Genomic DNA, 55,084 nt, shown 5'->3' with positions numbered 1-55,084 from the left:
CTCATATCAGGAACTTGTTCGCACCTTCCCTATAAAAATGGACTGAAAGGCTTATTTTTTCGGATAATCGACGAAGAATGCTCCGAGAGTATGGCAGAAACTGCGGTAATGAACGGTGTTGCCAGGTTTCCTCTCCGGCGGAAGAGAAACTCCCGGTCCTGGGACCGGGAGTGTGCCATCAGGCGTGGGGTTTTTGCGGATTCTCATCCTGATCGACGGCAAAGCAGGCTACCAGCTGGCCGCCGTAATCCTTAAGCTGCGGCTGAAGCTGGGTGCAGGGACCAAAGCGTCGACGGCAGCGCGCGTTAAAGGCGCAGCCCGGCGGTGGGTTCAGCGGGCTCGGCAGTTCGCCGGTCAGCTTGATCCGCTCGCGCCGATCGTCCGGATTCAGACGCGGCGTCGCCGACAACAGCGCCTGGGTGTACGGATGACGCGGATTGTTGAAGATCTGGTCCTTGGTGCCCTTCTCCACGCAGCGGCCGAGATACATCACCATCACTTCATCAGCGATGTGCTCGACGACCGACAGGTCGTGGGAGATAAACACGTAGGACAGCCCTAAATCCTGCTGCAGATCCATCATCAGGTTCAGCACCTGGGCACGTACCGAAACGTCCAGCGCGGAAACCGGCTCATCGGCAATCACCACGTCCGGATCCAGCATCAGCCCGCGGGCAATAGCGATACGCTGGCGCTGACCGCCGGAAAACATATGCGGGTAGCGATCGTAATGCTCGGTTTTCAGGCCGACCTTCGCCATCATCGCCAGCGCTTTTTCACGGCGCTGCTCTTTACTCAGGCTGCTGTTAATCAACAGCGGCTCTTCCAGAATCTGCCCCACTTTTTTTCGCGGGTTCAGCGAACCATACGGGTTCTGGAACACAATCTGGATTTTCTGCCGCCGGAGCTTCTGCGCCTGCGGGTCATGCTTAAGCAGATCCTGCCCCTGATAATACAGCTCACCGCCAGTGGGGATTTCAATCATTGTCAGCAGACGACCGAGGGTCGATTTGCCGCAGCCCGACTCTCCCACCACCGCCAGCGTTTTACCACGCTCAAGGGTAAAGGAGACGCCGTCCAGCGCTTTCACCAGTCGTTCCGGGGCGAATATTCCCTTCTTCACCGGGTAGTGTTTTTTCAGATCAATGGCCTGCAACAGCGGTTGTTGCGTGGCGGCCTTTTGCGTACTCATAATCCAGGCCTCCCGGCATCATCGAGTGGGTAGTGACATTTAGACTGACGGCCGCCGGTAAGATCCGCGAGCGCGGGCTCTTCGCTCCGGCATTTATCCGTGGCATAGGGGCAGCGCGGGTTCAGCAGACAGCCGACAGGACGGTCATATTTCCCCGGCACCACGCCCGGCAGCGACGCCAGACGCGCCTTATCCTGGGCGAACTCCGGCAGCGCGCGCAGCAGCGCCTGGGTGTACGGATGACGCGGCGCGCGGAAGATATCCTTCGCATCACCGGTCTCCACCACCTGACCCGCATACATGACGATAATTTTATGCGCCGCCTCGGCCACCAGCGCCAGGTCGTGGGTGATCAGCACCAGCGCCATATTCTCTTGCTGCTGCAACTCCAGCAGCAGCTCGATGATCTGCGCCTGAATAGTCACGTCCAGTGCGGTGGTCGGTTCATCGGCAATCAGCAGTTTTGGCCGACAGGCAATCGCCATCGCGATCATCACGCGCTGACTCATCCCGCCGGAAAGCTGGTGCGGGTAAACGTCGAGCCGCGACGCCGGATCGGGAATGCCCACCAGGTTCAGCAGGTCGATGGCCCGCTGACGGCGAGTTTGCTTATTGCCGCCCTGATGAACTTTGATCGCTTCCATAATCTGGTAGCCGACGGTATAGCACGGATTGAGGCTGGTCATCGGATCCTGGAAGATCATCGCCACTTCCGCCCCCACCAGCTGACGCCGCTCTTTTTCAGAGATGCGCTGCAGGTCGCGGCCATTGAACTCCAGTTTGTCCGCCATCACCCGGCCGGGATAGTCAATCAGGCCCATAATCGCCAGCGAACTGACGGATTTACCGGAACCGGACTCCCCCACAATACCGACCACTTCACCCTGCTTCACGCTATAGCTGATGCGGTCTACGGCGCGGAACGGCGCGTTCTCATCGCCGAAATGCACCGATAATTTATCTACATTTAATAACGCCATCTCGAACCTCTTACTGCTTCAGTTTGGGATCGAGCGCGTCACGCAGACCGTCACCCATCAGGTTAAATGCCAGCACCGTCAGCAGGATCGCCACGCCCGGGAAGGTCACCACCCACCAGGCGCTTTGCGCGAACTGCAATACGTCGGAGAGCATGGTGCCCCACTCAGGCGTCGGCGGCTGCGCGCCCATGCCGAGGAACCCCAGCGCTGCCATATCGAGAATGGCGTTAGAAAAGCCCAGCGACGCCTGAACGATCAGCGGCGCGAGACAGTTGGGAAGAATATTGACGAACATCTGGCGCATCGCGCCGGCGCCCGCTACGCGGGAAGCGGTCACGTAGTCGCGGTTGACCTCCACCAGCACCGCGGCGCGCGTCAGACGCACATAGTGCGGGAGCGCCACGAAGGTTAGCGCCAGCGACGCGTTGACGATAGATGGCCCGAAGATAGCCACCAGCACCAGCGCCAGCAGCAGGCTCGGCAGCGCCAGCATAATATCGACGACGCGCATAATGATGGAATCCACCACCCCGCCGAAATAGCCCGCCACCAGGCCGAGCACCACGCCAAGGATCAGCGACAGGACCACCACCAGGCAGCCCACCAGCAGCGACAGGCGGGCGCCGTACATCAGACGCGACAGAATATCGCGGCCCACGTCGTCGGTACCAAGCAGATGCGCCAGGCTGCCGCCATCCTGCCAGAACGGCGGCGCCAGCAGCGAATCACGGAACTGATCCGCCGGGTTATACGGGGCGAGGAAGTTGGCGAACACCGCGATGATAATCATCACCGCCACGTACACCAGACCGACGACCGCGCCTTTGTTGCGTTTGAAATAGTGCCAGAACTCCTGCAGCGGGGTCATTGGCACCGGTGCAGCAATAGCTTTATTCTCAGAAACTTGTGACATGATGGCCCCTTACTTCTTATGCCGGATACGCGGGTTCACCACGCCATACAGCAGGTCGACCAGCAGGTTGACGAGGATAATCATCGTCGCCACCAGCAGCACCCCGCCCTGCACCACCGGATAATCGCGACGCTGCAGCGCGTCGATCAGCCAGCGGCCTAAACCAGGCCATGAGAAAATGGTTTCCGTCAGGATGGCGCCCGCCAGCAGCGTGCCCACCTGCAGGCCAATGACCGTGACCACCGGCAGCATCGCGTTGCGCAGCGCGTGGACCACAATCACTCGCATCCGGGTCAGCCCTTTGGCGCGCGCGGTACGAATATAGTCTTCGCCGAGCACTTCCAGCATCGACGAACGGGTCATACGCACAATCACCGCCAGCGGGATGGTGCCCAGCACGATAGCCGGCAGGATCATATGCATTAAGGCGTCAATAAAGTCGCCCTGCTCGCCCCAGATGGCGGTGTCGATCAGCATGAAGCCGGTCAGCGGCAGAGTATCGTCAAGGAACACCGTATCGCTGATACGCCCGGAGACCGGCGTCAGGTTCAACTGCACCGAAACCAGCATAATCAGCATCATGCCCCACCAGAAGATAGGCATGGAGTAGCCGGTCAGCGCCAGACCCACGGCGGTGTGGTCAAAGATGGATCCGCGTTTTACCGCAGCCAGCACGCCCACCGGAATACCGACGGCGACAGCGAAAATCATCGCGCAAACGCCCAGCTCAAGGGTGGCTTTAAAGCGCGGGACAAACTCTTGCCACACGGGAATGCGGCTTTTCAGCGAGATGCCTAAATCACCGTGCAGTACGCCCCAAATGTAATGGGCATATTGCTGCCACAGCGGCTTATCAAGGCCCATTTCGGCCAGCAGCTGCGCGTGACGCTCGGGGGAAATACCACGTTCACCCGCCATAATCATCACCGGATCGCCGGGGATCATATGGACGAAGGCAAAGGTGAGAAGGGTGATACCGATAAATGTCGGGATGACGAGTCCCAGACGTCGGAGAATAAACTGCAACATAACCCGGATTCTCTCTAGTGACGCCCCGCCTGGCGACAGGGCGTCTGTATTGCTCACAAAAGCATTCCCCGGAATAGCGGGAATACGCCCCCTACCTCTCCCGCGCGGGGAGAGGGGGTCAGGCATCGTGCTTATTATTCGACGGAGACGTTATCGAAGTGGTGTTTGCCCAGCGGATCCACCACATAGCCTTTGACTTCTTTACGCACCGGCTCATAGACGGTGGAGTGGGCGATGATCAGCGCCGGAGCCTGGTCATGCATCACTACCTGAGCCTGTTTGTACAGTTCAATACGCTTGTTGTGGTCGTCGGTAGCGCGGGCCGGCTGAATCAGATCTTCAAACGGCTTATAGCACCAGCGCGAGTAGTTGGAGCCGTCTTTCGCTGCGGCGCAGCTGAACAGGGTCGCGAAGAAGTTATCCGGATCCCCGTTGTCACCGGTCCAGCCCATCATTACGGTCTGGTGCTCGCCCGCTTTCGCCCGCTTCAGATATTCACCCCACTCATAGGTAACAATCTTGGCCTGGACCCCGACTTTCGCCCAGTCAGCCTGGATCATTTCAGCCATACGGCGAGCATTCGGGTTGTACGGACGCTGTACTGGCATTGCCCACAGGTCGATGGTGAAGCCTTTTTCCAGGCCCGCTTCTTTCAGCAGCTGTTTCGCCTTCTCCGGATCGTAGGTGTAGTCCTTAACGTCGTCGTTATAGCCCCACATGGTCGGCGGGATCAGGTTCTTCGCCGCCTGGCCTGCGCCCTGGTAAACGGCTTTGATGATCGCTTCTTTGTTCACCGCGTAGGTCAGCGCCTGACGAACTTTGACGTCGTCCAGCGGTTTCTTCTCAGTGTTGAAGGAGAGATAACCGACGTTCAGGCCCGGCTGTTCCAGCAGGGTAATGTTCTTATCTTCCTTCATGCGCGCGATATCCGCCGGGTTCGGGTACGGCATCACCTGGCACTCATTTTTCTGCAGCTTGGCATAGCGCACGGAAGCGTCCGGGGTGATGGAGAAGACCAGACGATCGATCTTCGGCTTGGTACCCCAGTAGCCCGGGAAGGCTTTATACAGAATGCGGGAATCTTTCTGGTACTGCAGCAGCTGGAATGGGCCGGTACCGATTGGATTGAGGTCCACTTTTTCCGGCGTGCCAGCTTTCAACATGTTATCGGCATACTCTTTCGACAGGATGGAGGCGAAGTCCATGGCCAGGTCAGCGAGGAACGGCGCTTCCGGGCGAGTCAGGACGAACTGGACGGTTTTATCGTCCACTTTCTTCACTTCGCTAATCAGGTCCGGTAACCCCATCCCTTCAAAGTATTCATAGCTGCCGCCAGAAACTTTATGGTACGGGTTATTGGTATTCTTCTGGCGATCGAAGGAGAACACGATGTCATCGGCGTTCAGGTCACGGGTGGGTTTGAAGTCTTTATTATCTTGCCACTTCACGCCCTGGCGCAGATGGAAAGTATAGGTTTTGCCATCAGGACTGACTTCCCATTTCTCAGCAAGCCCTGGAATAACTTCCGTGGTACCGGTTTTAAATTCGACCAGGCGGTTATAGATCGGTACGGAACTGGCGTCATAGGTGGTGCCAGAGGTGAAGAGCTGTGGGTTAAAGCCTTCCGGCGAGCCTTCAGAACAATAAACCAGGGTTTTCGCTTGCACGCTGGCGGCGACGGTCATGGCGACCAGGCTCAGACCAAGCTTCAGCATCCCTGATTTCTTCAAGGAAATACTCATTATTCTGCTCCAAAACTGTGATGTTGTTTGCATATATCCGCCGGACCTTTATTTATTTTTATTCGTCCTATTTCAAACAACGGATGCGTTGGCTGCGCTCGATCATCCCAGTCACATCGTTATCTATGCTCAGGGGAGCTCGTACACTTGCCGCCTTTCCGCAGCTCGAACTATTTAGAATATACCCGGTCCAGTCGGTGGTGCCCGAAGGCGTAGAGAGAGATGGGGATTCCTTTCGCAAAAACGACTGAGTTGCAGTACGGATTCTCCATGAAATGCCCCTCATGCCCTACAATCTGTCAACAGAATGGGGAAACGTCAATACAGCCAGCCGGGTTTTACATCCAGCGTGAGAAACGGCAGGCAAAGATTAAAAAAACTTCAAGGCGCTATTTTCAGCAGAGAAATTTATGCTACGGGTCAATAAGCAGAATAATGACCTTAATAATTTGCAACACGCAGAGGGAAACAATTCCAACAAATGAGAAAAATTTCTTGCCGTGTGACCAATATGTGAGCGATTAATAGCGCGAACGTTAAAGCGCACAGCGGAAAATGCTACATTTAGCCATAAGCTTCGCGAAAAAAGATCTGTTCATCGATAAAAAAATGCAATGGAAGATGTCACAAAATAGCGAATAGCTGGCTGGAAACGTGGGTAAAGTCGTTTATTGTGATTTTGGTGGAATTTTTGGCCGGTCCCTACTTACGGAACCAGACGGCACGGCATGTATATCGTCCTGACAAATGGCAAGAGGGGTATTGCGCGAATCATAAAAACGAAGGGCGGCATTGCGTCGGAAGCTCACGAACAAAAGGCTAGACCACCGTATACCCTTGTCGAGGTGAGTTAGGCTTGTTGGGAAACGCCAGTTTGAGTTGCCTCGCATCCACCATGGGCTTTAAGTAATTCTGGCGAATACTCTGCGCCTTACGTCCCAATAATTTCTCCATAACTGCGACGGATAAGTAATGACCAGCGCACAACTGGACAAGCAACGCCTTCATCACCTCGGTTTCCAGTCGTCGTTGCGCCCGGGATGGCGCGGTTAACACTTCAAGCTCATGCCGGAATCCATCACTTAATGCGTCAAGATCATCAATGAACGGCTTATCTAAAAAGTGGCTGATGAACCGACCATATTCATCCCTTCCCTGAGGGTTACCGACTAAATCAGGAACGCTATGCGTTAAGCTGTTGCCACTATGCGTTAAGCCCTGAGCGTTATGCGTTAAGCTCGATGTAGAACTTAACGCATTTGCAAATATGTCTTCCGGCGATGGCAGTGCCATTCCAGGTAAACTATATGATTTATCTCGCTTTTCACCGCTGGCAACCAGAAATCCCCTATCGACTAATTTGGGAAATGCCAGGGTGACATCACGCGAATGTCTGCTCGTTAGCTGACAGGCTCGCTCATGGTTTACCCATCCCTCTGTCGCCGCGGTGATAACGATCATCCTTTCAAGATCATCAAGCAGAGAAAAACGGTGGCCAAACAAACCATTGAGCCGCTCAGTCACTACCTGTGATACAAGGCTTACTGTGGACAGTTCAAGCAACGTTTGTTCAGAGGGTTCCGTTTTTTCATATAACTTTGGTGTGCGCCAGTTTGCCCATTTCCAGCCGCTTATAATTTTCGGAACCCCGGACCCCGCTCGCTCCCCCGCCCCAATCATTAAAAACATCTGATGCATACGGCGGTTACGACAGTCGCTTTCTCCACCTTTCACTGCGATTTCCGGCGGTATTCGCATCAGCCCTGGATTACGGAAGCCAAAAAGATCCGGCCGTCTGACCACTAAGATTGAGCTTCGACCCGTATAATCAGCATGCACCAGGGTATTAACAAGCGCCTCTCGGATAGCTTCATGAACTTTGGTTTCATCCAGCCGAATACCGTCCTGCAATTCAAAAGGTACCTTAAGATCAGTGATCAGTTTTCGATAAGTCCGGCGGTAAAAATCAAAAACATTGCCTGACCATGAGCCATCCGGATAGATACGGTCGATCCAGCGGGAATCAGGTTGTGCATCGTCCCGTTCACGATAATCAACAAAATAGTTAGGGACCGCGTCCTGAATGGCATTCCAGGTGCCAAACATCAGGATACCAGCAAGAGTTATGCCCTCCTCCCCGCTCTGACGATTTTGACGCCAGCCGCCGATATTCTTAAATAAATCAACGAGATTTAGTTCCTGCCATGGATGCTGAGGTTTCGCCACCGCAAAGAGATTACGGTAGGCGCGCAAACTGTCCTGATCGATATCACTGAAATCAAACCCGGTCAGGATCCGGTCATCACAGCTATCCTCGACCTGCTCTGCAAGCATTCTTTTGATTTGCTCTGCAGAGCAGTGGCAGTCCGCTTCATGACGGCGGAGATAGGTTTCCGTCATCGGCTGATTATTGAGATAGACGGGTTTTTGTTCTCGTCTTGCTATGGGAATCTCAATGACAATGACTTCTTTATTATCAAGTTTGATGACTTGTAGCGACTCTTCGGTCAGTAAATTGACATTGACTTTCTTCTTATTGTTAGCAATATCAAAAAGTTGCTTCGTAACGGTAGCCATATCGCTAATCCCTTCAACGATAAAGTTTCCTTTCTTTTCCCTGACACCTAACACGACATAGCCACCGCGGGTGTTCGCCATCGCACTGTACGTCCGCCAGAAATCCTCTGGCAGTTTACCTTTACCCTCCGCTCCCTGCGCCAGCTTAAACTCCAGTTCAACTGATTCAGAAAGCGTTTGTAAGTCCAGCAAATCACTGACAGGAAACATAATCGAATTGGCACCTGTTTAATTTTTCAATCAAGGGATGAAAAGGACAACCTGAGCGCTCAGTTAATCTCATTACCAATACATTTGCCTGCTGTGCCTGCAAAAACTTCGGCTTAATACGCAAAAAAACCCTGCTCATTGAGCAGGCTTTCAGATTGCGGTTAAACGCATGCCCGGCGGCGCAGCGCTTGCGCGGGCCTACGGAACACAAGTCGAACTCTGCCCCCGGAGGTTCTCATCCTCACAGGCCTCAGATGCAAAAAAGCCTGCTCGTTGAGCAGGCTTTTCGAATTTGGTCGGTGATAGAGGATTCGAACCTCCGACCCCTTCGTCCCGAACGAAGTGCGCTACCAGGCTGCGCCAATCACCGAATGCGGGGCGCATCTTACTGCTGGGATGCCTACCCGTCAATGCCTTATTTTCAAAAAATCGCTCAACCGGCGAGAAACTCAGCAGCCTGAGCAGCGAATCGCCGGTTGGTCATCGTTTTCAGCGGCAGGTCACCTCAAACGCTTTGCGATACTCGGATACCTTACAGGTCACCGGCTCACCGAGATAGGTCGAGCCCGCCGGGTTGAATTTAAATTCCCCCAGCAGCATCGTCAGTTCCCCCAGCTCCGGGCAGGATTGCTGATGACGCATAATATCGGGGCGGGTATCGTTATTCACCGCGCGGGCGATGTCGCTGTATGCCAGCTTATCGGCAAAGGCATTAGCACAAAACTGCAGTTCGCTTTGCGCCATATGCGCGGCCTGCCCCTTCAGCTCGGCATGCTGCGCCAGCAGCAGCTGGCGAACCTCGCCGGCCCGGCTGTAACCGATCGCCGTATAGCCGGCCTTATTGCTGAGGTTGACGCTGGCGCCAGCCTCAAGCAGCGCCTCAACATTGGCTTTATTATTCATTTTGACCGCCAGCATCAGCGGGCTGAGGTCGTTGGCGGAGAGCTGGTCCACCTTTGCGCCGCGCTGCACCAGCGCCGCGATCACCGCAGGCGACCCCTGACCCGCCGCCACCTGCAGCGCCGTGAGTCCTTCACGGTTCGGCTTATCCACCTCCACACCGGAGGCCGACAGCGCCAGCACCAGATTGGGATCATCCCCCGCCGCCGCCAGCATCAGCGGGGTGGTGCCGGATTTATCCGCCAGGCTGGTGTCCGCCCCGGCGTTGGCCAGCGTCGTGATGGTTTCCGTCGAACGCGCGTGATCGACCGCGAGGAAAAAGGCCGATTCCCCTGACGCATTGACGGCCTTCACGTCCGCCCCATGCCTGATCAGCAGCGCCACGATCTCGTCGACGTTCTTCTTAAACGCGCCGGGCGCCAGTTGTAACGCCATGTCTTCGGTCATCAGCGCGCGGTTACCCGTCGCCAGCGATTTCGCCGCCGTTGCGCCGACAATTTTATCCAGCGCGCTCTCCTTCTCGACAGGCGCATCGGGCTTTTTCATCGCCAGAATATGCTGATAGTCGTTTCTGACGTCCCCGCCGTCGGCAATGGCGGACATCAATGCCGTACTCTTCTCGACGCTGGTCTGATTTACCGACGCGCCGGCCTGGAGAAGATCGCCGATAATCGCGGCATCGCTGCCGCGCGCCGCCGCCAGCATCAGCGCCGTGACGCCCTGGCGCGTCTGGAGATTCGGCTTCGCCTGACGCTTAAGCAGTAACGCTACCACATCACGACGATTTTCCGCGGCAGCGACCATCAGGCCACTTAAGCCGGTTTTATCCTGACCATCCACATCAATGCCGTTATTCAGCATGGCTTCGATCGTCGCTGGCGCATCGTATTTACAGGCCAGCAGGAACTGGCTGGTCTCTTCCTCAGACTGGCAGCCCGCGAGCATCAACAGGCACAGTAAGGCCAACCCCTTTATCACCTTCATCCTTTCTCTCCATGAAAAGTTCGTGCACAGGGGGAGCGAGAAAACTGGAGGGTAATCAAAGAAGAAGAGGCAACCTGCCAGACACATCCACTGTGCGAAAAAAATCCCTCGCGCGGCGTCTGCCGGCGAGGGATTAGCTTATCCTGGGCTCAGGAAGGGAGAACAGACCCGAGAATCTGAAAATAAACCCCGAGCCTTACTTTTTCCACCGGCACCAGTTGTTATTCTCATTGATCCCGCCATCCGGCGAGGTATAGCCGAGACAGCCCATAATGGTGTCATACAGCTCGACGTGACGGCGCGGCACCTTCATCGCAGCCTGCTGCTGCAGATGGGCAAACGCGGCGGCATGATCGGGGTTCTCCAGGTATTTATCCGACATCCACACCATCATCGGCACGCGGAACTGCTCCGGCGGCGCCATCTTACGCGGCGTTCCGTGCAGGTGTTCGCGTTCATTAATCGACTCCCCATGATCGGCGGCATAGAACACAATCGCTTTCTTATCCCGCAGCTGGTCGAGGACGCTGACGATAAAGTGATCGACGTAGGTCACGCTGTTATCGTAGGAGTTAATCAGCTCCGCTTTCGAGCACTTGTTGTCGACGCCGACGCACTCCGGCTTCCACTGGGCGAAGCTGCGCGGGTAGCGTTGGGTGTAGTTAAAGTGAGACCCTTTGGTGTGGAGAATGATCAGGTGCTTACCGGAGGCGTTGCCCTGCGCCATACCGCGTTCCATCTCATCCACCAGCAGCATATCGTCAACGCTCTTACCACGGTTGCGCGGCTCGGCGCCAATCTGCTCGCGGTAGGCGATATTGTTGGCCATCGTGTTGCTGTAAAACCACATCTCGCTCTGCATGGCATAGAGATTGCCGTTGAAGCCCAACTGATGAAGCACGGCAAAGACATTCTGCTCTTTGAGCGTTCGCTGCGGGTTATCCTCCGCCCCGCCCTGACGCACAAACATACAGCGTAACGACAGCTTGGTGGCGGTATCGCAGGAGTAGCCGCGGAAAGCGACAAGATTCTTCTCTTTCTCCAGCTCTGGCGTGGTATTGCGGCTATAGCCAAGGATACCCATATGGTCCCAGCGGGTCGTTTCGCCAATGATAAACACCACGTAGGTGTCATCCAGGCCTTCCGGCGCGACGTAGGTAAACTTCTTCGCCGGGTTAATCAGCGATTTATTATCCGAGGATTCATCCACCTGCGCCCAGGCGTACAGCCCCAGCGCCGACAGCCAGTTAGATGGCAGATAGGAGTTGGCGATCACCCCGCCATAGCTCGGCATATCCACTTCCGAATGGCGCTCCACATCATGCTGACGCAGCTCAAGCAGGCGGATGGGACCCCAGACAATGAGCCCGGCCAGCACGACGATCAATACGTTTTTAACCCGCTGCCCCGGAGTGCGCAGTTGGCGCAGCAGCGTATGGCGGCAGCGGTTGCTCCAGATGAACAGCAGCGGCGGCGCGCTCACCACCACCAGCCAGAGGATCAGGTGCCAGCCAATGACCTCTTTCGACAGGTCGATATCGGTGGTCATCACCGAAGCGATAATTCCGTAGCCAATCACCACATTGAGGAACGTCATGTAGTAACTGGCGGCGGCGGAAAACAGGACAATCAGCGTCGCCAGAATGCGCCAGATGCGGCGACCAAACAGTGACAGCAGACGTAACAGGAAGAAGGTGACAAAGACCGTGGCGACCAGTTCAACGACACCGGAAAGCCCTTTCCAGAAAGTGAACTCTTGAGCATAACCATCGAAACGCCGGAAAAAAACGGCGATGTTCATAAACCAGCCGATGTACAGCGCCAGCCAAAAACTAAGCTTCTGCTGCGTCATCGTTCTAATATATTTCATGCAAGCAAACCTGGAAAAAGAAGAATAAAACACCGCCTGACGCTGTGGCACGAGTCAGTAGGCTAATAGGGTGCGTTAGGGTTGGTTATCAGAAACCTCTACAAAGCGCGATAAGTAGACCACAGGGAACGGGAAAAGTATCAGGAGGGAATGTGATCCAGCCAAACATTTACAAAACATTTGGCTGGATTGGCACTATTTGCTTAGGGGATTAACCAGGGGCACGTTTCGCGCTGCAGGTTTCAGGCGTGCGCCTCGCTATAAACACTGCCTTTCGGCTGACGGATGGTGGTGGACAGCGCCAGCGACAGTATCAGCAGGGCGAAGATCACGCAGAAGGTCACGTAGAAGCCGCCGAACAGCGAAGCGATGAGAGAGCCGCAGATGCTGCCGATACCAAAGCCCAGATAAATCACGCCGTAGTTTTTCGCCAGATTGTTCAGGCCAAAGAACTCACTCACCAGCGACGGGAAGACGGTGATGGTGCCGCCGAAGTTAAAGGCGACGCAGGCGATGGCGGCGAAGAAAGTCATGGCATTCAGCGGGGCGAACAGCAGCGCGGCCATCCCTACCAGCGACACGATCTGACCGAGGGTAATCACACGAATGCGGGAGATCTTGTCGGACAGGATGCCTAACACCAGGCGGCCGCTGAGGTTAGCAATCGAGATAACGGTTACCGCGTTTGCCGCCGTGGCGACATCCAGGTGGACCATCCCCTGGGCAATATCTTTCGCCACGCCAATCACGTACAGTCCGCTCATGCAGGCCGTCAGGAACATCACCGCCAGCATCCAGTACTGCGGTTTGCGCATCGATTCGGCGAGAGTAAAGTCATTTTCCACAACGCCGTTGGCCGCGGTGGTCGCCGTATGATTCGGCGCATCTTTCATCAGGGTCGCGCCAAAGACGATCATCACCAGCACGATAGCGCCCCAGATGACGAAGGTTTTTTCCAGGCCGACGGTGGCCAGCAGATGGGAATCAATGAATTTGAACCCCAGGCTGCCGAGCCCATAGGAACCAATGGAGAAAGCAGAGATCAGCCCTTTACGCTCCGGGAACCACTTCACGCAGTTCGACAGGGTCAGCAGATAGCCGGCGCCGTCCGCCAGCCCCACCAGCACGCCCGCGCTCAGCCACAGCATCATCAGACTGTTGGAGTGCGCGGTCAGGAAGAAGCCCAAACCGAGCAGTATCCCGGAGGCCATGGTCACACGCTTAACGCCAAAGCGTTCCTGCAACTTCCCGGCGACCGACGAGGAGAGCGCCAGCCCGAGGCTCAGCAGGCCAAAGGAGAAAGCCACCTGGCTGACCGGCTCGCCCAGTTTGTCAGACAGCGAACTATTAAACAGGCTCCAGGTATAGACCGAACCGAGAGCAAATTGGGTGATGATGGTGCCGATTAGCGTAAGCCAGCGGGTCGATTGACGGTTTGCAGCGTTCATAGCAGTTGTCCTGATAAATTAACTGCCGCCACAATAGCGAAGGCCCCTCATCCTGTGGGGAAAAAGGCATGAACTGCCACCAGCAGGGAATGAAATGCATTAATGGCGGAACGAATGACATTGCAAAACATTCATTCCGCGAATTTCAGGAAAAAAGTTAGTGTGCGCTATCTCACAGAAATGCGCCATTACAGAGATTTAACAATAACCGCGTCGTTTCAAACGCGTAACAATATCGGTCAAAAGTTGGCGCTGACGCCCATCAAATAGAGCGTATTTTCCCCGGATGGGACATTGTCCGCCTGCGACAGCGTCGCCCATGCCGCAACATGGGATCCCAACCGCATATCGGCGCCCAGGGTGACATCACTCCAGCCGCCCTCTCTGGCGCGGGTCGTCGGCGACCAGGCATCGCTGGTAAGCGACTGGTTATAGCTCACCTGAGCCCAGGGATGCACGCCCCACAGCGACTGATAATCCATGCGCCAGCCGAGCGTGTTGACATACCCCGTCTCGCCAGCGCTTCTCGTCACTGGCGCGGTGACGTCACTGCGCAGGCTGGCCACCGGCCCGGAGGTCATGCCATTTGCCAGCAGATAATTCCAGCCAACGCTCTGACCACGGCTGCTGTCCGGTGGCGCCAGCGCCTGGTTTAATGCCAGCCCGCCAGGCGTCTCTGAGGACTTCATCCGCTCAGCGAGAATATCTTCGTAACGTGGTTGGTGATCGCTATCCCATGTATAGCGTTCCGGCGTATTACTTTTTGTATCGATAGCGATATATTCCTGTTGCCAGGCATTCGCTCCAGAGACACACGTCATCCAGACGGATACGCTCGCCGGGAACAAGAAGCCCCGGAGGCCATTGCATTTCTTTATTATCATTAATGCGACTCCAGAAAAGAGCCGAATCGGCAATATTGCTGTGTTTTTTTTGGGGATACGATTTCCCTGTATTAACTATTATCTTTATCTTTCAGCCGTCAAGCCGGGGCGTCCACTTTTTTAGCGCAGAGGGAGAAATAGCTATGCAACGTTGCGGATGGGTGAGTCAGGATCCGTTATATATCGAATATCACGATACCGAATGGGGTGTGGCGCAAAAAGAGGGCCGCCAGCTGTTTGAAATGATCTGCCTGGAGGGCCAGCAGGCCGGTTTGTCATGGATCACGGTGTTAAAAAAACGGCAGAACTACCGTCAGGCTTTTCACCATTTCGACCCGGTGCGCGTGGCAGCGATGGGGGAAGACGATGTCGAGCAGTTGCTGCAGAATGCCGGCATCATTCGCCATCGGGGAAAAATCCAGGCCATTATCGGCAACGCCCGCGCCTATCTGGCGATGGAAGAAAATGGCGAGTCGTTCACTGATTTTGTCTGGTCCTTCGTCAACAATGAGCCGCAGGTGACCTGCGCCGCGACGCTGGCGGAGATCCCCACCACGACGCCGGCCTCCGATGCGCTGTCGAAGGCATTGAAAAAACGCGGCTTTAAATTTGTCGGCTCGACAATCTGTTATTCCTTTATGCAGGCCTGTGGACTGGTCAACGACCATATCACCGGCTGCTTCTGTCACCCTGGAGGTCAGGATGATCCGCAAGTGGGACACTAAAGATACCGCGCCGCTGCTGGCCCTGTGGCTGGACAGCACGATTCATGCCCATCCTTTTATCAGCGAAAGTTACTGGCGCGACAGCGTCGCGGTGGTACGGGATGTCTATCTTCCCGCCGCCAGCACCTGGGTCTGGGAACGCGATGGGGAATTAAAAGGCTTTGTTAGCGTGCTGGACTCCCGCTTCGTCGGCGCGCTGTTTGTCGCGCCGGACGCCATCCGCCAGGGCATTGGCCGGGCGCTGCTGGATGAAGTCAAACAGCACTACGCCTGGCTGAGTCTCGAGGTTTACCAGAAGAACGAATCGGCGGTCAGTTTCTACCATGCGCAGGGCTTCCGGATTGAAGACTGCGCATGGCAGGACGACACTCAGCACCCGACGTGGATTATGCGTTGGCCGGCGGATCAAATGCTGTAAGCGGCAGCGTCGGGCCGGTATATTTCTCCAGCCACGCCAGGGCGGTGTTCCCGGCACAGCCGTTGCCCAGCCGGGATGTCGGGATATCTTTGGTTAAGACATTCACCGCCCCGTTTTTGCAGATGCCCACCCGCGGATCCAGGTCGGGCCATGCCCCTTCATGCAGGCAAATCACCCCCGGGCGGATCCCCTCCGTCACCACCGCGCCGGCCAGCACCTGACCGCGGGCGTTCCACACCCGCACCAGATCGCCATCGGCAATCCCCCGAGCCCGGGCATCCTGCGGATGAATAGTCACCGGTTCGCGTCCGGCGACAGCATAGCGTTCGCGCAGCGTGGTGTGGTTCAGTTGACTGTGCAGACGGTGGGCCGGATGGGCCGACAGCAGCTGCAGCTGCCCCGCCTCAGCGTTGCCATGCCACTCGTCGGGCTCCAGCCACATCGGGTGCGGCGGGCAATCGGCGTAGCCAAAGGCGGCGATGGTCGGCGAGTGGATCTCAATTTTACCGCTCGCCGTTTTCAGCGGATTAGCCTGCGGATCGGCGCGGAAGGCGGCGAAGCGCGCAAAACGGGCATTCTCCGGCTCCTCTGGCATCTCAATCAGCTGGTTAGCCTGCCAGAATTCGGCAAACGGCGGCAGCGTCACCTGCTGGTGAGCCCCGCGCTGGGCGGCGATCTGATAGAAGGTCTCCAGCCACTGCAAATCACTCTTCCCTTCGGTGAAGCGCTCGCGGCCGCCCACCTCCCAGCGTTCGCTGAGGTCGGCAAAGACCGCGAAATCGTCGCGCGCTTCATCTCGCGGGGCGACCACCTGCTTCATCGGCACCAGATGCTGATTGCTGTAATCTCCAGTCATGGTCAGATCGTTGCGCTCAAACGAGGTGGTCGCCGGCAGGACGATATCGGCATGGCGCGCGGCGGCGGTCCAGAAGCATTCGGAGATGACGATCAGCTCCGGCTTCTGCCAGGCCTGAATCAGGCGGTTGGTGTCCTGATGATGAGTAAAGTTGGCCCCGCCGGCCCACCAGATAAAGCGAATATTGGGGAAGCGACGCGCCATGCCGTTGTGCTGATACTCTGCCCCCGGATTCTCCAGCGCCTCGACGATCCGCGCGACCGGGATCTTCTCCACCGCGTCCACGCCCCCGGCGACGCTTCCCTGCATCGAGCCCAGTACCGCCGCGCGGCGCGTCGGGTTGCCGCCGTTGGCGAAATGATAGGAAAGACCAAACCCGCCTCCCGGGGTGCCAATCTGCCCCAGCATGGCGGCCAGGGTGACCAGCATCCAGTGCTTCTGCTCGCCATACTGCTGGCGCTGCATGCCCCAGCCAGACATCAGCATGGTGGTATTTTCATGGAAAATTTTCGCCAGTTCACGGATCTTATCCGCTTTCACGCCGCAGATCGCCGCCGCCCAGTCAGCGGTTTTCGCTACGCCGTCGCTTTCGCCGGTCAGATAGCGGGCAAAAATATCGTAGCCGCTGGTGCAGCGGGTAAGAAACGCATCATCCTGCCAGCTATTCTCCACCAGCGTATGGGCGATCCCCAGCATCAGCGCGACATCGGTGCCCATATGCGGCGCGATCCATTCCATCGAATCGCCAAAGAAATCGACGGTTTCCGATCGCATCGGATCGATGCAGATCAGGCGCTTACCGCTCTGGCGCAGCCGGTCGAACCACGGGATCCCCTGCTCGTCGGAGGCGTTCCAGGCAATTTTCAGGGTGTTCAGCGGGTTGGCGCTCCACAGCACCACCACTTCGCTGTGCTCGAGCACCAGCGGCCAGCTGGTCTGCTGCTGATACACCTCATTCCCGCCCACGACGTAAGGCATGATCGCCTGCGCCGCGCCAGTGGAGTAATCGCCAAGATGGCCGGTATAGCCGCCCGCCAGGCTCATGTAGCGCTGCAGCAGGGTGGCCGCCTTATGCAGGACGCCGTTAGAGCGCCAGCCGTAGGAGCCGGCGAAAATCGACTGCGGACCGTAGCTTTCGCGGATCCGCCGATGCTGGGCGTCAATTAAATCCAGCGCCTGATCCCAGCTCACCCGCACGAATTCATCCTGACCGCGGACCCCCTGGGGCTTGTCCGGTGAAGCAAGGAAGCCTTTGCGCACCATCGGATAGCGCACGCGGGTTTTGCTGTGGACCTGATCGCGCACCGCCGTTTGCAGCGAGTTGGCAAACGGTGTCGCCAGCGCGCCGCGGGAAGAGAGGACGTTTTCACCGTCCGTTTCCACCAGCATCGGTCCCCAGTGGGCGGCGGTTAAGATGGTTTTGGTTGCAGATGAGGTTGGCAAGGGCGGCTCCTGGTCAGCGAATGCAGGTGTCATGACGGCGTGATGGGCAACCGTTCAATGTTATTTACAAAATGAGATGGTATCCGGGGAATTTTCTACGTAATCACGCGTCATAATCAACCGTCACGTTCGCTGTGACAAAGAATAAAAAGGATTAAGGACATTAAATGAAAAAACGCGTACTTATGATTGCGGCGCTGGTCAGCGGCACTCTGGCCATTTCTGGCTGCACCACCAACCCCTATACCGGTGAACGTGAAGCAGGTAAATCCGGTATTGGCGCAGGTATTGGCTCCTTAGTGGGCGCTGGCGTCGGCGCGCTCTCCTCTTCCAAACATGACCGCGGCAAAGGCGCGCTGATTGGCGCAGCGGCCGGCGCGGCGCTCGGCGGCGGCATTGGTTACTACATGGACGTGCAGGAAGCGAAGCTGCGCGACAAAATGCAGGGAACCGGGGTCAGCGTGACGCGAAATGGCGACAATATCGTGCTGAACATGCCGAATAACGTCACCTTCGACAGCAATAGCGCCAACCTGAAGCCGGCCGGCGCCAACACCCTGACCGGCGTGGCCATGGTGCTGAAAGAGTACGAGAAAACCGCTGTTAACGTCGTCGGCTACACCGACAGCACCGGCAGCAAGGATCTGAATATGCGTCTGTCGCAACAGCGTGCAGACAGCGTCGCCAGCGCGCTGATCACTCAGGGCGTGGCGGCCAATCGCATTCGCACCACCGGCATGGGGCCGGCGAATCCTATCGCCAGCAACAGCACGGCGGAAGGCAAAGCGCAGAACCGTCGCGTGGAAATTACCCTCAGCCCGCTGCAATAAGCGCATCCTCATGTCGCCCGGCAGCCGCTCTGCCGGGCAAAATGCTTGATATCGCTATTTTTCGCGCTAAGGTGTTGGCAGATTTTCAGCAAAGGAAGCCACCATGGCGAAAGCGGCGCGTGCAACTATCAGCGATGTGGCGAAAGCCGCAAAGACCGGCAAAACCAGCATTTCACGTTATCTTAACGGCGAGAAGCATCTGCTTTCCGACGATCTGTTATCACGTATTGAAAAAGCCATTGCCGAACTCGACTACCGCCCCAGCCTGATGGCCCGCGGCCTCAAGCACGGCCGAACCCGCCTTATTGGCCTGATCATCGCCGATATCACCAACCCCTACTCGGTCAATGTCATGAGCGGCATTGAAGCGGCCTGCCGGGAAAAAGGCTTCACCCTGCTGGTGTGTAATACCAATAACGAGCTGGATCAGGAACTGCACTACCTGGACCTGCTGCGCAGCTACCAGGTGGAAGGCATCGTGGTCAACGCAGTCGGTATGCGGGAGGATGGCCTGAACCGCCTGCAGCAGTCGGCCCTGCCGATGGTGCTGATTGACCGTAAAATCCCCGACTTCGCCTGCGATGTGGTCGGGCTTGATAACGCCCAGGCCGCCACCACCGCCACCGAACACCTGGTGGAGAAAGGGTTTGAGGCCATCCTGTTTCTCAGCGAACCGCTGGGCTCGGTGAATACCCGCCGCGAGCGTCTGAGCGCTTTTCGCGCTACCCTCACTCGTCACCACGGCGTGGTGGCTGAAAACGCCGAAGTGCAGCTCAACGACGGCGCGATGATGGACAACGTCCTGCGCCAGTTCCACGCCCGTCACCGCGGGATGCGCAAAGCGGTCATCTCCGCCAACGGCGCCCTGACGCTGCAGGTGGCCCGCGCTCTGAAGCGCGTCGGCCTGATCTGGGGGAGCGATATCGGCCTGCTGGGCTTCGACGAACTGGAGTGGGCGGAGCTGGCTGGCGTCGGTATTACCACCCTCAAACAGCCGACGTGGCAGATCGGCTACGCCGCGGTCGAACAGGTGATTCGGCGCATTGCCGGCACTAACGACCCCATCCGCGAGCGGGTCTTCTCCGGCGAGCTTATCGTCCGCGGATCAACCTCTCGTTAACGATCCTTCGTGATGCCGATCATAAATTAAACATCTCGCCCTTTCTTATGGAACCGATACCATCTAGCGTATTAAGGAGATTAAGCAACAAACGCCGGGAGTAAGAGCGCGATGGCCAGAAAAATTATTGTCGTTACCGCTGCGTATGGTAATGACCATGTTAAATCCTTAGGCGGCCAGGCCGCTGTCCTGCCGTTCATCGCCGACGCCGGTGCGGACGGTGTCGAAATCCGCCGCGAGCTGTGCAGCGCGGAAGAGCTCAACGCTCTGCCGTCGCTGGCGGCCACCATTGAGCGCCACGGCCTGCTGGCCTGCTACTCCGCGCCGCAGGCGCTGTTCGCCGATAACGGCGAGCTCAACCCGGAACTCCCGGCGCTGCTCGCGGAAGCGCAAACCCTTAACGCCCTGTGGCTAAAGCTCTCCCTTGGCCATTTCCTTCACAATCAGCAGTTGGATGAGCTGCGCGAGATCCTCCGCGACAGCGGCATGGCGTTGGTGGTAGAGAATGACCAGACCGACTGCGGCCAGCTGGCGCCGATGCAGCGCTTCAAAGCCGCCTGCAGGGTCCATCAGTTGCCGGTCACCTTAACGTTTGATATGGGCAACTGGCTGTGGGTCGGCGACTCGCCGGAAGAGGCGGCACGCCACCTTGCGCCGGCGGTCAGCTATATTCATGTGAAAGCGGCGGAGCCTCATCATGAGAAATTCCGCGCGGTACCGCCGGATCAGGCCGCCGATCGCTGGCTGGCCCTGCTCGATAATCTTCCTGCCGACGCGCCGCGTGGAATCGAGTTCCCGCTGACTGGCCATGACCTGACGGCCGTGACCCGCCGCTACGTCAACCTGTTACGCGAGGATTAAGCCGTGGAAAATTTAGATGTCATCACCATCGGCGAAGCCATGGCCATGTTTGTCGCCACCGAAACCGGCGATCTGGCCGAGGTGGAGCATTTCATGAAGCGTGTCGCCGGCGCCGAACTGAACGTCGCCACCGGCCTGGCGCGCCTGGGTCTGAAGGTCGGCTGGGTCAGCCGCGTCGGCAACGACAGCTTTGGCCGCTTCGTACTGCAATCGCTGGCGAAAGAGGGGATCGATAGCCACGCTGTCGCCATCGACAACCGCTTCGCTACCGGTTTCCAGATGAAATCGAAAGTCGAAAATGGAACCGATCCCATTGTGGAGTATTTCCGCAAAGGCTCTGCCGCCAGCCATCTGTCGCCGGACGATTTTCGCGCCGACTACTTCACCAGCGCCCGCCATCTGCACCTGAGCGGCGTGGCCGCCGCGCTCTCTGAAAGCTCATATGCGCTGCTGGAGCATGCGGCGAAGGTGATGAAAGCCGAGGGAAAAACCCTCTCTTTCGACCCTAATCTGCGCCCGGTGCTGTGGAAAAGCGAAGCCGAGATGGTGGAGAAACTCAACCGTCTCGCCTTCCAGGCTGACTGGGTTTTGCCAGGCTTAAAAGAGGGCGTGATTCTCACCGGCCAGCAGACCCCGGAAGGGATCGCCGATTTTTATCTCTCCCGCGGCGTCAAGGCGGTAGTCATTAAAACCGGCTGCGACGGCGCCTGGTTCAAGAGCGCCAGCGGCGAACAGGGAACGGTTGATGCCATTAAAGTCGAAAACGTCGTCGATACCGTCGGCGCCGGCGACGGCTTTGCCGTCGGGGTGATTAGCGCCCTGCTGGAAGGCAAAACCCTGCTTCAGGCGGTGAACCGTGGCAATAAAATCGGTTCGCTGGCGATTCAGGTCCAGGGCGACAGCGAGGGGCTCCCCACCCGCGATGCGCTGGGCGAATAACATTTATACGCAACAATAACAGCCGTCCTGTACCCTACCTGCAGCGCGGCACAGCAGCGTCCGTTTCGACGGACGGATGTCACCTCATTGACAGAGGCAAGCCTATGAATAGCTCAACAAATGCAACGAAACGCTGGTGGTACATCATGCCTATCGTGTTTATCACGTATAGCCTGGCGTACCTCGACCGTGCCAACTTCAGCTTCGCCTCCGCGGCAGGCATTACCGAAGACCTGGGCATCACCAAGGGGATCTCCTCCCTGCTGGGGGCCCTGTTCTTCCTCGGCTACTTCTTCTTCCAGATCCCCGGCGCTATCTATGCGGAGCGCCGCAGCGTTCGCAAACTGATCTTTATCTGCCTGATCCTCTGGGGCGGCTGCGCCTCGCTGACCGGTGTTGTGCATAATATCCCGGCGCTGGCGGCCATTCGCTTTATCCTCGGCGTCGTCGAAGCGGCGGTGATGCCGGCGATGCTGATCTATATCAGCAACTGGTTCACCAAATCAGAGCGCTCTCGCGCCAACACCTTCCTGATCCTCGGTAACCCGGTGACGGTCCTGTGGATGTCGGTGGTCTCCGGCTACCTGATTCAGGCCTTCGGCTGGCGGGAAATGTTCATCATCGAAGGGGTGCCGGCAGTGATCTGGGCCTTCTGCTGGTGGGTGCTAGTAAAAGACAAACCGTCGCAGGTTAACTGGCTGGCGGAGAGTGAAAAAGCCGCGCTGCAGGAACAACTGGATCGTGAACAGCAGGGCATCAAAGCGGTGCGTAACTATGGCGAAGCCTTCCGCTCCCGCAACGTGATCCTGCTCTGCGCGCAGTACTTTGCCTGGAGTATCGGCGTGTACGGTTTTGTACTGTGGCTGCCGTCGATTATCCGCAGCGGCGGTGAAAATATGGGGATGGTGGAAGTGGGCTGGCTCTCTTCTGTTCCCTATCTGGCGGCGACTATCGCCATGATCGTGGTCTCCTGGGCGTCCGATAAAATGCAGAACCGTAAGCTGTTCGTCTGGCCGCTGCTGCTGATTGGCGGACTGGCCTTCATCGGCTCCTGGGCGGTCGGCGCCAACCACTTCTGGGTGTCTTATACCCTGCTGGTGGTGGCCGGTGCGGCAATGTATGCGCCTTACGGCCCCTTCTTCGCCATTATTCCGGAAATGCTGCCGCGCAATGTCGCCGGGGGCGCCATGGCGCTGATCAACAGTATGGGCGCCCTGGGCTCCTTCTGCGGCTCGTGGTTTGTCGGCTACCTGAACGGTGCCACCGGCAGCCCCGCAGCCTCCTATATTTTTATGGGGGTGGCGCTTTTCGCCTCAGTATTGCTGACTTTGATTGTTAAGCCTGCTAATAATCAAAACATTCCGCTTGGCGCTCACCACGCCTGAACTATTTCTACTACGGAGATTCGCATGAAGCCGTCTGTCATTCTCTATAAAACGCTTCCCGACGACCTGCTACAGCGCCTGGAGGAGCACTTTTCCGTCACTCAGGTAAAAAACCTGCGGCCGGAGACCGTTTCGCAGCATGCAGAGGCCTTCGCCCAGGCTGAAGGCCTCCTGGGCTCCAGCGAAAAGGTTGACGCCGCGCTGCTGGAGAAGATGCCGAAACTGCGTGCGACCTCTACCGTTTCCGTTGGCTATGACAACTTTGACGTCGAGGCGCTGAACGCTCGCCGGGTGCTGCTGATGCATACCCCGACCGTACTGACCGAGACCGTCGCCGATACGGTCATGGCGCTGGTGCTGAGCACCGCGCGCCGGGTAGTGGAAGTGGCGGAGCGCGTCAAAGCGGGCGAGTGGACGAAGAGCATTGGCCCGGACTGGTTCGGCAGCGACGTGCACCATAAAACCTTAGGTATCGTCGGCATGGGCCGCATCGGTATGGCGCTGGCGCAGCGCGCCCACTTCGGGTTCGGCATGCCGATCCTGTATAACGCGCGCCGCCAGCATCCGCAGGCGGAAGAGCGCTTCAACGCCCGCTATTGCGATCTCGATACCCTGCTGCAGGAAGCCGATTTCGTCTGCTTGATCCTGCCCCTGAGCGAAGAGACCCATCATCTGTTCGGTCAGGCGCAGTTTGCCAAAATGAAATCTTCCGCCATCTTCATTAACGCCGGACGTGGCCCGGTGGTGGACGAGCAGGCGCTGATCGCTGCTCTGCAGGCGGGTGAAATTCATGCTGCCGGCCTTGATGTCTTCGAACACGAACCGCTGGCAAAAGACTCGCCGCTGTTAACCCTACCAAACGTTGTCGCGCTGCCGCATATCGGCTCTGCCACCCATGAGACGCGCTACAACATGGCGGCCTGCGCGGTGGACAACCTGATCGATGCCCTGAACGGTAATGTAGAGAAAAACTGCGTTAACCCGCAGGTCAAATAAGCCATAAAAAAACCCGGGTAGCGGCGGCAATCGCCCTCCCCGGGTTCTTTTTGCATCTTATCCATCATCCTGCTCGTTCGCCGCAGCCAACGTCAGCCAGATGAGACATTAACGGGTGGCGTTCACCGCTGCCGTCCATGCCTGATTAAACGCCTGATGCTGCGCCGCCAGCGGCCCAATCAGCGCATTGTACTGGCTGGCCTGCTGCGAGGTGGGGAACTGAATGCCGTTGGCCACAAAGCTCACCTGGGTCCCCTGCTGAGCGACAAAATCCCCCACCTGAACCAGCTGCTGGGTAAAGATTTGCGCGGCCGGGATCAGCGGCTGCAGCGCGTCAGCTGGCGCGGTCACCACCTTGGCGTAAACCTGATCGAAGACCGGCTTAAGATCGTCAGCCTGCTTCAGAGCGCTATGCGCGGCATCGGCCTGCATTTTCGCATTCTGCAGCTGCTGGCTGAGCACGCCCAGCGCGCCGTTCGCCTGACGCAGCGGCTCACGCTGGGTCATATAGTCCTGCGGGACGCGGATAGCATTGACGCTGTCCACCACCGGGCGCAGACCAGCGTCCATCGCCTGGCTCACCTGCTGCGAGTAACCGTAGATCACCGCGTAGTCAGAGACAAAAGGCCCAAACTGTTTTTTCTGATCGGCGGTCAGCGTCGGCAGACGTTCACCGCTACGCATCGCCGTATTCTGCAGGAAGTCGATAAACGCTTTGCGCTGATCGCCTTCTTTATCAAAACACCCACTCAGGCTAACCACCATCAATAAGGCCGCCATAGCCGCAAACCAGCGAGAGCAGGACTTTCCTGTCGCCATTTTTTTACTCCTTTCAGCCAAAAAAAGCGCACAACGACACACACGTGCCAGACGCTGACAAGGATAGTCCAGCTCGGCCTCGCAGGATACCCTTTACTGCTAATCTTACGCAGGAAAAACGCCATTTCGCACGCCATCGTCGCGGTGTAGAACGTCTGTTATGCACATCACAAATATAGTCATCACATTCTGCGAGCGAAGTTTATATAACCATCTGATTTTTATGGCACTAAAAAAGTTTCCGTACGACGTGGCGTCCTAAAACGGACGATAATCGCACGCTTTGGCGCGCGCCTGCATTGCCTGCCCCCCACTTCAATGATTTGATGAATGAGCGATTAACGGCGATACGTTCGATTATCGCACAAATCAAACTCAATGACGCGAGGACGACGATAAAAACAGACCTCTGTCCCTCGCTCAGTCTGCCAGGAAAGCCGTATGACTAAGACAACCATCGACATTCAGGCCTTTATCAACGAGCACCCCTTCACCCGCTACCAGTGGATGATCCTTGCGCTCTGCTTTATCACCGTCGCGATGGACGGATTCGACACCGCGATCATCGGATTTATCGCCTCCGACCTGGTACAGGAATGGGGCGTGGAAAAATCGGCGCTCGGCCCGGTGATGAGCGCCGCGCTGGTGGGCCTGGCGGTCGGCGCCTTAACCGCGGGGCCGCTGGCTGACCGCATCGGCCGCAAAAAAGTGCTGATTATGTCGATCGTGGTGTTCGGCGGATTCAGCCTGCTTACCGCCTTCGCCACCAGCCTTAATCAGCTGACGCTGCTGCGTTTCCTGACCGGTCTCGGGCTCGGCGCGGCGATGCCGAATGCGGCCACCCTGATGAGCGAATATGCGCCGGAGCGCCGTCGGGCGCTGCTGGTGAACCTGATGTTCGTCGGCTTTCCGATGGGATCATCGCTGGGTGGCTTTTTATCCGCCTGGATGATCCCGCACTATGGCTGGCAGAGTGTGCTGGTGCTGGGCGGCGTGATGCCCCTCCTGCTGGCCGTAGCGTTAATTTTTCTGCTGCCGGAGTCTGCCCGCTATCTGGTGGTGAAGCAGCAGCCGGCGCAGCGCATTGCCGCCATCCTGAAACGCATCGCGCCGCTGCCGGAGGCGGTGGAATTTGAGCTGCGCGAAGCAGGCCAGGTGAAAGAGAAATCGGCCATCGGCGTCATTTTCTCCCCACGCTACGCGGTGGGTACCGTGATGTTGTGCCTGACCTACTTTATGGGCCTGCTGATTTTCTACCTCCTGACCAGCTGGCTGCCGCTGCTGATCCGCGAAACCGGCGCCTCGATGAGTCAGGCCTCCATCATCACCGCCCTGTTCCCGCTGGGCGGCGGGATTGGCGTACTGATCCTTGGCGCCCTGATGGACAAGATCAATCCCAACAAGGTGGTGGCCGTCGGCTGGTTGCTGACCGGCGTTTGCGTCTGCCTGGTGGGTTTCTCCACCAGCAGCCTGGTGCTGATGGGGGTGATGGTGTTTATCGCCGGTAGTATTATGAATGGCGCGCAGTCGTCGATGCCCGCGCTGGCGGCAGGCTTCTACCCGACGCAGGGGCGCGCCACCGGCGTCGCCTGGATGCTGGGTATCGGCCGCTTCGGCGGGATCCTCGGCGCATTCAGCGGCGCCTTCCTGATGCAGGCGCAGCTCTCCTTTGAAACCATCTTCACTCTGCTGGCCATCCCGGCGTTCCTGTCAGCCCTCGCGCTGCTGATCAAATACCGGGTCAGTAAATCCGCGCCGGCGACGAAAGACGACGCGAGAGGTCTGCAGAAAGCCTGATTGTTAAGCCGGCGGCCCGCGCCGGCTTTGCCGCTTTTTTCTTATCCGTTTACAAAAATTTTCGAAGCCATCTCATCGCGTTAGTAATCATTCTCTTAGGCTCCACTGCCGTTTGGCTGCCGGGGCCGATTCGATAGCCTGTTGGCAAATAATCACGGACGTTACCATCCGCTGCACGATTTTCTGACTATTCTTAAAGAGCTTTATAAAAAATCTCTTCCGCTGTGTGATAAAAGGAGTTCTCAATGGAATATAAAGATCCCGTGTTTGAACTGCTGAGCAGCCTGGAACACATCGTATTTAAGGATGATAATCAGAAACTTACCTCAAACCGTAAGTCCACTGTGTTTAGTGAATTTGAGCAACTGCGTAAAGGCACTGGACTTAAGATTGACGACTTTGCCAACGTCATGGGCGTGAGCGTCGCCATGGTAAGAGAGTGGGAGTCGAGACGGGTTAGACCGTCTCCCACCGAGCTGAAATTGATGCGCCTGATTCAGGCCAATCCACAGCTTTCACGACAGTTACTCGATTAATCCAGCGCGCAGCGGCATGGGTCAGTAAGGGGGCTTTTGCCGCTGCACCGTAAAAAAAAAGTTTGCTATCAGGTGCTGAACGTGCGTTAATGCTCGCAGGTTTGATGTACAGACCACAGAGCAGTCGAATAGAGCAGTCCTTCTAAGGTTATCCAAAGATACCCCCGTAGTGAACTTTCCCTTTATCGCTTTAAATCTGTAGTCCAGACCGCTACGCCGCAAGGCTCACTTATTTTTTTAAAGGTAATTCACTATGTCCGGTAAAATGACTGGTATCGTAAAATGGTTCAACGCTGACAAAGGCTTCGGCTTCATCACTCCTGACGATGGCTCTAAAGACGTGTTCGTACACTTCTCTGCTATCCAGAACGATGGCTACAAATCCCTGGACGAAGGTCAGAAAGTTTCCTTCACCATCGAAAGCGGCGCTAAAGGCCCGGCAGCTGGCAACGTAACTTCTCTGTAAGTTCAAGCCGCTAAGAATCGAGAATCCCTGCCTGATGGCGGGGATTTTTTTTATCTGTCGCCAACAGCCGCCAGCATACGATGGCGGCTGTTGGGCATTCAGAGCAGGGAAAAGTGCCAGCCCGTCTCCCGCCACGCCAGGCTATGGGTCAGCTTCAGACCGTGTAAAAAAGCCTCATCATGTGACACCACCAGCATCGCGCCTGGAAACGCCGCCAGCGCGCTTTCAATAGCCTGTGTCGATGCTAAATCGAGATGGTTGGTCGGCTCATCCAGCAAAAGCAGCTGAGCGGGATCGCGTCGCCAGAGCACGCACGCCAGGGCCGCTTTCAGACGCTCGCCGCCGCTGAGCGTCGCCAGCGACAGAGTGACCTTATCCGCGCCAAGCTGGAGCTGCGCCAGACGGGTGCGCAGAAGGCCCTCATCCAGCGGGGTATCGTCCAGGCTCAGGTGCGCCATGACCGATAACGACAGATCCAGCTGCGTCAGATGTTGATCCAGATAAGCCGCGCTCACCGACAGCCGGACATCGCCTGAGACGGCCTGCTCCAGCCCCAGCAGCGTTTTCAGCAAAGTGGTTTTGCCACAGCCGTTCGGTCCCTTTAGCGCAATACGCATCGGACCATCCATACGCCAGTCCAGCGGCGCAGCGGGTGAATGGGCGAGCTGCAATGCTTCCACCACCAGAACCTGCTTGCCGGCGGCCACTTCGCTACCCGGCAGGGTGAACATCACCGGATTGTCGTCTTCTACCCGCTCCCGTGCCTGCTGCACGGCGGCATTCAGACTGCTGTTCTGTTCACGATGCTGACGGCGCAGCGTTCCCGGGCGCTCTTTTGCCGCACCTTTGTACTTCACACGTTCAAACGAGGCGATATTTAGCGTATCAACGGTCCGCAGCGTCTGAGCCGAGCGCCGCTGGGCGGCGTCATGCTCCTTTTGCATTCGCGCGCGGGTGCGCCGTCGCTCGGTCACAGCATGCTCCAGCGCCGCGCGCGCAGCCTGCTGCTCCGCCATACGCTGGCGCTGATATTCATCATAGTTGCCGCCGTAGCTGCGCAGCGCCGTCGGCGTCAGCTCAATAATCCTCGGCATCCGCGTCAGTAACTCGCGGTCGTGGCTGGCGATCAGAGCCCCACCCTGCCAGCTTTCCAGTTGGTGATAGAGCCACTCCCGCCCCTGGCGGTCCAGATGGTTGGTGGGCTCATCCAGCAGCAGATAATCGGCGCCGGAGACAAAGGCGCCGCACAGCAGAGCCTTCATCCGCTCGCCGCCGCTGAGTGAAAAAACGGGACGATCGGCAGAGAACGGCGGGAGATCGGCTTCACGGAAAGCTAAACTCAGGCGATCGGGGAGATCCCAGTGGCCATCCAATAGATCGAAATCGGCAGCCAGCACTTGACCCTGTTCAAGGCGAGACAAGGCATCAAATATCGGCGCATAGCCCAGCAGCGCCGCGAGGGTCATCTCTGGCGTGACGTTCGGCTGCTGCGCCACCCAGGCAATGGAAGCCGCGCGTTCAATATGACCGTCGGCGGGGGAATCCAGACCGGCCAGCAGACGTAGCAGACACGTCTTGCCGACGCCGTTCCGGCCGACCAGGCCGCAAAGCGACGATTCCAGCGATAAATTCAGCGGACCAAAAAGCGTATCTCCCGTCGCAAACTGACAGGTGACCTGATGTAAAACAAAAGCGGGGATGTGGGCGCAATGAGCCATAAGCACTCCTGAATGAAATCAATACTCCCCTACCCGCAACATCTGCGAGGTAAGGCGTGAAATTCATCAGTCGTGTTTGTTCATTTGTGGGGCGCGCTCCGGTGAGACGAGGAATTCGTCGGGGCATAGGATAGCCACACTCCGGTATGCGTTGCAAGCCTGTTTTATTCAACGATCGTGTAAAAATAAAAAGGCCTCCTGATATCAGGAGGCAAATGATTTATTTGGTGAACAATGAAAGGGTGCATTGAGAATGCCTGACACTGCAAGCATGGTGGGGATAGATCCCCACCAGATGCTCTTACTGTTTAATATCACAGGCTAAGAATGCCACCAGCTCAATATTTCCCTGCCTGACCTGTAATTCACATAGCGAATCACGAACCATCCAGGTCAATAATAAAATAGTGAAGCAAATCACTACTAAGCCAAACAACAGATACTTTTGCGGCATTCCTCGCCTCCAGTGTTGATTTTCAACAAGTAAGAGGCTACTCTTATGGTGTTCATGCATAGGGGAGCCTCACTTTGATTACTATCAGGTGGGGCTTTTCTCTGTCTGTCTCCCGCTGAATACCTGAGACACACAGTCTCAAGCACCCGCCGCCATTCTAGCGTAAATACCTCACGGAATTATGTTTATATATTCCTAAAACATTTCTTATCGATGAATGTAAATAATGAAGATATCAATGACAGAATTATTAACGGTTCATCTATTTATATTTCACGTATAAAAAAACCTGCCCTGAGGCAGGTCTTTTATTATTACCGATACGCTTACTGCAGCAGAGAAATATCCGCGACCTGCAGGAACAGTTCACGCAGTTTGGACAGCAGCGTCAGACGGTTGATGCGAACATCTTTGTCTTCAGCGTTAACCATCACGTTCTCGAAGAATTCATCCACCGGCTCGCGCAGCGCAGCCAGCTCGATCAGCGCATCCTGATAACGGCCTGCGGCGAAATACGGCTGCAGTTTGTCGCGCAGCACCACCAGATTGCCCGCCAGCTTGATTTCCGCCGCTTCTTTCAGCACTGAAGCGTGAACGATGTCGTTCAGCGTCTCGTCGGATTTCGCGAGGATGTTGGAGACACGTTTGTTTGCCGCCGCCAGCGCGGAGGACTCTTCCAGGGTACGGAAGTGCGATACGGCTTTCATGCGCGCATCAAAATCCGCCGGGCGGGTTGGACGACGCGCCAGTACCGCCTGGATCGTGTCGACGCCGTAACCTTCGTCCTGATACCAGGCGCGGAAGCGGCCCAGCATAAAGTCGATCACATCATCAACCACGTTGGCGTTGGTCAGCTTCTCACCGTACAGACGCACCGCTTCTTCGGTCAGCGTTTGCAGATCGAGATTCAGGTTCTTCTCAACGATGATACGCAGCACGCCCAGCGCGGCGCGGCGCAGCGCAAACGGGTCTTTATCGCCTTTCGGATGCTGCCCGATACCAAAGATACCCGCCAGGGTGTCCATCTTATCGGCAATCGCCACCGCGCAGGCAACCGGGTTAGACGGCAGCGCGTCGCCGGCAAAGCGTGGTTGATACTGCTCGTTCAGCGCTACGGCCACGTCTTCCGCTTCGCCGTCATGGCGCGCGTAGTGCATCCCCATCACGCCCTGGGTGTCGGTGAACTCGAAGACCATGTTGGTCATCAGGTCGCACTTGGACAGCAGGCCCGCGCGGGTCGCATGGTTCACGTCAGCGCCAATCTGCCCGGCAATCCAGCCCGCCAGCGCCTGGATGCGATCGGTCTTGTCGCGCAGGGTCCCAAGTTGCTGTTGGAACAGCACGGTTTCCAGACGCGGCAGGTTATCTTCCAGACGTTTTTTACGGTCGGTGTTGAAGAAGAATTCAGCATCGGCCAGACGCGGACGAACCACCTTCTCGTTACCGGAGATGATCTGCTGCGGATCTTTGGACTCGATGTTGGCTACGAAGATAAAGTTCGGCAGCAGTTTGCCGGCATTGTCGTAGACCGGGAAGTACTTCTGGTCGCCCTTCATGGTGTAAACCAGCGCTTCGGACGGCACCGCGAGGAATTTTTCTTCGAACTTCGCCGTCAGCACCACCGGCCATTCCACCAGCGAGGTGACTTCTTCCAGCAGGCTTTCGCTCAGATCGGCTTGACCGCCAATCTTACGCGCCGCTTCTTCCGCATCGGCTTTGATTTTGGCTTTACGCTGTTCGTAATCGGCGATGACTTTACCGCGCTCCAGCAGGATCTGCGGGTACTGGTCGGCATGATCGATAGTGAACTCCGGCTCACCCATAAAGCGATGCCCGCGAATCACGCGATCGGACGGAATACCGAGGATAGTGGCCGGGATCACTTTGTCACCCAGCAGCAAAGTCACCGTGTGAACCGGACGCACGAAGTGGACGTCAGACGCGCCCCAGCGCATCAGTTTCGGGATCGGCAGCTTCGCCAGCGAGCTGGCAATCATGTTCGGCAGCAGCGCTTCAGTGCTTTCGCCCTTTACATGGGCGCGATACAGCAGCCACTCGCCTTTGTCGGTGGTCAGACGTTCGGCCTGATCGACGGTGATACCGCAGCCGCGCGCCCAGCCTTCGGCCGCTTTGCTTGGCTTGCCTTCGGCATCGAACGCCTGGGCAATAGCCGGGCCGCGTTTTTCCACTTCGCGATCGGCTTGCGCCGCCGCCAGGTTGGCTACCTTCAGCGCCAGACGACGCGGGGCGGCAAACCATTCCACTTTACCGTGTGCGAGGCCGGCATTATCCAGCTCCGCGGTCACGTTCGCAGCAAAAGATTCCGCCAGGCTGCGCAGCGCTTTTGGTGGCAGCTCTTCAGTGCCGATTTCCACCAGAAAAGTATTCTCAGACATGGCCGCCTCTTATTTATTCTTGTTGCACATCGGGAAGCCGAGCGCTTCACGGGAAGCGTAGTACGCTTCCGCCACTGCTTTAGTCAGGGTGCGAATGCGCAGAATATAGCGCTGACGCTCGGTGACGGAGATGGCTTTACGCGCATCCAGCAGGTTAAAGCTGTGAGCCGCTTTCAAAATACGTTCATAGGCCGGCAGCGGCAGCGGGGTCTCCAGCGCCAGCAGCTGCTGGGCCTCTTTCTCATACTGCTCAAAGCAGGAGAACAGGAAGTCGACGTCGGCGTATTCGAAGTTATAGGTGGACTGCTCCACTTCATTCTGGTGGAACACGTCGCCGTAAGTGGTTTTACCCAGCGGGCCATCGCTCCAGACCAGGTCATAAACGCTGTCCACGCCTTGGATGTACATCGCCAGACGCTCCAGACCGTAGGTGATCTCGCCGGTCACCGGCTTACACTCGAGGCCGCCCACCTGCTGGAAGTAGGTGAACTGCGTCACTTCCATGCCGTTGAGCCACACTTCCCAACCCAGACCCCAGGCGCCCAGCGTCGGGTTTTCCCAGTTGTCTTCGACAAAACGAATATCGTGAATGGTCGGGTCCATACCCAGCTCTTTCAGCGATCCGAGGTACAGCTCCTGAATGTTGTCCGGAGAGGGCTTAATCACCACCTGGAACTGATAGTAGTGCTGTAAACGGTTCGGGTTTTCGCCATAGCGGCCATCGGTTGGACGACGGGAAGGCTGCACGTAGGCGGTCGCCATTGGCTCCGGCCCTAACGCGCGCAGGCAGGTCATCGGGTGAGAGGTGCCGGCGCCGACTTCCATGTCCAGTGGTTGAACAATGGTGCAGCCCTGACGAGCCCAGTAATCCTGTAAGGTCAGGATCAGGCCCTGGAAGGTCCTGGTATCAAACTTTTGCATATGATTTCGTGCTGGATACGTGTGGATTTAAAGGAAGGAGTCAGTATACCCGCTGGCTGCGAGATATACAGTACGAAACGGCGTTGTTTCAGGAAAACGGACGAAATTTACGCCAGCCGGGGTCGATTCAGCGCATCGAAAGATGCATAAACTGGCCGTCCGGGTCAAAGGAACAGATGAAACGCTCATTCTTGCCGGTCCGCCCCGAAAGCTCATAGCTCGCCTGGAATTGTTCAAAATGGTTCACGTCAACGAGCTGCGTTTGCGTGTTGTAGCGAATAGCGGCCTGATCCTTGCAAAGCTGGGCCATATTGAGCGTCGTTTGCGGGGTAATGCGTGCGCGCTGCGCTTTTTGCGCCGGGGGAGAAATGGTCTCGCTGCAGCCCGCGAGGAGCAGCACCAGCATAACGGAAACAACACCTTTCACCACGTACTCCTCCACCGCCTTGTTAGCAAGTTGTTATCGTAAAGATTCAGTATTACAGGTATTTTGCGAATATCATAAAACCGCGACAAGTCTGTGACCGAAAACTCAGACTAATCTATTGCGACACCGGGACATAAGGCGGGTCAGACCTTATTTCGCCAGCAGACTTTGAGGGACTGATGCAAGAAAAGATACACTGGATCACCAACCTGCGCGGTATCGCCTGCATGATGGTGGTGATGATCCACAGTACCAGTTGGTATATCACTCATCCGCATGCCATCACCCTTATGGAATGGGACATCGCCAATCTGCTCAATTCCGCCTCCCGCGTCAGCGTGCCGCTGTTTTTTATGATCTCGGGATACCTGTTTTTTGGCGAGCGCAGCGCCCAGCCGCGCCATTTCTGGCGAATTGGTTTGTGCATTGCGTTCTATAGCGCGCTGTCTCTGCTGTATATCGCGCTGTTTACCCATATCAACGTCGAGCTATCGTTAAAGAATTTGCTGCAGAAGCCCGTCTTCTACCACCTGTGGTTTTTCTTTGCTATCGCCGTCATCTACCTGCTCTCGCCGCTGATTCAGGTTAAGTCCGTCAGCGGTAAAATGCTGCTGGCGCTGATGGCGATCCTCGGTATTCTGGCCAACCCCAATATGGTCAGCGTCAAAGCCGCCGGGATTGAGTGGCTGCCAGTCAACCTCTATATCAACGGCGATACCTTTTATTACGTGCTCTACGGCGTGCTGGGCAGGGCCATTGGCACCCTGGACACCAATAAAAAATGGCTGACCCCGTTCTGCGCCGCGCTGTTCATCGCCGCCGTGTGGGTTATCTCCCGCGGCACGCTGCATGAGCTGCGCTGGCGCGGAGACTTTGGCGACACCTGGTATCTCTACTGCGGGCCGGCGGTGTTCGTTTGCGCGGTCGCCCTGCTGACGCTGGCCAAAAACTGGCTTAACGCGCGTCCCCTGCCCGGTATCGCCTGCATTGCGCGACATTCACTGGGGATCTACGGTTTCCATGCCCTGATAGTGCATGCGCTGCGCGCCAGCCATCTGGAGCTGTCCCGCTGGCCGCTGCTGGACATTGTGTGGATATTTAGCGCCGCCCTGCTCGGCAGCCTGCTGCTGTCAGGCCTGGTGCAGCGGATTGATAGCCGCCGGCTGGTCAGCTAACTGTCCGCCACCCGGAGGGGCCCGAGTTACGACTCAGGCCCCTCTTCCGTCACGCTGAGAGGTTCCCGTAAGCGCGTCGGGTCCCAGGCATCACGCACGTTTTTCTGCACCGCAACAGCGCCAAACAGGCTCAAAAAGTACGCCAGCCCATAGAACCCTTTCTCGCTGAGCAGCAGAGTGGCATTCCACAGTCCGATAACCAGCAGACCTACAGCGATAACGAAGACCACCAGGCAGGTGGTGTAGTACAGCGAGGTGGTCGGAATGGCTTCATACTTATCGCGCACCGTCTTTTGATAAGATGCCGCGGCAAACAGCCCCAGTACCAGGACAGCAAAATAATAGCCTTTCTCATTCAACTGCATATCGGCATTCCACAGCCCCACCAGATAGGTGACGATGCCGCCGATCAGGGCAATCCAGGAGATCAAATGAAACGCCGGAGAATACGTCGCGTGCTTGTTTTCCATCACTTTTTACCTTTTACGCGCCTCGGAGCGGCGCTTATTCCGTTTTTTGCATCGCCCGGGCGACGCGGGTCCGTTCGGGGGTTGCCGATGCGCCATATAAGCAGACAAACCATGCCGCGATATAGACGGCTTTTTCATGCCAGTCTGCCGGCACATACCAGGCGCCAACCAGCAGCAGGCCGACCGATAGCAGCAGCACCAGCCGACATAAGGCAATAAAGCCGTCGTCCTGTTCCTGCCACTGGCTGGCGCGCTGATGGGCGAGGACGGCAAACATCCCCATCACCAGTACGCCGAGAAAATAACCTTTACCGCTAAACAACGGGCAGGTTCGCCAGATACCGAGCAGATAAACCAGCGATCCTGCTGCCATCATCACCCTGGCAATATTGCGTTTTGTGTTCATCTCACCTCCCTGGTCGACAGGGGCTGATTATGACCGACTCCCCCGGCGATGCCGCAGGTTACGCACCGGAAAGCGGAGATTTCGGAATAAACAAATACGCTTTTTTGGATGGATGTAGCTGGGACATTCAGGGAGGGAATCCGCCCGGCGCTGCCGGACGGACTGAGGCTAAGACATCAGCGGTTTCAGCTGCTGATAAATCTGGCGGAAGGTTTCCCGCTGTGGCGCATAGTGGGCCACACGGCGATCGTCCGGGCGATGCGCTTGTTCAAGCGGCAGCGGCTTCAGCAGCCCGGCGCGGTCTGCCTCGTCGTGCACCGCCAGCTGCGCCAGCCGGGCCGCCCCCAGCGCCGGGCCGACATCGCCCCCGGTACGGTAATCGAGCTGCTGGCCGCTAATATCCGCCAGCATTTGCCGCCAGTAAGCGCTGCGCGCCCCGCCGCCGATAAGCGTGATGCTCTGCGGCTTGATGCCGCAGGCGTGTACCACGTCCATGCCATCCGCCAGCGCATAGCCCACTCCCTCCAGCACCGCCCGCGCCAGCTCTGCCGGCCCATGCTGATGCGTCAGGCCAAAAAAGACGCCCTTGGCCTGCGGGTTGTTGTGCGGCGTGCGTTCGCCCGACAGATAGGGCAGGAACCACACCGGACCGGCGCTTTCATCCGCCGTCTGCGCCGCCGCGATCAGCGCCGGCACGCTGGCCAGGCCGGTTAATTTCGCCGCCCAGTCCAGGCAGGAGGCCGCGCTGAGCATCACCGACATCAGATGCCAGCGGCCCGGCAGCGCATGGCAGAAGCTGTGCACCGCGCTTTCGGGTTTGCTGAGGAACCCTTCGCTGACGGCGAAGTAGACGCCTGAGGTGCCCAGCGACAGCATTGCCTGGCCGGCGTCGGCCATTCCGACCCCGACCGCGCCTGCGGCGTTGTCGCCGCCGCCGCCCACCACCAGCGCCTGCGGCATATTCCACGCCTGCGCCACCTCAGGTCGCAGTTGCCCGGTGACGTCGCTGCCTTCAAACAGCGCCGGCATCGCATCCCGACTGAGATCGCAGGCGGCGAGCATCTCATCGCTCCAGTCACGCCGGGCGACGTCCAGCCACATCGTACCGGCGGCGTCAGACATGTCGCTGGCAAGCTCGCCGGTCATGCGCAGGCGCAGATAGTCCTTCGGCAGCAGCACTTTATCGACCTGGTTGAACACCGCCGCCTCGTGGCGCTGCACCCAGAGTAACTTCGGCGCCGTAAAGCCCGGCATCATCAGGTTGCCGGTGATCTGCCGGGAAGCGCTGACTTTTTCCTCCAGCAGCTGGCACTCTTCGGCGCAGCGGCCGTCATTCCATAAAATGGCCGGACGCAGCACCTGTAACGATTTATCCAGCAACGTGGCGCCGTGCATCTGACCAGCGATGCCCAGCGCCTTCACGTCGCGCAGGCTATACTGCGCGCCCAGGGCTTTCATCGCCGTGTCTGTCGCCAGCCACCACTGTTCGGGATCTTGTTCCGACCACAGCGGATGCGGACGCGAGACGGTGAGTTTTTCGGTATGCGATGCCACTACCTCACCCTGCTCATTCAGCAGAATGGCTTTGACGCCCGATGTTCCCAGATCGATGCCGATATACATACTACCTCTCCTTAAACGCGCGCCACGGCTAAGCGTGGCGCGAACAGAGCATCCTGGTTGCGACGCCGGTCACGCCGGGCGCCGCCGCATGATTACTTATCAAACAGATAATGGTTGACCAGGTTTTCCAGTTGTTCCTGCTGGCCGCTGCGATGCTGCGGCGCCAGCTGATGCTGAGTGGCATACTGGGCAATGTCGCTGAGGGTCATCTGCCCGTTAAGGATCTGCTGCCCCAGCTCACCGTTCCAGCCGGCGTAGCGTCTGGCCACACGTTTATCCAGCTCACCGTCCTCAATCATCCGCGCCGCAACTTTCAGCGACAGCGCCATGGTATCCATCGCGCCAATATGACCATAGAACAGGTCGTATTTGTCGGTACTCTGCCGGCGCACTTTCGCATCAAAGTTGAGGCCGCCGGTGGTGAAGCCGCCCGCTTTAAGAATTTCATACATCACCAGCGCATTCTCTTCGACGCGTTCGGGAACTGGTCGGTATCCCAGCCCAGCTGCGGATCGCCGCGGTTGGCGTCGACGGAGCCGAACAGCCCCAGCGCGATGGCCGTCGCGATTTCATGATGGAACGAATGGCCGGCGAGCGTGGCATGGTTAGCTTCAATATTCAGTTTAATCTCTTTTTCCAGACCAAACTGTTTGAGGAAGCCGTAAACGGTAGAGGCATCATAGTCATACTGATGCTTGGTCGGTTCCTGCGGTTTGGGCTCAATCAGCAGCGTGCCTTTAAAGCCAATTTTATGCTTATGCTCCACCACCAGTTGCATGAAGCGGCCAATCTGTTCACGCTCCTGGCGCAGGTCGGTATTCAGCAGGGTTTCATAGCCCTCGCGACCGCCCCACAGCACATAGTTTTCGCCTCCCAGCTGATGAGTGGCATTCATGGCGGTGACCACCTGGGTGGCCGCCCAGCTAAACACTTCCGGATCCGGGTTGGTGGCCGCGCCGGCGCCGTAGCGCGGGTTGGTAAAGCAGTTTGCGGTCCCCCACAGAAGCTTCACGCCGCTCTGCTGCTGTTTCTCTGCCAGCACCTCGACCATGCGGGCGAAGTTATTGCTGTACTCCTGCAGCGAGGCGCCTTCCGGCGAGACATCGACATCGTGGAAGCAGTAGTAAGGCACATTGAGTTTGTGGAAGAATTCAAACGCCACATCGGCTTTACGTTTGGCCATTTCCAGGGCGTCGCCAGGCTGCTGCCATGGACGGTCGAAGGAGCCCACGCCAAACATATCGGCGCCATTCCAGCAGAAGGTATGCCAGTAACAGGCCGCAAAACGCAGATGATCTTCCATCCGTTTGCCCAGCACCAGTTCATCCGGGTTGTAGTGACGGAAAGCCAGCGGGTTAGTGGATTTCGGGCCTTCGTAACGAACGCGATCGAGTTGATCGAAATAGGTCTGCATAGAGAACTCCATATTCAGAGATGCGGCGAATAACCAATCAGATACCCTAAATAATTCGAGTTGCAGGAAGGCGGCAAGAGCGTGAACCTCCAGGCGCTGGTACCAGCAAGAGGTCGGAGCAACGAATGTCACCAACCCACCTACAACTTGAAGTATGACGGGTTTAAGCCAATATAGAATTTCACTTTCCATCTCCTCAATTACGTTATTTCACACCGCCATTGAGAGAATCCACAAACGTGCGCCAGCTCGCAAAAAATAATATACTTCCGCCTTCTCCGTGCCTTGTCGGACAAGTCCAGTGCAATAATAAGAGTGTGCATGAATAAAATACGATCGCCGTCATAATTTGCACATTAAACGAAATTTCATAACGGCAAAATAAGAACCGGTAATTGCCAGCCCTGCTTTCCGCGTTAAGAATCTGTAACGTATCCGCAACCTCATGTATCAAACATTATTTTTCCGTTCGTCTTATCTACCCTTACAAAAAAGGTATCATTATTATGAAGATAAAGAACCTTTGCCTTACACTTTGCGCCAGCTCCCTCCTGCTCGCCAGCATGGCGGGGATGGCGAAAGAAGTGAAGATTGGCATGGCCATCGACGATCTGCGTCTGGAGCGCTGGCAGAAAGACCGTGATATTTTCGTCAATAAAGCGGAATCCTTAGGCGCCAAAGTTTTTGTCCAGTCCGCCAACGGCAATGAAGAAACGCAGATGTCGCAAATTGAAAATATGATCAACCGCGGCGTCGATGTGTTAGTCATTATTCCTTATAACGGTCAGGTACTCAGCAACGTGATTAAAGAAGCCAAACAGGAAGGTATTAAAGTCCTGGCCTATGACCGTATGATTAATAATGCTGATATTGATTTCTATATTTCTTTCGACAATGAAAAAGTCGGTGAAATGCAGGCGCAAAGTCTGGTCGACAAAGTGCCGCAGGGTAATTATTTCCTGATGGGCGGCTCGCCGGTGGATAATAACGCCAAACTGTTCCGCGCCGGGCAGATGAAGGTCCTCAAACCGTATGTGGATGAAGGCAAAATTAAGATTGTCGGCGATCAGTGGGTTGACGGCTGGCTGCCGGAGAACGCGCTGAAAATAATGGAAAACGCGCTGACGGCGAATAATAACAAGATCGATGCCGTGGTCGCCTCCAATGACGCCACCGCCGGCGGCGCCATCCAGGCCTTAACCGCCCAGGGGCTGGCCGGTAAAGTGGCGATCTCCGGTCAGGATGCTGATCTGGCGGGTGTGAAGCGCATTATTTCCGGTACTCAGACGATGACCGTCTATAAACCGATTACCACCCTGGCCACCAACGCCGCTGAAATCGCCGTTGAGCTGGGTAACGATAAGCAGCCGAAGGCCGATACCACGCTGAATAACGGCTTAAAAGACGTCCCTTCGCGCCTGTTAACGCCCATTGAGGTAAATAAAGAGAATATCGACGCCACGGTGATTAAAGACGGTTTTCATAAAAAGAGTGAACTGTAATGGCTGACGCCCCGCTCCGGGGCGTCATTTTCATCCCGCCGGATATCACTTTTGCGGAGTCTTTATGGCCTGGCTACTCGAAATGAAGAACATCACCAAAACCTTCGGCGCCGTTAAAGCCGTGGATAACGTCAGCCTGCGTCTTAACGCGGGTGAGGTGGTCTCGTTATGCGGTGAAAATGGGTCGGGGAAATCGACGCTGATGAAGGTGTTGTGCGGTATCTATCCGCACGGAAGCTATGAGGGCGAGATTATTTTTGCCGGCGAAACGCTGCAGGCAAACCATATTCGCGATACCGAACGCAAAGGCATCGCCATTATTCACCAGGAGCTGGCGCTGGTGAAACATCTCACCGTGCTGGAGAATATTTTCCTCGGCGCCGAGATCTCCCGCCACGGTCTGCTGGATTATGAAACCATGACGCTGCGCTGTCAGAAGCTGTTGGCGCAGGTCAATCTGCCCATTTCGCCCGACACCCGCGTCGGCGACCTCGGCCTTGGCCAGCAGCAGCTGGTGGAGATCGCCAAGGCGCTGAATAAACAGGTTCGTCTGCTGATCCTCGACGAACCGACCGCTTCCTTAACCGAACAAGAGACCGCGACGCTGCTGACGATCATTCGCGATCTGCAAAACCACGGTATCGCCTGCATTTATATTTCTCACAAGCTCAATGAGGTCAAAGCGATCTCCGACACGATCTGCGTGATCCGCGATGGCCAGCACATCGGCACCCGCGACGCCAGCGGCATGAGCGAAGACGATATCATCACCATGATGGTCGGCCGCGAGCTCACCGCGCTCTATCCCAGCGAGCCGCACGCCCACGGCGAGGAGATCCTGCGGGTCGAACATTTAACCGCCTGGCACCCGGTAAACCGCCATATTAAACGCGTCAATGACGTCTCGTTTTCCCTGCGTCGCGGGGAAATCCTCGGCATCGCCGGGTTGGTCGGCGCCGGACGTACCGAGGCGGTACAGTGCCTGTTCGGCGTCTGGCCGGGGCGCTGGCAAGGGGAGATCTTTATTGATGGCCAGCCGGTGAGCATTTCTAACTGCCAGCAGGCCATTGCCCACGGCATCGCCATGGTGCCGGAAGACCGCAAAAAAGACGGCATCGTGCCGGTGATGGCGGTGGGCAAAAACATTACCCTGGCGGCGCTCAACCAGTTCACCGGCGCGATGAGCAGCCTGGACGACGCCGCCGAGCAGCACTGCATTCAGCAGTCCATTCAGCGTTTGAAAATTAAAACCTCCTCACCGGAACTGGCGATTGGCCGCCTGAGCGGCGGCAACCAGCAAAAGGCGATACTCGCGCGCTGTCTGCTGCTCAATCCGCGCATTCTGATCCTCGACGAACCCACCCGTGGCATCGATATCGGGGCAAAGTATGAAATTTATAAACTGATTAACCAGCTGGTGCAGCAGGGCATCGCGGTCATTGTCATTTCATCAGAACTGCCCGAGGTGCTCGGTCTCAGCGATCGGGTGCTGGTTATGCACGAAGGCAGACTAAAAGCCAATTTGGTTAATCAACATCTGACCCAGGAACAGGTGATGGAAGCCGCGCTGAGGAGCGAACGCCATGTCGAAGAACACGTCGTCTGAAATCAAACTCACCCCAACCGCCCCCGCCGCCTTGCCGGCGCTGAAGGGGCTGAATCTCCAGGTCTTTGTGATGATCGCCGCCATCGTCGTCATTATGCTGTTTTTCACCTGGGTTACCGATGGTGCCTACCTGAGCGCACGCAATATCTCCAACCTGCTGCGCCAGACGGCCATCACCGGCATCCTCGCCGTTGGCATGGTGTTTGTGATTATTTCGGCAGAAATCGACCTGTCCGTCGGCTCGATGATGGGGCTGCTGGGCGGCGCCGCGGCAATCTTTGACGTCTGGCTCGGCTGGCCGCTGCCGCTCACCATCCTGGTGACCCTGGTGATGGGCCTGCTGCTCGGGGCGTGGAACGGATGGTGGGTGGCCTATCGCAAGGTTCCCTCGTTTATCGTCACCCTTGCCGGGATGCTGGCGTTTCGCGGCATTCTGATCGGCATCACCAACGGGACCACCGTCTCGCCCACCAGCCCGGCGATGGCGCAGATCGGCCAAAGCTATCTGCCAGACGGTATTGGGTTTGGCATCGGCGTTGTCGGCATGGCGGCCTTTATCGTCTGGCAGTGGCGCGGGCGGATGCGCCGTCAGGCGTTAGGTCTGGCGACCTCATCCTCCACCGCCGCCGTTGGCCGCCAGGCCATTACCGCGGTGATTGTGCTGGGCGCAATCTGGCTGCTCAATGACTATCGTGGCGTGCCGACCCCGGTGCTGATCCTCGCTGCCCTGCTGCTGGCAGGCCTGTTTATGGCCACCCGCACCGCTTTTGGTCGTCGCATCTATGCCATCGGCGGCAACCTGGAGGCGGCCCGCCTCTCAGGGATCAACGTCGAGCGTACCAAGCTGGCGGTGTTTGCCATTAACGGCCTGATGGTCGCCATTGCCGGGCTGATCCTCAGCTCGCGCCTCGGCGCCGGGTCGCCCTCGGCGGGCAATATCGCCGAACTGGACGCCATCGCCGCCTGCGTCATCGGCGGCACCAGCCTGGCGGGCGGCATCGGCAGCGTCGCCGGAGCGGTAATGGGGGCGTTTATTATGTCAGCCCTGGATAACGGCATGAGCATGATGGACGTCGCCACCTTCTGGCAATATATCGTTAAAGGCGCCATTTTGCTGCTGGCGGTGTGGATGGACTCCGCCACCAAGCGGCGCGCGTGAGGAGAGACTCTCTGGAGAATGTCTGAATTCTTTGCGCTACCGCCAAACTTCGCCACAAGGCGCTTGAAATATCTCGGGCATTAGCCGGTAGTGTATACCCAACAGCATTCGGGTTGCAGACGGCGCCCCCGGGCTGCGTACCGGCGTACGTGGCCCGGGTGAGTGAGGAAGCCAGGCCATCGGCAACATCATGAATGAAGGGGTATGACCGGGGTTAGAGCAGGAACATTATCTATGTTTGAAAAGCGTCACCGTATTACGCTGTTATTCAATGCCAACAAAGCTTATGACCGCCAGGTGGTTGAGGGCGTCGGCGAGTATCTGCAAGCCTCCCAGCTGGAGTGGGATATCTTTATTGAAGAGGATTTTCGGGCACGAATCGAAAACATCAAAGAGTGGTTGGGCGATGGCGTTATCGCCGACTATGACGATCCCGAAATTGAAAAGCTGCTAGCCGATGTCCACGTGCCCATCGTCGGCGTCGGCGGCTCTTATCATCAGCCAGAGCAGTACCCGCCGGTCCACTATATTGCCACGGACAACGCTGCGCTGGTGGAAAGCGCCTTTCTCCATTTGAAGGAAAAAGGGGTGCACCGCTTCGCGTTTTACGGACTCCCCACCTCCAGCGGTAAACGCTGGGCGGTAGAGCGCGAGTATGCCTTCTGCCAGCTGGTCGCGAAGGAGAAGTATCGCGGCGTGGTCTACCAGGGGCTGGAGACGGCGCCGGAAAACTGGCAGCACGCGCAAAACCGGCTCGCCGACTGGCTGCAAACCCTGCCGCCGCAAACTGGCATCATCGCCGTCACCGACGCCCGCGCCCGCCACGTCCTGCAGGCCTGCGAGCTGCTGCATATCCCGGTGCCAGAGAAACTCTGCGTTATTGGTATCGATAACGAGGAGCTGACCCGCTATCTCTCTCGCGTCGCCCTCTCCTCCGTCGCCCAGGGCACCCGCCAGATGGGTTATCAGGCGGCAAAATTACTCCACCGGCTGCTGAATAACGAGGTGCTCCCGCTGCAGCGCCAGCTGATCCCGCCGATGCGTGTCGTTGAGCGACGCTCCACCGACTACCGGTCATTGAACGATCCCTCCGTGATTCAGGCGATGCATTACATTCGCAACAATGCCTGCAAAGGCATCAAGGTGGAACAGGTGCTCGACGCCGTGGGCATCTCTCGCTCCAATCTGGAGAAACGCTTCAAAGAGGAAGTCGGGGAGACCATCCACACGGTGATCCACAGCGAGAAACTGGAAAAGGCGCGCAGCCTGCTGGTGTCCACCAGCCTGTCGATCAATGAGATTTCACAGATGTGCGGCTACCCATCGCTGCAATATTTTTATTCGGTGTTTAAGAAGGAGTACGACGTGACGCCGAAGGAGTACCGTGACCGGCACAGCGAGGTGATGCTGTAGGGCAAAAAAATGCCCGGCGACAAGGCCGGGCATCCGGATTACAGATGGGCGGCGATGAGCCGCTGATTGTCCTGATACATCGCGAAGAGATAGTTGTTGTAGCTCGACCCTTTGGTCGAATAACCCTTCAGCTTATGAATCATGGTACTGGCCGTCACTTCCTGATCCGCCTTGCGCAGCTGCAGGCGCGATTTGCGGAATGAAGAATAAGCCGGGTGGGTGTTCAGGTTGGTGACATAAGCCTGCACCGACTGCTCCACTGATTCGAACTGCGAGTAGCCTTTCATCGCCCCGCGGCAGCGACCGGCGCCGCACTTCATGCCAAACAGGTTGTTGTTCTCACGCGCCAGCTTGGAGGTACCCCAGCCACTTTCCGCCGCCGCCATGGTTGCTACCATGCTGTTCGGAATAATGTCGACACGCTCAAGCAGCGCGTTCCAGGGCACATGACGCGTATTGCCTGACCACTTCACCTTATAACGGGCAGCGATATCTTTCAGGCGCGCCTTCTCAGTCGGCGACCAGCGAGCATCGTACTGCTTGGAAACAAGCCAGTTACGATCCGCAGTAATCGCCTGATTCTGCTTGGTAATATAAGGCATGACCGTCCGGAGAAACGCTTTTTTCCTTGGTGTTCCGGAAGGGTATTTTCGCAAGTCAGGAAGTGAACTGCTCTTTACACTATTGCGAGAATACTCTTGTTTACTGCTTACCTTAGTACTACTGATCTTCTTAACCGTTGGGGCTTTATGACTCTTTGTTGCTGTGTGCGTTGTTGCCAACACACTACCTGAAAATACACAGGTTAGTAACATAAGTATGGCGGCCCCATATCGTCGTATGGGATTCGATATCATCAGGTCTCCTGGTCGGATATATGCATTCCAACACCTTGTTTTTCACAAAAAAACGATAGCTGAATCGCTAATAGTATCAAAAATACGCAATGAGAGCATCAACAGAAATAGTCCAATTCCGAATTGGTGTCATCTGAAATCGGTTTCTGCGCCGCATCGCCAGTGCGAAAATGCTAGCTTCGTCTCATTTTTAGCCTATTTTTTGAGCGGTGTCACTCACCCCTTTTCATCCTCCTGGTAAAACGCCGGCCAGGAGGAGTTCACCCGTGCGGCAACAAGGCACACTAGATAAAAACCGCTCACAGGATCCCGCAATGAAACTCGCTGCGCTTGCCACGTTATTCGTGCCTGGGATGGCCTTTGCCGCCTGGACTACCACCGACTTCCCTGCCTTTACCGAAGAGGGGACGGGCCGATTCATCAGCCAGAAAGTGGTTGAGAAGGGTACACGTCCTCTGCAGCTAAATTTTGACCAGCAGTGCTGGCAGCCTTCCGGCGGCATTAAGCTCAACCAGATGCTGTCCATGGAGCCCTGCCGTGGCACCCCGCCGCAATGGCGTATCTTCCGCCAGGGGTTGTATACCCTGGAGGTGGATACCCGCTCCGGCACACCGACAATGATGATTTCGCTGGAGGAAAAAGAGGCCAGCGCCGCGGCGCCGCAGATCCGCCAGTGTCCGAAGTGGGATGGAAAACCGCTGACCATCGACGTCAGCAAAACCTTCGCCGAGGGCAGCAAGGTCCGCGATTTCTACAGCGGCAATGTCGCGACCGTCAGCGGCGGCAAAATCACCCTGCAGCCCGCCTTCGGCAGCAATGGCCTGCTGCTGCTCGAGCGTGCCGAGACCGCCGCCCCGGCGCCGTTTGACTGGCACAATGCCACTGTCTACTTCGTCCTGACCGATCGCTTCGTAAACGGCAACCCGGCCAACGACAACAGCTATGGCCGTCATAAAGACGGCATGCAGGAGATCGGCACCTTCCACGGCGGTGACCTGCAGGGATTAACCAGCAAGCTGGATTATCTGCAGCAGATGGGGGTTAACGCCCTGTGGATCAGCTCCCCGCTCGAGCAGATCCACGGTTGGGTCGGCGGCGGCACGAAGGGCGATTTCCCGCACTACGCCTACCACGGCTATTACACCCAGGACTGGTCGAAACTGGACGCCAACATGGGGACCGAAGCGGATCTCCGCCGACTGGTGGATGAAGCGCATAAGCGCGGCATACGCATCCTGTTTGACGTGGTGATGAACCATACCGGTTACGCTACCCTGGCCGACATGCAGGAGTTCCAGTTCGGTGCCCTGTATCTGCAAGGCGATGAGCTGAAAAAAACCCTTGGCGAGCGCTGGACGGACTGGAAACCGGGCGCGGGCCAGACCTGGCACAGCTTTAACGACTATATCAACTTCAGCGACAAAGCCGGCTGGGAGAAATGGTGGGGCAAGAAGTGGATCCGCACCGATATCGGCGATTATGACAACCCAGGATATGACGATCTCACCATGTCGCTGGCCTTCCTGCCGGACCTGAAAACCGAATCGAAGGAAGCCTCAGGCCTGCCGAACTTCTATAGCCATAAACCGGACACCGCGGCGAAGGCGATCCCGGGCTATACGCCGCGCGACTACCTGACGCACTGGCTGAGCCAGTGGGTGCGCGACTACGGCATCGACGGCTTCCGTGTCGATACCGCTAAACACGTGGAGATGGACGCCTGGCAGCAGTTAAAAACCCAGGCCACCGCCGCGCTGGCGGAGTGGAAAAAAGCCAATCCGGATAAAGCGCTGGATGCGGCGCCGTTCTGGATGACCGGCGAAGCCTGGGGACACGGGGTGATGCAGAGCGATTACTATCGCCACGGTTTTGATGCGATGATCAATTTCGACTACCAGGACCAGGCGGCGAAAGCGGCGACCTGTATGGCCAATATTGACCTCACCTGGCAGCAAATGGCGGACAAGCTGCAGAGCTTTAACGTCCTGAGTTACCTCTCCTCGCACGATACGCGCCTGTTCCGCGAAGGCGGCACCACTGCGGCGGAGCTGTTGCTGCTGGCCCCTGGCGCCGTGCAGATTTTCTATGGTGACGAATCATCACGTCCGTTCGGCCCCACCGGCTCGGACCCGCTACAGGGCACCCGTTCGCAGATGAACTGGCAGGATGTTAACGGCAAGGCGGCCCGCAGCGTCACTCACTGGCAGAAGATCGGTCAGTTCCGCGCTCGCCATCCGGCAATCGGCATGGGCAAACAGACAACGCTGTCGATGCCGCGTGGTTACGGGTTCGTGCGTGAGAGCGGTGAAGACAAAGTGATGGTCATCTGGGCCGGACAACAGCAGTAATCCACAGGTGGCTCTCCGCCCTGGCGGGGAGCCATTCAGAACAAAACGCTAACAAAATAGTAATTTACAGGATAAAGATAAAAAGCCGTCTCCTCCCGCCGATTTGCACCACGCTAGCGCTGGCGTTATGGTTAGCCACTTTCCAGAACCACCGATAGACTATTCGCGATGACATTTTCCCTTTTCGGCGACAAATTCACCCGTCATTCAGGCATCACCCGCTTGATGGAAGACCTTAATGACGGTCTGCGCACGCCGGGCGCTATTATGCTGGGCGGCGGCAACCCCGCTCAGATCCCGGAAATGAATGACTACTTCCAGCAGCTGCTGTCCGACATGCTGGATAATGGCAAAGCCCTTGATGCGCTTTGTAATTATGATGGGCCGCAGGGCAAAAGCGAGCTGCTGAGCCTGCTGGCGAACATGCTGCGCGACGAGCTGGGCTGGGAGATCGAACCACAGAATATTGCGCTAACAAACGGCAGTCAGAGCGCATTTTTCTACTTATTTAATCTGTTTGCAGGCCGTCGGGCAGATGGCACCACGCGTAAGGTACTGTTCCCACTGACGCCGGAATATATTGGTTACGCCGATGCCGGTCTGGAAGAGGATCTGTTCGTTGCCACCCGGCCGAACATCGAACTGCTGCCGGAAGGCCAGTTCAAATACCACGTTGATTTTGAACATCTGCAGGTGACGGAAGAGACCGGGATGATCTGCGTCTCGCGCCCCACCAACCCGACCGGCAACGTCATCACTGATGAAGAGCTGATCAAACTGGATGCGCTGGCGAATCAGCACGGGGTCCCGCTGGTGATTGATAATGCCTACGGCGTGCCGTTCCCGGGCATTATCTTTAGCGACGCCCGACCGCTGTGGAATCCAAACATCGTGCTGTGTATGAGCCTGTCCAAACTGGGCCTGCCGGGCAGCCGCTGCGGGATTATCATCGCCAACGAGAAAATCATCACCGCCATCAGCAACATGAACGGCATTATCAGCCTCGCCCCTGGCGGCATCGGGCCGGCAATGATGTGCGAAATGATTAAACGACAGGATCTGCTGCGCCTGTCAGAGACGGTGATCAAGCCCTTCTATTACCAGCGGGTGCAGGAAACCATCGCCATTATTCGCCGTTATTTACCGGAGGAGCGCTGCCTGATCCACAAACCGGAGGGAGCCATTTTCCTCTGGCTATGGTTTAAGGCCCTGCCGGTCTCCACCGAGCTGCTGTATCAGCGGCTGAAAAAGCGCGGCGTGCTGATGGTGCCGGGGGATTACTTCTTCCCGGGTCTGGATAAGCCGTGGCCGCACACTCACCAGTGTATGCGCATGAACTATGTGCCAGACCCGCAAAAAATTGAGGCCGGGGTGAAAATTCTCGCCGAAGAGATTGAATTCGCCTGGCGCGAACAGGAAGCATAGCCTCTGACGCCACGGGCGGTTAACGCCCGTCAGCGCCCCCACTCACGCCAGCGCCAGCCGCTGGCGTTTTTGCGCACATAGCGCCTCCAGCTCCGCGGGAACCATCACCCGCAGCGCCTGCGTCGGGCAGGCGGCCACGCAGGCTGGTCCTTCAGCGCGGTGATGGCATAAATCGCATTTCAGCGCCTGCGCCTGCTCCTTCACTACCGTAACGGTCATCGCGCCGTACGGGCAGGCCACCATGCAACTTTTGCAGCCGATGCAGCGCCGCTGGTCGACCCACCAGACGTCATTGTCGCGCTGAATCGCCCCTTGCGGGCAAACGCTGGCGCAGGGCGCATCCTCGCATTGCCGGCACGCCGTCGCCGTCGATATGTCACCGCTTTTCACCACCCGGATACGCGGCGCGAAATGGTTCGTCGACAGGGCGGCGACATCCTGCGCCTGCTGGTGCGCCACCGCACAAGCCACTTCACAGGTACGACAGCCAATACACCGCTGGGCATTGGCAATAAGAAACTGGTTCATCCTCTGCTCCCTGGGGATAAAACCGCAGGGTGCCAGAATAGTCCCTGCCCGCGCTTTGATCCTGAATGGAATCAGCGCTGTTTTTTGTCAGATGGCCTGCAGGATGTGGTCATTTGCCTGACGCTTCACGCACCGTGAAACCCAGCTCACGCGAAATTGCTTCGGCGGTCTCACGCAGCGGTTTTAACAAGTTCTTTTCGCCAGCTCCCCTGCACGAAGTCCGCCGGGGAGCTGGCGTGAATGATTACAGAAACAACGCCTTATCGCGCAGGATATGATCGTTACCGCGACGGCGGGTGAAGCCAATCCGATCGAAATACTCCAGGATCTGAATCGCCAGCTTACGCCCGACGTTTAAGGTGTCGCGGAAATCCGCGGCGCAGGTTGATCCGCGCAGCTGATCCAGCTCGCGCACCCGTTGGGCGAACTGCACAATGCGATCGTTGCGGTAGTAACGATCCTTGACGATCGCAGTAATCATCCCCTGCTGCGCCGCCTGGCGCAGCACCGCGCGCATCAGGGACTCTTCAACATGGACTTCGCGCGCGAGATCGCGCACCCACCACGGATCGTCGCCGAACAGGGTTTCCACCTTCTGCCAGACCGCCTGCTGCTCGTCGGTAAACCCGGCTTTATGCTCCGGCAAATGCAGCCAGCCGTGATGGCTGTGGACTAAGCCACTCTCACGCATCTGCTCAATCAGCAGCAGCACCAGCGCTTCATCTTCCATCGGCAGCGCGATGCGGCGCAGGCGCTCCCGGCCAGGGCCCGGCTCGTCGCGATGCTGCTCATGGTAGCGCGCCAGGGCATCCAACAATTTTCGCTGCCAGCGGGCGGCAAGCGGGGCACTGAGCAGGCGCTGTCCGGCCTGCAGATAGTCCGGTCGCTGGATCAGGGCGGCCATTCCGGCTTCGCTGAGCTGCCGCGCCCAGGCGAAGCGCTCAAGCCGGACGGCATCCCGCTGCAGATGCAACTCCAGCGCCGGCGCATCGTCAGCGCCAACTGCCGCCAGGGCGTGCAGCCACTGCAGATACTCCGGTTTACGTTTGCCACGACGCGGGGGATCCAGCGTCACCACCCGTGCGCCGGCCAGCGTCATACGCGCAGAGATATCGCGGAGCACCAGCCGGTCGTTATCCGCCAGCCACAGCGGGGTATCCAGCACCAGCTCCGCCAGGTTGTCCTCGAGGAGCGACACCCGGCCGGTAATGTGGCTGGCAGCATGGTGAATATGCAGCGGTTGCCACTGGCTGAGCGGCGTATGGCACTGCAGCTCGACAATCACCCGTTCCGCAGGCTCCGGCGGCGGTGAGGACAACAGCCAGTCGCCGCGGTGCACTGCCTCTTTCTGTGCATCGCCGACAATATTCAGCGCAATGCGCTGCCCGGCGTGCGCCTGCTCAACCGCTTGATTCTGGGCATGCAGACCCCGCACGCGCATCGGCGTGTTCACGCCGGTGAGCCACAGAGTATCCCCGACCCGTACTTCACCGGAGAGCGCCGTCCCGGTGACCACCAGCCCTGCCCCTTTGACGGTAAAAGCGCGGTCCAGCGCCAGGCGAAACCGCTGCTGCTGCGGGCGGGGGCGCTCTGCAAGCTGCAGCAGATGGCTGCGCAGTTCGGCAATACCGATGTTTTCCGCCGCCGCGGTGGGAAAGAAAGCGACGGCGTCAAAGCCCAGCTCGCGCAGAGTCTGCTCGACCTCCGCCCGGACCTCCTCCACCCTGGCGGCCGCCACGCGGTCCGTTTTGGTGAGCGCCACGGTCAGCGTCGGCTTTCCGGTCAACTGCAGGATCGCCAGGTGTTCGCGGGTTTGCGCCATCACCCCGTCATCGCAGGCCACCACCAGCAGCGCATGGTCAATACCCCCCACCCCCGCCAGCATGTTGGACAAAAACTTTTCGTGCCCGGGAACGTCAATAAATCCCAGCACCCGCCCGTCCGGCTGCGGCCAGTAGGCATAGCCGAGATCGATCGTCATTCCCCGCGCTTTCTCTTCCGGCAGACGATCGGCATTTACGCCGGTTATCGCCTGCAGCAGCGTCGTTTTGCCGTGGTCAACATGCCCAGCGGTGGCAATAATCATCGTAACAACATCTCCATAAACCGGGTTTCATCTTCCAGACAGCGCAGGTCCAGCCAGAGCCGACCATCATCAATGCGGCCAATCACCGGAAACGGCAGCGCGCGCCAGCGGGCAGCCAGCGCCTCCAGCCGGCTGCCGCGACCGTCATGCGGGGTAAAGATCAACGCCGCGCTGGGCAGGCGGTCAACGGGTAACGAACCGCTGCCAATCTGCGACTGGCAGGCTGCCACGCTGACGGCAAAGTCAGCATAGTGTGCCGCCAGGTCAGGCAGCAGGCGTTCAGCCAGCCGGCGGATCTCTTCCGCCGGACGGGTGAGCAAGCGCAGCGTCGGTAATCTCTCCGTCAGCACCTCCGGGTGCTGATAGAGGCGCAGCGTGGCTTCCAGCGCCGCGAGGGTCATTTTATCCGCGCGCAGGGCCCGCTTCAGTGGATGGCTTTGCAGCCGGGCAATCAGCACGCGTTTGCCGACGATAATTCCGGCCTGCGGGCCGCCGAGCAGCTTGTCGCCAGAGAAACTGACCAGGCTCACCCCGGCGGCGATCATCTCCTGCGGCATCGGCTCCTTCGGCAGGCCATACTGGCTGAGATCCACCAGCGACCCGCTGCCCAGGTCGGCCACCACCGGGACGTCCAGTTCGCGGCCAATGGCCGCCAGCTCCGATTCGTCGACGGCTTTGGTAAAGCCTTCAATGCTGTAGTTGCTGGTGTGAACCTTCATCAGCAGCGCGGTATTGTCATTCACCGCCTGGCGATAGTCTTTGGCATGGGTGCGGTTGGTGGTACCCACTTCGTGCAGCTGACAACCCGCCTGACGCATCACATCAGGAATGCGAAATGCGCCGCCGATCTCCACCAGTTCGCCGCGGGAAACCACCACTTCGCGGCCGCTGGCGGTGGCCGCCAGCATCAGCAGAACGGCCGCCGCGTTGTTGTTCACGATACAGGCATCTTCCGCGCCGGTGATCTGGCACAGCAGATCGGCAATGGCGCGATCGCGATGGCCGCGCCCGGCGTCGTCGAGATCATATTCGAGCGTCACCGGCGCGCGCATCGCGCTGGCAACCGCCTCCACGGCCGACTCCGCCTGGATGGCGCGCCCCAGATTGGTATGCAATACCGTACCGGTGAGATTAAACACCGGACGCAGGGCGCTCCGCTGGCCGGCGGTGAGCCGCTGCTCACAGGCGTGCAGCCAGTCATGGCTCCAGTCAGGGAGCGTCTGCCGTTGGCTAATCTGTTCCCGCGCCTCATCCAGCATCTGGCGCAGCTGCGCCACCACCTGCGAATGGCCGTGCTGCGCCAGCAGGGGAGAAAAAGCGGGGTCGCGTAGTAAGCGGTCAATGGCCGGAAGCCGGGTATAAAGCGCACGAATATCGGTAGTCATGAATGGGCCTGGCGGTAAGTTATTTTCCCCCCTCCCGACGGGAGAGGGAGTCAACAATCAGCGGCGATTGTAACGCCTCCTTGCGCAAACTGTTACCTGCCTGGGTCAAGTCCGCGGCGGTTCGGTACGCGCAAAGCTGGCGCGCTGGAACAACGCATCCACCAGCTTCACCAGTTGCGGCCGGGTGGCGCACCAGCCGGGCGCGACCCGGCGAAAGTTCAGATAAGCAATGGCGCAGGCCGTGGAAATGGTCGCCAGATTAACCTCGTCGCCGCGCAGCGTTCCGTCTGCCGCGCAGGCTTCCAGCCGGTCGAGGCCGCGAGCCACTTTCTCCCGCTGGCGGAGCAGCTCTTGCTCTGACTGTTGCGCGCCCGGGCGAGCCTTTTCACGCACCAGCGCCTGGGCGGCCTCCATCACCCCATCCGCAAGCGCCTCTAGCTGACGCATCCTGAGAGCGGCTCTGGGGTCGGCGGGGATCATCGGCGGCGCCACGCCCAGCAGCTCCAGATACTGGGCGATGACCGGGGAGTCAAACCAGCACTCACCGTCGTCCGTCACCAGCGCCGGTACCTTGCCCAGCGGGTTATAGCGCGCCACACCGTTGCTTTCGCTGTAGGGGGATTCGTTGACAAACTCAAAAGGGATGCGCTTTTCCAGCAGGATCACGGAGATTTTGCGCACAAAGGGACTGGTGTAGCTGCCGATCAGTTTCATAGCCTGCTCCTTATCGCCAACAAATTATCGCCAACAAAGATATGAGTATGGCTCAGGGCAGGACAAAAGGCAGGTGAGCGTCCCGCTCAACCTGCCGCCGATCGCATTAATGATCGAGATAGAGGTAGTGCATCCAGCTGGTCATCCGCAGCAGCACTTTACGCATCACCGAGACGTGGGCGAAATGGTCGGAGTAGACCGCCACCTGCGCGTAGATACCATCAGGCAGCGCATCAATTTCGGCATTGGGGTCGAGCTCGATGGTCGCCAGCACGCCATCGCTGCCCGGCGTCACGGTCAGCGACTGTAACGCCCCTTGCGCCTGATAACTTCCTCCCGGCACCACCGGTAAAATACTCACCAGTTTGCCGTGGAACACCTGCCCGGGCAGGGCGTTAAACACCGCTTCCGCGTCGTCGCCTTTCTCCAGCCTTAACAGGGAATTTTGCCGAAACTGGGCGACGATCAGCCGTTTTTGCTCGGGGATAAACACCATCACCGGACGCAGCGGCAGCGAGGCGGCATAGGTCCCCGGGCGGATCAACACCTGGGTGATATACCCATCGCTGGGCGCCCGCACGGTGGTCTGATCGAGATTATATTTCGCCTCCGCCAGCTGGGCGCGCAGGCTGGCCACTTGCGACTGTTCGCCGTTGATCATGCTGTCCAGCTGGCTCTGGATCTGCGCCTGCTCCGCCACCGACGCCTTGACCAGCGCGTCCTGGGCCAGATAATTCTGCCGGGCGTTATCGATGTCGCTTTCCGAGAACGGGTTCACCCGCGCCTGGCTCCCTTTCAGGTAGCGCTGATAGTCCTTGTATAAGCGATCGCGTTCCGCCGACACGCGGGTGGTGTTGGCCTGGGCTTCAGAGAGCTGCGCCTTGAGGGTGTTAATACTGTGCAGCGCCGTCACCAGGTCGGCCTGCAGACGGTCGACCCGCGCCTGATAGCGCGCCGGGTCAATAGTAAAAAGCACCTCACCCTTTTTGACGCGCTGATTCGCTTTGTCGGTGACGCTGTTAACCACTCCGGTAACCTGCGGCGTAATAGGAATAGATATCACCGCCTTTTGCGCCAGAAAGGTGTAAGGGTGGTTATAGTTCATTCATAGACAGGATCTTAAGAGATAAGTCTTTA

The 55,084-nt window shown here is 57.7% G+C and carries 43 protein-coding genes, 1 tRNA gene and 3 pseudogenes; 18 read left to right on the top strand and 29 right to left on the bottom strand.

Annotation, left to right across the window (positions count from 1 at the left end; genetic code table 11):
* Positions 1-178: 178 nt before the first annotated feature.
* The 11 genes from dppF to HMPREF3096_RS05945 form a co-directional block, all read right to left on the bottom strand.
* Positions 179-1,192, bottom strand: coding sequence for a dipeptide ABC transporter ATP-binding subunit DppF (gene dppF, locus HMPREF3096_RS06000; RefSeq protein WP_008806903.1), 1,014 nt, complete (start codon positions 1,190-1,192; stop codon positions 179-181).
* The gene (gene dppD, locus HMPREF3096_RS05995) at positions 1,189-2,172 is read right to left on the bottom strand and encodes a dipeptide ABC transporter ATP-binding protein (RefSeq protein WP_008806902.1); all 984 of its coding nucleotides are present in this window, start codon (positions 2,170-2,172) and stop codon (positions 1,189-1,191) included. The genes dppF and dppD overlap by 4 nt, the downstream gene beginning before the upstream one ends.
* 10 nt (positions 2,173-2,182) lie before the next feature.
* On the bottom strand, positions 2,183-3,085 hold the full coding sequence (gene dppC / locus HMPREF3096_RS05990; protein WP_008806901.1) for a dipeptide ABC transporter permease DppC: 903 nt from the start codon (positions 3,083-3,085) through the stop codon (positions 2,183-2,185).
* 9 nt (positions 3,086-3,094) lie between these two features.
* On the bottom strand, positions 3,095-4,114 hold the full coding sequence (gene dppB / locus HMPREF3096_RS05985; protein WP_008806900.1) for a dipeptide ABC transporter permease DppB: 1,020 nt from the start codon (positions 4,112-4,114) through the stop codon (positions 3,095-3,097).
* Between the two features lie 134 nt (positions 4,115-4,248).
* Entirely contained in the window at positions 4,249-5,856 is a 1,608-nt protein-coding gene (gene dppA / locus HMPREF3096_RS05980) for a dipeptide ABC transporter periplasmic-binding protein DppA (RefSeq protein WP_012540345.1), read from the bottom strand.
* Between the two features lie 819 nt (positions 5,857-6,675).
* Positions 6,676-8,643, bottom strand: coding sequence for an RNA-binding domain-containing protein (locus tag HMPREF3096_RS05970; protein ID WP_070544338.1), 1,968 nt, complete (start codon positions 8,641-8,643; stop codon positions 6,676-6,678).
* Between the two features lie 293 nt (positions 8,644-8,936).
* Positions 8,937-9,013 (bottom strand) — tRNA-Pro (locus tag HMPREF3096_RS05965).
* A 119-nt stretch (positions 9,014-9,132) separates the two neighbouring features.
* A complete protein-coding gene (locus HMPREF3096_RS05960; protein ID WP_032731439.1) occupies positions 9,133-10,527 on the bottom strand; it encodes an ankyrin repeat domain-containing protein in 1,395 nt (464 codons plus the stop codon).
* Positions 10,528-10,723: 196 nt separating this feature from the next.
* Positions 10,724-12,397, bottom strand: coding sequence for a kdo(2)-lipid A phosphoethanolamine 7''-transferase (eptB, locus tag HMPREF3096_RS05955; RefSeq protein WP_032731442.1), 1,674 nt, complete (start codon positions 12,395-12,397; stop codon positions 10,724-10,726).
* Positions 12,398-12,639: 242 nt separating this feature from the next.
* Positions 12,640-13,845, bottom strand: coding sequence for an L-lactate MFS transporter (locus tag HMPREF3096_RS05950; protein WP_012540343.1), 1,206 nt, complete (start codon positions 13,843-13,845; stop codon positions 12,640-12,642).
* 239 nt (positions 13,846-14,084) lie between these two features.
* Positions 14,085-14,666: an autotransporter outer membrane beta-barrel domain-containing protein gene (locus HMPREF3096_RS05945; RefSeq protein WP_162493230.1), complete on the bottom strand. Its 582-nt coding sequence runs from the start codon at positions 14,664-14,666 to the stop codon at positions 14,085-14,087.
* 206 nt (positions 14,667-14,872) lie between these two features.
* Between HMPREF3096_RS05945 and tag the strand changes: the two genes are divergently transcribed.
* Positions 14,873-15,454: a DNA-3-methyladenine glycosylase I gene (tag, locus tag HMPREF3096_RS05940; protein ID WP_012540342.1), complete on the top strand. Its 582-nt coding sequence runs from the start codon at positions 14,873-14,875 to the stop codon at positions 15,452-15,454.
* Entirely contained in the window at positions 15,432-15,872 is a 441-nt protein-coding gene (locus tag HMPREF3096_RS05935; protein ID WP_008806893.1) for an N-acetyltransferase, read from the top strand. Before tag ends, HMPREF3096_RS05935 begins: the two co-directional genes overlap by 23 nt.
* On the opposite strand, the gene HMPREF3096_RS05930 is transcribed toward HMPREF3096_RS05935, so the two are convergent.
* On the bottom strand, positions 15,841-18,171 hold the full coding sequence (locus tag HMPREF3096_RS05930) for a molybdopterin guanine dinucleotide-containing S/N-oxide reductase (protein WP_032731444.1): 2,331 nt from the start codon (positions 18,169-18,171) through the stop codon (positions 15,841-15,843). The genes HMPREF3096_RS05935 and HMPREF3096_RS05930 overlap by 32 nt on opposite strands.
* Positions 18,172-18,338: 167 nt before the next feature.
* On the opposite strand from HMPREF3096_RS05930, the gene HMPREF3096_RS05925 reads away from it, so the two are divergent.
* From HMPREF3096_RS05925 to ghrB, 6 genes are all read left to right on the top strand, one after another.
* Complete coding sequence (locus HMPREF3096_RS05925; protein ID WP_002921917.1) at positions 18,339-19,001, top strand: OmpA family lipoprotein; 663 nt, start codon at positions 18,339-18,341, stop codon at positions 18,999-19,001.
* 103 nt (positions 19,002-19,104) lie between these two features.
* On the top strand, positions 19,105-20,121 hold the full coding sequence (locus HMPREF3096_RS05920) for a LacI family DNA-binding transcriptional regulator (RefSeq protein WP_008806891.1): 1,017 nt from the start codon (positions 19,105-19,107) through the stop codon (positions 20,119-20,121).
* A gap of 111 nt (positions 20,122-20,232) precedes the next feature.
* The gene (locus HMPREF3096_RS05915; protein ID WP_008806890.1) at positions 20,233-20,982 is read left to right on the top strand and encodes a sugar phosphate isomerase/epimerase family protein; all 750 of its coding nucleotides are present in this window, start codon (positions 20,233-20,235) and stop codon (positions 20,980-20,982) included.
* Positions 20,983-20,985: 3 nt separating this feature from the next.
* Complete coding sequence (locus HMPREF3096_RS05910; protein WP_008806889.1) at positions 20,986-21,921, top strand: sugar kinase; 936 nt, start codon at positions 20,986-20,988, stop codon at positions 21,919-21,921.
* A 104-nt stretch (positions 21,922-22,025) separates the two neighbouring features.
* The gene (locus HMPREF3096_RS05905; protein ID WP_008806888.1) at positions 22,026-23,306 is read left to right on the top strand and encodes an MFS transporter; all 1,281 of its coding nucleotides are present in this window, start codon (positions 22,026-22,028) and stop codon (positions 23,304-23,306) included.
* Positions 23,307-23,330: 24 nt separating this feature from the next.
* On the top strand, positions 23,331-24,302 hold the full coding sequence (ghrB, locus tag HMPREF3096_RS05900; RefSeq protein WP_012540338.1) for a glyoxylate/hydroxypyruvate reductase GhrB: 972 nt from the start codon (positions 23,331-23,333) through the stop codon (positions 24,300-24,302).
* Positions 24,303-24,410: 108 nt separating this feature from the next.
* Here ghrB and HMPREF3096_RS05895 read toward each other — a convergent pair whose 3' ends face one another.
* On the bottom strand, positions 24,411-25,121 hold the full coding sequence (locus HMPREF3096_RS05895) for a DUF3053 domain-containing protein (RefSeq protein ID WP_012540337.1): 711 nt from the start codon (positions 25,119-25,121) through the stop codon (positions 24,411-24,413).
* A gap of 441 nt (positions 25,122-25,562) precedes the next feature.
* On the opposite strand from HMPREF3096_RS05895, the gene HMPREF3096_RS05890 reads away from it, so the two are divergent.
* The 3 genes from HMPREF3096_RS05890 (at position 25,563) to cspA (ending at position 27,920) form a co-directional block, all read left to right on the top strand.
* Positions 25,563-26,918: an MFS transporter gene (locus HMPREF3096_RS05890; protein ID WP_008806885.1), complete on the top strand. Its 1,356-nt coding sequence runs from the start codon at positions 25,563-25,565 to the stop codon at positions 26,916-26,918.
* 245 nt (positions 26,919-27,163) lie between these two features.
* Positions 27,164-27,454, top strand: coding sequence for an HTH-type transcriptional regulator (locus tag HMPREF3096_RS05885; protein ID WP_002921931.1), 291 nt, complete (start codon positions 27,164-27,166; stop codon positions 27,452-27,454).
* Positions 27,455-27,707: 253 nt separating this feature from the next.
* A complete protein-coding gene (gene cspA, locus HMPREF3096_RS05880; protein ID WP_000014594.1) occupies positions 27,708-27,920 on the top strand; it encodes a transcription antiterminator/RNA stability regulator CspE in 213 nt (70 codons plus the stop codon).
* 98 nt (positions 27,921-28,018) lie between these two features.
* Here the strand turns inward: cspA and HMPREF3096_RS05875 are convergent, their stop codons facing one another.
* The 5 genes from HMPREF3096_RS05875 to HMPREF3096_RS05855 form a co-directional block, all read right to left on the bottom strand.
* Positions 28,019-29,638: an ATP-binding cassette domain-containing protein gene (locus HMPREF3096_RS05875; protein ID WP_032731448.1), complete on the bottom strand. Its 1,620-nt coding sequence runs from the start codon at positions 29,636-29,638 to the stop codon at positions 28,019-28,021.
* A 301-nt stretch (positions 29,639-29,939) separates the two neighbouring features.
* Positions 29,940-30,092 (bottom strand): type I toxin-antitoxin system toxin HokA, encoded by a 153-nt coding sequence (hokA, locus tag HMPREF3096_RS05870; protein WP_032731451.1) that lies wholly within the window; start codon positions 30,090-30,092, stop codon positions 29,940-29,942.
* A 326-nt stretch (positions 30,093-30,418) separates the two neighbouring features.
* Positions 30,419-32,488, bottom strand: coding sequence for a glycine--tRNA ligase subunit beta (glyS, locus tag HMPREF3096_RS05865; RefSeq protein WP_012967074.1), 2,070 nt, complete (start codon positions 32,486-32,488; stop codon positions 30,419-30,421).
* Positions 32,489-32,497: 9 nt separating this feature from the next.
* A complete protein-coding gene (glyQ, locus tag HMPREF3096_RS05860) occupies positions 32,498-33,409 on the bottom strand; it encodes a glycine--tRNA ligase subunit alpha (protein WP_004205014.1) in 912 nt (303 codons plus the stop codon).
* A 127-nt stretch (positions 33,410-33,536) separates the two neighbouring features.
* Positions 33,537-33,836, bottom strand: a complete 300-nt coding sequence (locus HMPREF3096_RS05855) for a YsaB family lipoprotein (protein ID WP_077598891.1) — start codon at positions 33,834-33,836, stop codon at positions 33,537-33,539.
* Positions 33,837-34,015: 179 nt separating this feature from the next.
* Between HMPREF3096_RS05855 and HMPREF3096_RS05850 the strand changes: the two genes are divergently transcribed.
* Positions 34,016-35,011 carry an acyltransferase gene (locus HMPREF3096_RS05850; protein ID WP_032731454.1) on the top strand — a complete coding sequence of 332 codons (996 nt, stop codon included), beginning with the start codon at positions 34,016-34,018 and terminating at the stop codon, positions 35,009-35,011.
* A gap of 26 nt (positions 35,012-35,037) precedes the next feature.
* Here the strand turns inward: HMPREF3096_RS05850 and yiaA are convergent, their stop codons facing one another.
* From yiaA to xylA, 4 genes and pseudogenes are all read right to left on the bottom strand, one after another.
* The gene (gene yiaA, locus HMPREF3096_RS05845; protein ID WP_162493229.1) at positions 35,038-35,484 is read right to left on the bottom strand and encodes an inner membrane protein YiaA; all 447 of its coding nucleotides are present in this window, start codon (positions 35,482-35,484) and stop codon (positions 35,038-35,040) included.
* 31 nt (positions 35,485-35,515) lie between these two features.
* On the bottom strand, positions 35,516-35,887 hold the full coding sequence (gene yiaB / locus HMPREF3096_RS05840) for an inner membrane protein YiaB (RefSeq protein ID WP_008806878.1): 372 nt from the start codon (positions 35,885-35,887) through the stop codon (positions 35,516-35,518).
* Between the two features lie 168 nt (positions 35,888-36,055).
* Positions 36,056-37,510: a xylulokinase gene (xylB, locus tag HMPREF3096_RS05835; protein ID WP_032731459.1), complete on the bottom strand. Its 1,455-nt coding sequence runs from the start codon at positions 37,508-37,510 to the stop codon at positions 36,056-36,058.
* 92 nt (positions 37,511-37,602) lie between these two features.
* Positions 37,603-38,924, bottom strand: a pseudogene (gene xylA / locus HMPREF3096_RS05830) (xylose isomerase).
* 506 nt (positions 38,925-39,430) lie between these two features.
* Here xylA and xylF point away from each other — a divergent pair.
* The 4 genes from xylF (at position 39,431) to xylR (ending at position 44,604) form a co-directional block, all read left to right on the top strand.
* Positions 39,431-40,426: a D-xylose ABC transporter substrate-binding protein gene (xylF, locus tag HMPREF3096_RS05825; RefSeq protein ID WP_004210164.1), complete on the top strand. Its 996-nt coding sequence runs from the start codon at positions 39,431-39,433 to the stop codon at positions 40,424-40,426.
* 64 nt (positions 40,427-40,490) lie between these two features.
* Positions 40,491-42,032 carry a xylose ABC transporter ATP-binding protein gene (locus HMPREF3096_RS05820; protein ID WP_012540329.1) on the top strand — a complete coding sequence of 514 codons (1,542 nt, stop codon included), beginning with the start codon at positions 40,491-40,493 and terminating at the stop codon, positions 42,030-42,032.
* Positions 42,010-43,191, top strand: a complete 1,182-nt coding sequence (gene xylH / locus HMPREF3096_RS05815) for a xylose ABC transporter permease XylH (RefSeq protein WP_008806873.1) — start codon at positions 42,010-42,012, stop codon at positions 43,189-43,191. The genes HMPREF3096_RS05820 and xylH overlap by 23 nt, the downstream gene beginning before the upstream one ends.
* 234 nt (positions 43,192-43,425) lie before the next feature.
* The gene (gene xylR / locus HMPREF3096_RS05810) at positions 43,426-44,604 is read left to right on the top strand and encodes a D-xylose utilization transcriptional activator XylR (protein WP_008806872.1); all 1,179 of its coding nucleotides are present in this window, start codon (positions 43,426-43,428) and stop codon (positions 44,602-44,604) included.
* A 38-nt stretch (positions 44,605-44,642) separates the two neighbouring features.
* Here xylR and HMPREF3096_RS05805 read toward each other — a convergent pair whose 3' ends face one another.
* Positions 44,643-45,461 (bottom strand): protein bax, encoded by an 819-nt coding sequence (locus tag HMPREF3096_RS05805; protein WP_008806871.1) that lies wholly within the window; start codon positions 45,459-45,461, stop codon positions 44,643-44,645.
* A 314-nt stretch (positions 45,462-45,775) separates the two neighbouring features.
* On the opposite strand from HMPREF3096_RS05805, the gene HMPREF3096_RS05800 reads away from it, so the two are divergent.
* Positions 45,776-47,809, top strand: a complete 2,034-nt coding sequence (locus HMPREF3096_RS05800; protein WP_008806870.1) for an alpha-amylase — start codon at positions 45,776-45,778, stop codon at positions 47,807-47,809.
* A gap of 168 nt (positions 47,810-47,977) precedes the next feature.
* A complete protein-coding gene (avtA, locus tag HMPREF3096_RS05795; protein ID WP_070544336.1) occupies positions 47,978-49,234 on the top strand; it encodes a valine--pyruvate transaminase in 1,257 nt (418 codons plus the stop codon).
* Between the two features lie 42 nt (positions 49,235-49,276).
* Here avtA and HMPREF3096_RS05790 read toward each other — a convergent pair whose 3' ends face one another.
* From HMPREF3096_RS05790 to HMPREF3096_RS05770, 6 genes and pseudogenes are all read right to left on the bottom strand, one after another.
* Positions 49,277-49,762, bottom strand: coding sequence for a 4Fe-4S dicluster domain-containing protein (locus HMPREF3096_RS05790; RefSeq protein WP_016161946.1), 486 nt, complete (start codon positions 49,760-49,762; stop codon positions 49,277-49,279).
* A 109-nt stretch (positions 49,763-49,871) separates the two neighbouring features.
* Positions 49,872-49,964: pseudogene (locus tag HMPREF3096_RS28800) on the bottom strand (IclR family transcriptional regulator); the annotation flags it as partial.
* 42 nt (positions 49,965-50,006) lie between these two features.
* Complete coding sequence (gene selB / locus HMPREF3096_RS05785) at positions 50,007-51,848, bottom strand: selenocysteine-specific translation elongation factor (protein ID WP_032731465.1); 1,842 nt, start codon at positions 51,846-51,848, stop codon at positions 50,007-50,009.
* Entirely contained in the window at positions 51,845-53,233 is a 1,389-nt protein-coding gene (gene selA / locus HMPREF3096_RS05780; RefSeq protein WP_032731467.1) for an L-seryl-tRNA(Sec) selenium transferase, read from the bottom strand. The genes selB and selA overlap by 4 nt, the downstream gene beginning before the upstream one ends.
* 105 nt (positions 53,234-53,338) lie before the next feature.
* Entirely contained in the window at positions 53,339-53,947 is a 609-nt protein-coding gene (locus HMPREF3096_RS05775) for a glutathione S-transferase (RefSeq protein WP_004145238.1), read from the bottom strand.
* Between the two features lie 106 nt (positions 53,948-54,053).
* Positions 54,054-55,052: pseudogene (locus tag HMPREF3096_RS05770) on the bottom strand (HlyD family secretion protein); the annotation flags it as partial.
* Positions 55,053-55,084: the final 32 nt, after the last annotated feature.

Origin of the sequence: Klebsiella sp. HMSC25G12 (assembly GCF_001807705.1) — a bacterium.
GTDB lineage: Bacteria > Pseudomonadota > Gammaproteobacteria > Enterobacterales > Enterobacteriaceae > Klebsiella > Klebsiella variicola.
The sequence above is the reverse complement of the archived record's forward strand: the minus strand, read 5'-3'. Positions and strand labels throughout refer to the sequence as shown.

Excerpts from the sequence above, each read along its gene's own strand:
- selB (WP_032731465.1), bottom strand. The coding sequence starts at position 51,848 with ATGATTATTGCCACCGCTGGGCATGTTGACCACGGCAAAACGACGCTG.
- selA (WP_032731467.1), bottom strand. The coding sequence starts at position 53,233 with ATGACTACCGATATTCGTGCGCTTTATACCCGGCTTCCGGCCATTGAC.
- eptB (WP_032731442.1), bottom strand. The coding sequence starts at position 12,397 with ATGAAATATATTAGAACGATGACGCAGCAGAAGCTTAGTTTTTGGCTG.
- HMPREF3096_RS05920 (WP_008806891.1), top strand. The coding sequence starts at position 19,105 with ATGGCGAAAGCGGCGCGTGCAACTATCAGCGATGTGGCGAAAGCCGCA.
- HMPREF3096_RS05915 (WP_008806890.1), top strand. The coding sequence starts at position 20,233 with ATGGCCAGAAAAATTATTGTCGTTACCGCTGCGTATGGTAATGACCAT.
- HMPREF3096_RS05950 (WP_012540343.1), bottom strand. The coding sequence starts at position 13,845 with ATGAACGCTGCAAACCGTCAATCGACCCGCTGGCTTACGCTAATCGGC.
- xylH (WP_008806873.1), top strand. The coding sequence starts at position 42,010 with ATGTCGAAGAACACGTCGTCTGAAATCAAACTCACCCCAACCGCCCCC.
- HMPREF3096_RS05935 (WP_008806893.1), top strand. The coding sequence starts at position 15,432 with ATGATCCGCAAGTGGGACACTAAAGATACCGCGCCGCTGCTGGCCCTG.
- dppB (WP_008806900.1), bottom strand. The coding sequence starts at position 4,114 with ATGTTGCAGTTTATTCTCCGACGTCTGGGACTCGTCATCCCGACATTT.
- HMPREF3096_RS05925 (WP_002921917.1), top strand. The coding sequence starts at position 18,339 with ATGAAAAAACGCGTACTTATGATTGCGGCGCTGGTCAGCGGCACTCTG.
- HMPREF3096_RS05970 (WP_070544338.1), bottom strand. The coding sequence starts at position 8,643 with ATGTTTCCTGTCAGTGATTTGCTGGACTTACAAACGCTTTCTGAATCA.
- HMPREF3096_RS05905 (WP_008806888.1), top strand. The coding sequence starts at position 22,026 with ATGAATAGCTCAACAAATGCAACGAAACGCTGGTGGTACATCATGCCT.
- xylB (WP_032731459.1), bottom strand. The coding sequence starts at position 37,510 with ATGTATATCGGCATCGATCTGGGAACATCGGGCGTCAAAGCCATTCTG.
- tag (WP_012540342.1), top strand. The coding sequence starts at position 14,873 with ATGCAACGTTGCGGATGGGTGAGTCAGGATCCGTTATATATCGAATAT.
- HMPREF3096_RS05890 (WP_008806885.1), top strand. The coding sequence starts at position 25,563 with ATGACTAAGACAACCATCGACATTCAGGCCTTTATCAACGAGCACCCC.
- cspA (WP_000014594.1), top strand. The coding sequence starts at position 27,708 with ATGTCCGGTAAAATGACTGGTATCGTAAAATGGTTCAACGCTGACAAA.
- HMPREF3096_RS05850 (WP_032731454.1), top strand. The coding sequence starts at position 34,016 with ATGCAAGAAAAGATACACTGGATCACCAACCTGCGCGGTATCGCCTGC.
- HMPREF3096_RS05805 (WP_008806871.1), bottom strand. The coding sequence starts at position 45,461 with ATGATATCGAATCCCATACGACGATATGGGGCCGCCATACTTATGTTA.
- xylR (WP_008806872.1), top strand. The coding sequence starts at position 43,426 with ATGTTTGAAAAGCGTCACCGTATTACGCTGTTATTCAATGCCAACAAA.
- HMPREF3096_RS05885 (WP_002921931.1), top strand. The coding sequence starts at position 27,164 with ATGGAATATAAAGATCCCGTGTTTGAACTGCTGAGCAGCCTGGAACAC.
- glyQ (WP_004205014.1), bottom strand. The coding sequence starts at position 33,409 with ATGCAAAAGTTTGATACCAGGACCTTCCAGGGCCTGATCCTGACCTTA.
- dppD (WP_008806902.1), bottom strand. The coding sequence starts at position 2,172 with ATGGCGTTATTAAATGTAGATAAATTATCGGTGCATTTCGGCGATGAG.
- HMPREF3096_RS05895 (WP_012540337.1), bottom strand. The coding sequence starts at position 25,121 with ATGGCGACAGGAAAGTCCTGCTCTCGCTGGTTTGCGGCTATGGCGGCC.
- HMPREF3096_RS05960 (WP_032731439.1), bottom strand. The coding sequence starts at position 10,527 with ATGAAGGTGATAAAGGGGTTGGCCTTACTGTGCCTGTTGATGCTCGCG.
- hokA (WP_032731451.1), bottom strand. The coding sequence starts at position 30,092 with ATGCCGCAAAAGTATCTGTTGTTTGGCTTAGTAGTGATTTGCTTCACT.
- HMPREF3096_RS05790 (WP_016161946.1), bottom strand. The coding sequence starts at position 49,762 with ATGAACCAGTTTCTTATTGCCAATGCCCAGCGGTGTATTGGCTGTCGT.
- HMPREF3096_RS05800 (WP_008806870.1), top strand. The coding sequence starts at position 45,776 with ATGAAACTCGCTGCGCTTGCCACGTTATTCGTGCCTGGGATGGCCTTT.
- xylF (WP_004210164.1), top strand. The coding sequence starts at position 39,431 with ATGAAGATAAAGAACCTTTGCCTTACACTTTGCGCCAGCTCCCTCCTG.
- ghrB (WP_012540338.1), top strand. The coding sequence starts at position 23,331 with ATGAAGCCGTCTGTCATTCTCTATAAAACGCTTCCCGACGACCTGCTA.
- HMPREF3096_RS05820 (WP_012540329.1), top strand. The coding sequence starts at position 40,491 with ATGGCCTGGCTACTCGAAATGAAGAACATCACCAAAACCTTCGGCGCC.
- HMPREF3096_RS05945 (WP_162493230.1), bottom strand. The coding sequence starts at position 14,666 with ATGACGTGTGTCTCTGGAGCGAATGCCTGGCAACAGGAATATATCGCT.
- avtA (WP_070544336.1), top strand. The coding sequence starts at position 47,978 with ATGACATTTTCCCTTTTCGGCGACAAATTCACCCGTCATTCAGGCATC.
- glyS (WP_012967074.1), bottom strand. The coding sequence starts at position 32,488 with ATGTCTGAGAATACTTTTCTGGTGGAAATCGGCACTGAAGAGCTGCCA.
- HMPREF3096_RS05775 (WP_004145238.1), bottom strand. The coding sequence starts at position 53,947 with ATGAAACTGATCGGCAGCTACACCAGTCCCTTTGTGCGCAAAATCTCC.
- HMPREF3096_RS05875 (WP_032731448.1), bottom strand. The coding sequence starts at position 29,638 with ATGGCTCATTGCGCCCACATCCCCGCTTTTGTTTTACATCAGGTCACC.
- dppA (WP_012540345.1), bottom strand. The coding sequence starts at position 5,856 with ATGAGTATTTCCTTGAAGAAATCAGGGATGCTGAAGCTTGGTCTGAGC.
- dppF (WP_008806903.1), bottom strand. The coding sequence starts at position 1,192 with ATGAGTACGCAAAAGGCCGCCACGCAACAACCGCTGTTGCAGGCCATT.
- yiaB (WP_008806878.1), bottom strand. The coding sequence starts at position 35,887 with ATGAACACAAAACGCAATATTGCCAGGGTGATGATGGCAGCAGGATCG.
- dppC (WP_008806901.1), bottom strand. The coding sequence starts at position 3,085 with ATGTCACAAGTTTCTGAGAATAAAGCTATTGCTGCACCGGTGCCAATG.